This is a genomic window from Sporosarcina siberiensis (genome assembly GCF_042681925.1).
In the GTDB taxonomy this organism is placed as follows: domain Bacteria; phylum Bacillota; class Bacilli; order Bacillales_A; family Planococcaceae; genus Sporosarcina; species Sporosarcina siberiensis.
Genome location: NZ_JBHUGI010000032.1, coordinates 1 through 57,671, shown reverse-complemented (window position 1 = coordinate 57,671; position 57,671 = coordinate 1). Strand labels below are relative to the sequence as shown.

55 protein-coding genes and 2 riboswitches (1 of these 57 running past the window's edge) are annotated in these 57,671 nt (G+C 37.4%); of the genes, 40 read left to right on the top strand and 15 right to left on the bottom strand.

The window, feature by feature from the left end; translation table 11 throughout:
- Nucleotides 1-41 carry the 5' portion of a type I glutamate--ammonia ligase gene (gene glnA / locus ACFSFY_RS11190; RefSeq protein ID WP_381538060.1) on the bottom strand. Its footprint begins 1,294 nt before the window's first position, so 41 of the gene's 1,335 nt are visible here — the first part of the coding sequence; the start codon lies at nt 39-41; its stop codon lies off the left edge, out of view.
- A gap of 710 nt (nt 42-751) precedes the next feature.
- Here glnA and ACFSFY_RS11185 point away from each other — a divergent pair.
- Complete coding sequence (locus tag ACFSFY_RS11185; protein ID WP_381538059.1) at nt 752-1,987, top strand: dicarboxylate/amino acid:cation symporter; 1,236 nt, start codon at nt 752-754, stop codon at nt 1,985-1,987.
- A 117-nt stretch (nt 1,988-2,104) separates the two neighbouring features.
- Here the strand turns inward: ACFSFY_RS11185 and ACFSFY_RS11180 are convergent, their stop codons facing one another.
- Together ACFSFY_RS11180 and ACFSFY_RS11175 are read right to left on the bottom strand one after the other, a co-directional pair.
- Entirely contained in the window at nt 2,105-2,713 is a 609-nt protein-coding gene (locus ACFSFY_RS11180; RefSeq protein WP_381538057.1) for a hypothetical protein, read from the bottom strand.
- Nucleotides 2,714-2,925: 212 nt separating this feature from the next.
- On the bottom strand, nt 2,926-3,225 hold the full coding sequence (locus ACFSFY_RS11175; RefSeq protein ID WP_381538055.1) for a cupin domain-containing protein: 300 nt from the start codon (nt 3,223-3,225) through the stop codon (nt 2,926-2,928).
- A 593-nt stretch (nt 3,226-3,818) separates the two neighbouring features.
- On the opposite strand from ACFSFY_RS11175, the gene ACFSFY_RS11170 reads away from it, so the two are divergent.
- The 5 genes from ACFSFY_RS11170 (at nt 3,819) to ACFSFY_RS11150 (ending at nt 7,497) form a co-directional block, all read left to right on the top strand.
- Nucleotides 3,819-4,403: a TasA family protein gene (locus ACFSFY_RS11170; protein WP_381538053.1), complete on the top strand. Its 585-nt coding sequence runs from the start codon at nt 3,819-3,821 to the stop codon at nt 4,401-4,403.
- A gap of 160 nt (nt 4,404-4,563) precedes the next feature.
- The gene (locus tag ACFSFY_RS11165) at nt 4,564-5,250 is read left to right on the top strand and encodes a hypothetical protein (RefSeq protein WP_381538051.1); all 687 of its coding nucleotides are present in this window, start codon (nt 4,564-4,566) and stop codon (nt 5,248-5,250) included.
- Nucleotides 5,251-5,297: 47 nt separating this feature from the next.
- The gene (sipW, locus tag ACFSFY_RS11160; protein ID WP_381538050.1) at nt 5,298-5,909 is read left to right on the top strand and encodes a signal peptidase I SipW; all 612 of its coding nucleotides are present in this window, start codon (nt 5,298-5,300) and stop codon (nt 5,907-5,909) included.
- 34 nt (nt 5,910-5,943) lie between these two features.
- On the top strand, nt 5,944-6,804 hold the full coding sequence (locus tag ACFSFY_RS11155) for a hypothetical protein (protein ID WP_381538048.1): 861 nt from the start codon (nt 5,944-5,946) through the stop codon (nt 6,802-6,804).
- Between the two features lie 129 nt (nt 6,805-6,933).
- Nucleotides 6,934-7,497 (top strand): class D sortase, encoded by a 564-nt coding sequence (locus tag ACFSFY_RS11150; RefSeq protein WP_381538046.1) that lies wholly within the window; start codon nt 6,934-6,936, stop codon nt 7,495-7,497.
- Nucleotides 7,498-7,552: 55 nt separating this feature from the next.
- Here ACFSFY_RS11150 and ACFSFY_RS11145 read toward each other — a convergent pair whose 3' ends face one another.
- Both ACFSFY_RS11145 and ACFSFY_RS11140 read right to left on the bottom strand, forming a co-directional pair.
- A complete protein-coding gene (locus ACFSFY_RS11145) occupies nt 7,553-8,074 on the bottom strand; it encodes a hypothetical protein (RefSeq protein ID WP_381538045.1) in 522 nt (173 codons plus the stop codon).
- A gap of 233 nt (nt 8,075-8,307) precedes the next feature.
- Nucleotides 8,308-9,336 (bottom strand): NADP-dependent oxidoreductase, encoded by a 1,029-nt coding sequence (locus tag ACFSFY_RS11140; protein ID WP_381538043.1) that lies wholly within the window; start codon nt 9,334-9,336, stop codon nt 8,308-8,310.
- A 152-nt stretch (nt 9,337-9,488) separates the two neighbouring features.
- Between ACFSFY_RS11140 and ACFSFY_RS11135 the strand changes: the two genes are divergently transcribed.
- From ACFSFY_RS11135 to thiE, 11 genes are all read left to right on the top strand, one after another.
- Nucleotides 9,489-9,860, top strand: a complete 372-nt coding sequence (locus ACFSFY_RS11135; RefSeq protein ID WP_381538042.1) for a winged helix-turn-helix transcriptional regulator — start codon at nt 9,489-9,491, stop codon at nt 9,858-9,860.
- Between the two features lie 38 nt (nt 9,861-9,898).
- A complete protein-coding gene (locus tag ACFSFY_RS11130; RefSeq protein ID WP_381539051.1) occupies nt 9,899-10,882 on the top strand; it encodes an LLM class flavin-dependent oxidoreductase in 984 nt (327 codons plus the stop codon).
- Nucleotides 10,883-11,135: 253 nt separating this feature from the next.
- A riboswitch (TPP riboswitch) is annotated at nt 11,136-11,239 on the top strand.
- 99 nt (nt 11,240-11,338) lie between these two features.
- Nucleotides 11,339-12,613: an acetylornithine deacetylase gene (locus ACFSFY_RS11125; protein WP_381538041.1), complete on the top strand. Its 1,275-nt coding sequence runs from the start codon at nt 11,339-11,341 to the stop codon at nt 12,611-12,613.
- A 31-nt stretch (nt 12,614-12,644) separates the two neighbouring features.
- Nucleotides 12,645-13,334 carry a thiaminase II gene (gene tenA, locus ACFSFY_RS11120; RefSeq protein ID WP_381538039.1) on the top strand — a complete coding sequence of 230 codons (690 nt, stop codon included), beginning with the start codon at nt 12,645-12,647 and terminating at the stop codon, nt 13,332-13,334.
- Between the two features lie 80 nt (nt 13,335-13,414).
- Nucleotides 13,415-14,161, top strand: a complete 747-nt coding sequence (locus ACFSFY_RS11115; protein WP_381538037.1) for an ABC transporter ATP-binding protein — start codon at nt 13,415-13,417, stop codon at nt 14,159-14,161.
- Nucleotides 14,148-14,912, top strand: a complete 765-nt coding sequence (locus ACFSFY_RS11110) for an ABC transporter permease (protein ID WP_381538036.1) — start codon at nt 14,148-14,150, stop codon at nt 14,910-14,912. Before ACFSFY_RS11115 ends, ACFSFY_RS11110 begins: the two co-directional genes overlap by 14 nt.
- Nucleotides 14,913-14,948: 36 nt before the next feature.
- Nucleotides 14,949-15,941, top strand: coding sequence for an ABC transporter substrate-binding protein (locus tag ACFSFY_RS11105; RefSeq protein ID WP_381538034.1), 993 nt, complete (start codon nt 14,949-14,951; stop codon nt 15,939-15,941).
- A gap of 20 nt (nt 15,942-15,961) precedes the next feature.
- Nucleotides 15,962-16,483: an energy coupling factor transporter S component ThiW gene (gene thiW, locus ACFSFY_RS11100; RefSeq protein ID WP_381538033.1), complete on the top strand. Its 522-nt coding sequence runs from the start codon at nt 15,962-15,964 to the stop codon at nt 16,481-16,483.
- Nucleotides 16,452-17,264, top strand: a complete 813-nt coding sequence (gene thiD / locus ACFSFY_RS11095; RefSeq protein WP_381538031.1) for a bifunctional hydroxymethylpyrimidine kinase/phosphomethylpyrimidine kinase — start codon at nt 16,452-16,454, stop codon at nt 17,262-17,264. The genes thiW and thiD overlap by 32 nt, the downstream gene beginning before the upstream one ends.
- Complete coding sequence (thiM, locus tag ACFSFY_RS11090) at nt 17,257-18,066, top strand: hydroxyethylthiazole kinase (RefSeq protein WP_381538029.1); 810 nt, start codon at nt 17,257-17,259, stop codon at nt 18,064-18,066. Before thiD ends, thiM begins: the two co-directional genes overlap by 8 nt.
- The gene (thiE, locus tag ACFSFY_RS11085) at nt 18,056-18,670 is read left to right on the top strand and encodes a thiamine phosphate synthase (protein WP_381538028.1); all 615 of its coding nucleotides are present in this window, start codon (nt 18,056-18,058) and stop codon (nt 18,668-18,670) included. Before thiM ends, thiE begins: the two co-directional genes overlap by 11 nt.
- Before the next feature lie 118 nt (nt 18,671-18,788).
- Here thiE and ACFSFY_RS11080 read toward each other — a convergent pair whose 3' ends face one another.
- Nucleotides 18,789-19,715, bottom strand: coding sequence for a M23 family metallopeptidase (locus tag ACFSFY_RS11080; protein ID WP_381538026.1), 927 nt, complete (start codon nt 19,713-19,715; stop codon nt 18,789-18,791).
- A 237-nt stretch (nt 19,716-19,952) separates the two neighbouring features.
- On the opposite strand from ACFSFY_RS11080, the gene nagZ reads away from it, so the two are divergent.
- Both nagZ and ACFSFY_RS11070 read left to right on the top strand, forming a co-directional pair.
- Nucleotides 19,953-21,614 (top strand): beta-N-acetylhexosaminidase, encoded by a 1,662-nt coding sequence (gene nagZ, locus ACFSFY_RS11075; RefSeq protein ID WP_381538023.1) that lies wholly within the window; start codon nt 19,953-19,955, stop codon nt 21,612-21,614.
- Between the two features lie 119 nt (nt 21,615-21,733).
- On the top strand, nt 21,734-22,252 hold the full coding sequence (locus tag ACFSFY_RS11070; protein WP_381539049.1) for a DUF4256 domain-containing protein: 519 nt from the start codon (nt 21,734-21,736) through the stop codon (nt 22,250-22,252).
- 183 nt (nt 22,253-22,435) lie between these two features.
- Here ACFSFY_RS11070 and ACFSFY_RS11065 read toward each other — a convergent pair whose 3' ends face one another.
- Entirely contained in the window at nt 22,436-23,401 is a 966-nt protein-coding gene (locus ACFSFY_RS11065) for a dimethylarginine dimethylaminohydrolase family protein (RefSeq protein WP_381538021.1), read from the bottom strand.
- 380 nt (nt 23,402-23,781) lie between these two features.
- Between ACFSFY_RS11065 and ACFSFY_RS11060 the strand changes: the two genes are divergently transcribed.
- From ACFSFY_RS11060 to ACFSFY_RS11040, 5 genes are all read left to right on the top strand, one after another.
- Nucleotides 23,782-25,383, top strand: coding sequence for an ABC transporter substrate-binding protein (locus ACFSFY_RS11060; protein WP_381538019.1), 1,602 nt, complete (start codon nt 23,782-23,784; stop codon nt 25,381-25,383).
- 465 nt (nt 25,384-25,848) lie between these two features.
- Entirely contained in the window at nt 25,849-27,009 is a 1,161-nt protein-coding gene (locus ACFSFY_RS11055) for an aminotransferase A (RefSeq protein ID WP_381538017.1), read from the top strand.
- Between the two features lie 282 nt (nt 27,010-27,291).
- On the top strand, nt 27,292-28,617 hold the full coding sequence (locus ACFSFY_RS11050; protein ID WP_381538015.1) for a DUF2254 domain-containing protein: 1,326 nt from the start codon (nt 27,292-27,294) through the stop codon (nt 28,615-28,617).
- A 73-nt stretch (nt 28,618-28,690) separates the two neighbouring features.
- Nucleotides 28,691-29,056: a rhodanese-like domain-containing protein gene (locus ACFSFY_RS11045; protein WP_381538013.1), complete on the top strand. Its 366-nt coding sequence runs from the start codon at nt 28,691-28,693 to the stop codon at nt 29,054-29,056.
- Nucleotides 29,057-29,119: 63 nt separating this feature from the next.
- The gene (locus ACFSFY_RS11040) at nt 29,120-30,388 is read left to right on the top strand and encodes a VWA domain-containing protein (protein WP_381538011.1); all 1,269 of its coding nucleotides are present in this window, start codon (nt 29,120-29,122) and stop codon (nt 30,386-30,388) included.
- Nucleotides 30,389-30,540: 152 nt separating this feature from the next.
- Here the strand turns inward: ACFSFY_RS11040 and fdhD are convergent, their stop codons facing one another.
- Nucleotides 30,541-31,332 (bottom strand): formate dehydrogenase accessory sulfurtransferase FdhD, encoded by a 792-nt coding sequence (fdhD, locus tag ACFSFY_RS11035; protein WP_381538009.1) that lies wholly within the window; start codon nt 31,330-31,332, stop codon nt 30,541-30,543.
- Between the two features lie 175 nt (nt 31,333-31,507).
- On the opposite strand from fdhD, the gene fdhF reads away from it, so the two are divergent.
- The 6 genes from fdhF to ACFSFY_RS11005 all read left to right on the top strand — a co-directional run bounded on the left by fdhF (nt 31,508) and on the right by ACFSFY_RS11005 (nt 38,289).
- Nucleotides 31,508-34,444 carry a formate dehydrogenase subunit alpha gene (fdhF, locus tag ACFSFY_RS11030; RefSeq protein ID WP_381538008.1) on the top strand — a complete coding sequence of 979 codons (2,937 nt, stop codon included), beginning with the start codon at nt 31,508-31,510 and terminating at the stop codon, nt 34,442-34,444.
- A gap of 6 nt (nt 34,445-34,450) precedes the next feature.
- Nucleotides 34,451-34,930 (top strand): helical membrane plugin domain-containing protein, encoded by a 480-nt coding sequence (locus ACFSFY_RS11025; RefSeq protein ID WP_381538006.1) that lies wholly within the window; start codon nt 34,451-34,453, stop codon nt 34,928-34,930.
- Nucleotides 34,882-35,019: a DUF4256 domain-containing protein gene (locus ACFSFY_RS11020; RefSeq protein ID WP_381539047.1), complete on the top strand. Its 138-nt coding sequence runs from the start codon at nt 34,882-34,884 to the stop codon at nt 35,017-35,019. Before ACFSFY_RS11025 ends, ACFSFY_RS11020 begins: the two co-directional genes overlap by 49 nt.
- A gap of 220 nt (nt 35,020-35,239) precedes the next feature.
- On the top strand, nt 35,240-35,842 hold the full coding sequence (locus ACFSFY_RS11015; RefSeq protein ID WP_381538004.1) for an ECF transporter S component: 603 nt from the start codon (nt 35,240-35,242) through the stop codon (nt 35,840-35,842).
- Between the two features lie 15 nt (nt 35,843-35,857).
- A complete protein-coding gene (locus ACFSFY_RS11010) occupies nt 35,858-36,625 on the top strand; it encodes an energy-coupling factor transporter transmembrane component T family protein (RefSeq protein ID WP_381538002.1) in 768 nt (255 codons plus the stop codon).
- A complete protein-coding gene (locus tag ACFSFY_RS11005) occupies nt 36,622-38,289 on the top strand; it encodes an ABC transporter ATP-binding protein (RefSeq protein ID WP_381538001.1) in 1,668 nt (555 codons plus the stop codon). Before ACFSFY_RS11010 ends, ACFSFY_RS11005 begins: the two co-directional genes overlap by 4 nt.
- A 111-nt stretch (nt 38,290-38,400) precedes the next feature.
- On the opposite strand, the gene ACFSFY_RS11000 is transcribed toward ACFSFY_RS11005, so the two are convergent.
- The 6 genes from ACFSFY_RS11000 to ACFSFY_RS10975 form a co-directional block, all read right to left on the bottom strand.
- Complete coding sequence (locus ACFSFY_RS11000; RefSeq protein ID WP_381538000.1) at nt 38,401-39,495, bottom strand: NAD/NADP octopine/nopaline dehydrogenase family protein; 1,095 nt, start codon at nt 39,493-39,495, stop codon at nt 38,401-38,403.
- A gap of 93 nt (nt 39,496-39,588) precedes the next feature.
- Nucleotides 39,589-39,792, bottom strand: a complete 204-nt coding sequence (locus ACFSFY_RS10995) for a hypothetical protein (RefSeq protein WP_381539046.1) — start codon at nt 39,790-39,792, stop codon at nt 39,589-39,591.
- Nucleotides 39,789-40,997: a YfcC family protein gene (locus tag ACFSFY_RS10990; RefSeq protein WP_381537999.1), complete on the bottom strand. Its 1,209-nt coding sequence runs from the start codon at nt 40,995-40,997 to the stop codon at nt 39,789-39,791. The genes ACFSFY_RS10995 and ACFSFY_RS10990 overlap by 4 nt, the downstream gene beginning before the upstream one ends.
- Nucleotides 40,998-41,194: 197 nt before the next feature.
- A complete protein-coding gene (locus ACFSFY_RS10985) occupies nt 41,195-41,917 on the bottom strand; it encodes a GntR family transcriptional regulator (protein WP_381537998.1) in 723 nt (240 codons plus the stop codon).
- A gap of 270 nt (nt 41,918-42,187) precedes the next feature.
- On the bottom strand, nt 42,188-43,072 hold the full coding sequence (gene dapA / locus ACFSFY_RS10980; RefSeq protein WP_381537996.1) for a 4-hydroxy-tetrahydrodipicolinate synthase: 885 nt from the start codon (nt 43,070-43,072) through the stop codon (nt 42,188-42,190).
- Nucleotides 43,073-43,193: 121 nt separating this feature from the next.
- Nucleotides 43,194-43,372, bottom strand: a riboswitch (Lysine riboswitch).
- 86 nt (nt 43,373-43,458) lie between these two features.
- On the bottom strand, nt 43,459-44,433 hold the full coding sequence (locus ACFSFY_RS10975) for an LCP family protein (RefSeq protein WP_381537995.1): 975 nt from the start codon (nt 44,431-44,433) through the stop codon (nt 43,459-43,461).
- A 183-nt stretch (nt 44,434-44,616) separates the two neighbouring features.
- On the opposite strand from ACFSFY_RS10975, the gene ACFSFY_RS10970 reads away from it, so the two are divergent.
- Nucleotides 44,617-45,522 (top strand): acetamidase/formamidase family protein, encoded by a 906-nt coding sequence (locus ACFSFY_RS10970; RefSeq protein WP_381537994.1) that lies wholly within the window; start codon nt 44,617-44,619, stop codon nt 45,520-45,522.
- A gap of 394 nt (nt 45,523-45,916) precedes the next feature.
- Here ACFSFY_RS10970 and ACFSFY_RS10965 read toward each other — a convergent pair whose 3' ends face one another.
- Nucleotides 45,917-46,840: an AEC family transporter gene (locus ACFSFY_RS10965; RefSeq protein WP_381539044.1), complete on the bottom strand. Its 924-nt coding sequence runs from the start codon at nt 46,838-46,840 to the stop codon at nt 45,917-45,919.
- A 224-nt stretch (nt 46,841-47,064) separates the two neighbouring features.
- Between ACFSFY_RS10965 and ACFSFY_RS10960 the strand changes: the two genes are divergently transcribed.
- The 9 genes from ACFSFY_RS10960 to ACFSFY_RS10920 all read left to right on the top strand — a co-directional run bounded on the left by ACFSFY_RS10960 (nt 47,065) and on the right by ACFSFY_RS10920 (nt 56,906).
- Entirely contained in the window at nt 47,065-48,054 is a 990-nt protein-coding gene (locus tag ACFSFY_RS10960; protein WP_381537993.1) for a YecA family protein, read from the top strand.
- 565 nt (nt 48,055-48,619) lie between these two features.
- The gene (locus ACFSFY_RS10955; protein ID WP_381537991.1) at nt 48,620-48,796 is read left to right on the top strand and encodes a hypothetical protein; all 177 of its coding nucleotides are present in this window, start codon (nt 48,620-48,622) and stop codon (nt 48,794-48,796) included.
- A 471-nt stretch (nt 48,797-49,267) separates the two neighbouring features.
- The gene (locus ACFSFY_RS10950) at nt 49,268-50,683 is read left to right on the top strand and encodes a YfcC family protein (RefSeq protein WP_381537989.1); all 1,416 of its coding nucleotides are present in this window, start codon (nt 49,268-49,270) and stop codon (nt 50,681-50,683) included.
- A gap of 13 nt (nt 50,684-50,696) precedes the next feature.
- Entirely contained in the window at nt 50,697-51,860 is a 1,164-nt protein-coding gene (locus ACFSFY_RS10945; RefSeq protein ID WP_381537988.1) for a M20 metallopeptidase family protein, read from the top strand.
- Between the two features lie 21 nt (nt 51,861-51,881).
- Nucleotides 51,882-52,859, top strand: coding sequence for a threonine ammonia-lyase (locus tag ACFSFY_RS10940; RefSeq protein WP_381537986.1), 978 nt, complete (start codon nt 51,882-51,884; stop codon nt 52,857-52,859).
- A gap of 2 nt (nt 52,860-52,861) precedes the next feature.
- Nucleotides 52,862-53,845, top strand: a complete 984-nt coding sequence (locus tag ACFSFY_RS10935; protein ID WP_381537985.1) for an ornithine cyclodeaminase family protein — start codon at nt 52,862-52,864, stop codon at nt 53,843-53,845.
- Nucleotides 53,846-53,859: 14 nt separating this feature from the next.
- Nucleotides 53,860-54,966 (top strand): mandelate racemase/muconate lactonizing enzyme family protein, encoded by a 1,107-nt coding sequence (locus ACFSFY_RS10930; RefSeq protein ID WP_381537983.1) that lies wholly within the window; start codon nt 53,860-53,862, stop codon nt 54,964-54,966.
- 17 nt (nt 54,967-54,983) lie between these two features.
- Nucleotides 54,984-56,108: an aminotransferase gene (locus ACFSFY_RS10925; RefSeq protein WP_381537981.1), complete on the top strand. Its 1,125-nt coding sequence runs from the start codon at nt 54,984-54,986 to the stop codon at nt 56,106-56,108.
- Nucleotides 56,109-56,729: 621 nt separating this feature from the next.
- Nucleotides 56,730-56,906, top strand: a complete 177-nt coding sequence (locus ACFSFY_RS10920) for a hypothetical protein (RefSeq protein ID WP_381537979.1) — start codon at nt 56,730-56,732, stop codon at nt 56,904-56,906.
- Nucleotides 56,907-57,671: the final 765 nt, after the last annotated feature.

Below are 57,671 nucleotides of genomic sequence, written 5' to 3'. Positions count from 1 at the left end.
TTAACAAATTTTCGAATGTCTTCTTTTGTAAAATCCCTCATAATGTCACGCTCCTAAGAAAAAATATTTCACATCTGTTTATATGATTCATCAATTATAAATGAAAAGACTTCCATTTTCAAGAATTTTATTCCATTTAATTGAAAATATTCTGCAGACATAAACATAAGAAGTAGAACGGTTCCAATGATTGCTATTTGTTTATGAATAAAAAAAGCATGATCCACATGGACCATGCTTTTCCCCAAAAACATCTGGGATGCGTACTCGGAAAATTTGTCGTTTGAAAATCATACAAACTGTTCTTTCTGACGATTAAATCTTTACCGTCGAATCCAATTCAGTTTGATATACCTAACATTTTTCGGTTGTCGCAAAGTGTTAGATACGCGATCATTTACCTACTTGTTAGATACCTTACTTGCACTTACACAAAAAATCTAATACGTACTACTTGATACTACATCTAAAAAAATGTACCACTCGTCAGTAAAGCAAATTTTCCGCCAAGACAGTGCAGTTCATCCTCAGAATCGCCTGAAGGTAACTCGTCTTGCAGGTTCATCATCAGGTAGTTTTGCCTTGTATTAGTAATATACCCGTGAGAAATAAATGTAAACCTTTTTTTATGAATTTATTTTAAATAATTTATCAGAATGAGTTTATATACATTAGAAATAAAAGATATTATGCTACAATAAACTATCAACTTATATTACTAAATACTTATTAAAGAGAGCGTGGAGAGTGCATGAAAAAGGTATGGAACGGGTACAAAAAGATACCTTTCATAGCCAAGATGACTTTTGGATTTATATTAGGAATCATCGTTGGTGTAATTTTTGGGAAAGAAGCTGAGATATTAAAACCATTTGGGACATTGCTTATCAATTTACTAACATTGATTGCAATTCCAGTGATCTTTTTTACAGTAGTTCTAGCTGTCAATAAAATGAGTGCTTCGCAACTTGGGCGAATTGGTTGGAAGCTGATTTTATATTATGCACTTACGACTGCCGCAGCTGTTTTAATTGGCCTTGGGTTGGCTTTGTGGATTAAGCCAGGGAAACACTTAACGTTGCCAAATACAACAGTAGACCAACCGAAGGCACCTAATTTTTCAGATGTATTATTGAATATTGTGCCGGATAATATTGTGACAGCTTTTAGTACTGGTAATGTTATGGGGATTATGTTCCTTGCAATTATTATAGGTACGGCTATCGCAATAATGAAAAATTCAAAAGACGTGCAAATGAATGAATACGGGTTAATGCTTGAAAAATTCAGTACTGCTTTGAGTGAACTCTTTTATACGCTTTTACGAGGAATTTTGTTCTATATGCCAATTGGGATTTTTGCGATAAGCGCTTCTTCATTTGGTGGGCAAGGATGGGGTACGTTAAAATCTTTATTTGCTTTTGTAGGTGTTTTCTATTTGGGATTGTTGTTGCTATGGATTTTCGTATATGCAGGATTTTTACTGTTGTCCGGAACGCCTTTGGTGACCTTTTTCAAACAAACAAAAGAAGCCTATACGACGGCATTCTTCACGTCTAGTAGTATTGCTTCATTGCCAATTGCTATGAAGTCTGCTAAAAAAGCGGGTATATCGGATAATGTCGCAAACTTTGCCATTCCGTTAGGCGCTATTTTCAATTCGGACGGTGGAGCTATTCGAATGGGGGTTTCAATTGTTTTCGCTGCAAACATTACGAATCTACAGTTGTCAACACCAGATCTATTCATAATTGTTCTAGTAGGCACATTGTTGTCTATTGGTACGGCAGGTGTTCCAGCTGCGGGTCTTGTAACTCTGGCGGCGGTTCTGACAATGTTTGGACTCCCGCTTGAAATTGTAGCCCTCATCGCGGGAGTAGACGCAATTATTGGTATGGGTGGTACGGCATCCAACGTAATCGGAGATATTATCGGTGCGAAAGTTGTGGATAAGTCTGAAGAGAAGAGATTAGCTAAATTGGCTTAACATAATGAAATAGATGCTATACAAAAAAGCATTCCATTATTCGGAATGCTTTTTTGTATGGACCAGTGCTGAAAATAATGGAACGGTTTTCAAATTAAGTTGGAGTGGAAAATCGTTTTAATTGAAGGTTAATTTATCAAAAACTTTCCCTGAAGATTCATCTTTTAAAGTAACATCCAATTGAACTTTATTATCTGGAACCTTGTTAAATACCTGATAATAGGTCATCTTATCAGCGATTTCAGCGATGACTAGGCCATCCGTTTCTTCATTAAAAATCTGTTCATCAGCGATAACTTCTAACATTGTAAAATCATCGTTAAAGTTCATCTGTTTGAAAGTTGGATAATACCCATCTTCGACGGCTTCACTTGTTAAGGTTTTCACATTATTTGAAATGGCCATTAAAAAGATTCCTTGCATGTTACTCGTCATTATTAAAGAATAGGAATCTTCTTTTTCGTTGTAGTTGACTTCCTCGATGCCAACGGATTTGTACTCTCTAACGACGGATTCTGGATCCGCGTCACCAACATGTCTGCCTGGAATCCTTACTTCAATTTCCTCGGATACTATTTCCGCATCAGCTTCTTCGGTAACAGTAGGTTTTTCCGTTTCTTTTTCAGAAATAGGTGTGGTTTCATTTGTATCGACTTGCGATTTGGATGAAGAACATCCGGCAATCATTAATATACTTAGAAATAGAAGTAAAAAAAGTTTATTCATCATACCAAGCTCCTAGTTAGACGTATTTTACTGCGAGTACTAACTATAATGGTATAAAGTTAAGTTCCGGTTAAATTAGTGAAATTTAAATTATTTTCTTACGGATTTGACCATAAGATTTAAGTATAAATCGTAAATTATTTGATTATCTAGTATAAAAATCGTTCTAGAAGTAGTATTCTAGGACGGTTTTTTTGATGAGATAATTAAGTTTATGGTTTGATTTGAATGAGTATTAAATCGGTATCCTCAATCGCATGGAGATCATGTTTTTCAAGCGGAATCATGTGCAACATATTCTCAGGTGTTACAACCACGGGCTCGCCTTCTACGATGAAGCGAATTTTTCCTTTCCTCACGATAATGAAAGCATCATTTTTTGAACTGTGTTCAACAATATCTTCGCCTGCGCGTAGTTGGATATTTGTCATGGTTGCGTTATCCACAGAGACAACCTTCGCGATATGCTTCGCTTTTTGGTTAAGCTGATATGTTGTTTCAATCAAATTCATAAGTGTATTCCCCTCTCAATTTTTAGAACATTGTTCATATTCCATAAGCTTAACACGGAATTCTGTGTAGTTTCAATTTGTATAACTAGAATAATTAAAACTCCTACTATGGAAAAGGAAAGTTGTATGGCACCAAAGTCTACCGTAAGAATCATCCTTAAGTAGAATAAGAACTTGCATAAAGAGTATCCGCTAGAGGGAGGAGGAATCAGTTCGCCCTGGGTATACTGGGTATAGTTCCAAATTCATAGCGAACAACAACAAAGTCTGAGGGAGGAGATGGATGGTGTAAAGAAGCACCTAAATCTAATAGTAGCTATTATTGAACTGAAATTTGCACATTACTTCTTTTATCGCTGTATACAAAGAGCGATGCCGTCGAAAACTTCTCTAAGTGGGATAAGACCTCATTTTGGACAGAAGGTAACAAATAGGAAGCTGGAGACAGTTTCCGGTCTATGAAAATGGTACATGCAATCATCTTTAACTTATTAAAAGAAACAGGAATCATCGCAGTAACTATTTAAAGAGGTTTGAATGGGTAGAGCAAGCAAAGCGTTAAAAAAAATACAAAATCATAGGAGGAAATAAAAATGAGTTTAAAAAAGAAGCTAGCAATGAGTATCGCAACTGGGGCATTGGCAGTAAGTATGATCGGTGGAGGAACATATGCTTATTTCAATGATGTTGAAACAAGTGTGAATCAGTTTGCTGCAGGTACATTGGATTTAACTTTAAATCCTGAGACAATTATTAGTGTAAATAAAATTAAGCCTGGTGATTGGATGGATCGTACTTTTGCATTGGAAAATACAGGTAGTCTTGACATTTCAAAAGTGCTTTTAACAACAGATTATACTGAATCAGTAGCAGGTTTTGGAGAACACATTGTGGTGGATTTTCTCAGAAATGAAGATAAAAGCGGCGTTCTTGGATTGAGTAATGTAATTACATCCAAGAAATTAAGTGAATTGAAATCAATGACAGCAGATGCAGTAGAAAATAAAACATTCTTCCAGCTTTGGGAAGGAAGTGGCCTTGAAGCTGGTGACACGGATAACTTGTACGTGAAATTCAGATTCAATGAAAACAATCAAGACCAAAACGCTTACCAAAATGCCACTTTAGAGTTGAAATGGAAGTTTGATGCAAAGCAAACAGCTGGAGCTTCAAAATAATATACACACCGGGAGGAGAGCCTTCTCCTCCCATATTTTATTTTATCAAACTTCTAGTATTTCCCCTTAAATCTAATCCTGAATATATAAGATTCTATTGTGTTTTGAGGAATAAATTTAAGTGATTTACACTTATTTAGATTTTAAAGGAGGGACTTGTTTGAGAGGAAAGCGAAGACGCAGATATAAGAAAAACAACCGCATTATTATTTTTAACTTGAAAATAGCACTTATATGTTATACAACCATCTTTGGAGTTAGCTTTATGTCAAATGAAACTTCTGCGTTTCTCAGCAGCCAGACGGAAATCAGTCAGGGGATCACTGCTGGTGTATGGGTAGTTCCGGAACTGGATGAATGTGGTGAAATAATAGAAACTGAAGAAGGTCTGATTATAAATGAAGAAAATTTAATTTTAGGCGAGGAAAATATAGGTATCTGTGAGGGTAATGAAGAAAATTCAAACGATTTGATAATAATAATAGATGAAGCAATCTGTGAAAACGAAGATGGTGCTATTTTAAGTGAAACGGATTTAATAGACTGTATAAATTTGGAAACGGATCCTAAAGTAGATGAAGTTGAAATTGAATTTGAAGATGAAGATAAAGAGGGTCAAGTGATAGAAGGCGAAGAAATTGAAATAGAAATAGAAAAAGAAGATGAACCTATTAATGAGAATGATGGACTAGAAAAAGAAAAAGAAAGAGATAAGAATGAAAGCACTGAAAAACTGCAGGAAAAGCCAAAAGATAAGGAAGAACCTATAATCGAACAAATAGATAAGAGCCCAGAGGTTGTGGACGAGTCCGCAATAACTAATTCTGATGAAGAGACAGATAATTAAGAATGTAGAATTATAAAAGTAAAATAAATAGCTGGAGAGTGATACGATTGAGAGGAAGAAAGAAATCGAAAACGAATAAAGCAATGAAGTGGATAAATAGCATTGTCACCGGCATACTAATGACACTATTGATCTGTGTTGCACTAATAGTTGTCATCTCGAAAATTTCTGGTGGTGAACCACAACTTTTCGGTTACCAACTAAAAACGGTTCTCTCTGGATCCATGGAACCTGGAATTGAAACAGGCTCAATCATCGCCGTAAAAGCGGCAGTAGATAAAAATAGTTTTGTTGTCGGTGATGTTATTACATTTATGGAAGAAGAAGAGATTTTAATCACTCACAGAATTACAGAAGTAATGAAAAGTGGAGATTCGGTACTGTACCGGACAAAGGGTGATAATAACAATGCGGAGGACATGAATCCAGTCCAGGCTGGCAATATAGTTGCGTCTTACACTGGCTTTACGATGCCTAAAGTAGGATACTTCATTAACTTTACTCAGTCAAAAAATGGTGCTCTATTATTGTTAATACCTGGGTTCCTTCTACTTATCTACTCCGGATTTACAATTTGGAGAATACTGGCACAAATTGAATTGCCTCAAAAAAAACAAGGGGATATATTGGTGGAAGATGGCGAAAAAAGCTCTTCCTGAATCGATCACCCGGAATAATAAGGAGGTATTCAAAATGATTAAATTGTTACGACCTTTTACTTTTCTTATATTGATCAGTGCAATAAGTTTCTATCCTATGTCGAGTGTACTTGCAGATGGTGAAAATGGAATAGACAAGAAGGATATCGATATCAGCCTCACACCAAATGATACACTGTTTAATATTAGCAATATGAAGCCCGGAGACTGGGCACCGCGTTCCATTACTGTCAAAAATTCTGGTAACAATGATTTTGACTACCATATGGAGTTGCAAAACAAAGGTGATCATAAGCTATTTAATGAATTATTACTTGAAGTGAAAGCTGGAGACAAGGAATTATATCAAGGTAAAATGGCTGGATTTAAATCCATACCTACAAGATCACTTAAAAGTAGCAAAGAGGAAAGTCTAGAGCTTACTATTCGTTTCCCGGAGCATCTTGGAAATGACTTTCAAGGAGTTCAGTCTGAATTTGTATTCACTTTTTCTGTAAAGGGAAAAAATAGTGATTCAGTTCAAGCAAGCACACAAGGATTGATTGATAGTGACAGTCCTATTCCAGTCGTATTAAGTGAATTAGATACATCTAGTGAATCAAGCGAGTCGGGAGAATTGGGCGAGTTAAATGAAACAAGCGAGTTGGGAGAATTGAGCGAGTCAAATGAATCAAACGAGTTGGGAGAATTAGGTGATTTAACTGAGTCGAGCGAGTTAAGTGGACTAAAAGGAACGAACAGTTTAGGTAACTTAAGCCCATCAAATCTGCCTGCAACTTCTACGAATATATTTAATCTGATGTTATTTGGTTCTGCACTAATTGTAAGTGGAATGGTACTGATGATTGTCAGACATTTTAGGCGTATAAGAGAAGCACAGGAGTCATTGAAATAATTCGGCATTATATAAAAATAGAGATAAATAGCTGCCTATGCATGATGTATCGTGCGTTGGCGGCTTGTTTGTTTTTCGTTTGAATCAGCATGTGTTTTAGGGAATATTGCTTACAGGAGGCGCTGAGTTTTGCTGAAAAAAATAGCTTTTATTATGCTTTTGGCTGGATTGTTTCTCCTAGTATACGGTATCGGTCAGTTAAAGACTGATCAGCAGTCAGAAAAGGCTGCACTCATTGAAGCAAAGGAAGTTTTGGAACAACCTACTTTAAATTCCTCCACCCCAGACTTATCTTTCGAGAACGGACAAACGATTGGCATCCTGCAAATCCCTATTATCAATAAAGAAATCCCGATTGTGGAAGGGACGAATGAGGATGTCTTAAAGCGGGGTGTTGGTCATTATTCAGGAACCGTATATCCTGGAGAAAATAACCAGATTTTATTATCTGGGCACAGAGATACTGTGTTTACTGGATTGGATAAATTGCAAAATGGCGATAAAATAATTGTGGAAATGCAACATGGTTCTTTTACATATGTCGTCACAGACCAGGAAATTGTGGATGCAGATGATCGCACGGTGATCCGTTCTACGGCGCCAGAAGAAATTCTGACTTTATCCACATGCTATCCTTTTCGGTATATCGGAAATGCACCACAGAGGTATATTGTTTATGCAGAACCGATGTGATTATTATGAAAAACCAGTAAGTAATGTACAAACCATTTGTTTTCTAGGTTTACTTTTATTCGGCCAACCATTGCTTCACTAGTACGTCCATTTCTTTTTCTAAATCCTTACTATTTCCAGAATCGTTATACACCCGCTTCAAGTACTTCTTAGGGAACATTTTTTTAATAGAGGATTGATAAAAATCGCCATCCTCAGGTTCGGTGTATTTAACGACAGTATAGTGATCCGACTCTTTCTTTAGTTGCATTACTGCGGGAAGAGAATGTCCAGATTGATTTTCCGCTCCAGTTGATTTATTAAAACCACCGTAATAAGACCAAAAATAGACAGTGGTTACATCGTTTTTCTCACTTGTACCGTATACTTTATGAACTTCAAATTGCTTTTCTGTATTGAGGGAAGAGGTGGAGTATTGTTGGACGATGTAATTTGATATTGTATTATTCAACTCCTCGGATAAATGGGTATCCCCGTCATTAAGTTCTATATCGTTATCTGTGCAAGCAACTAAAAATATACTAAAAAACACTAAAAGAAATACTGTTGGTACTATATACTTTGTTTTAAATTTCATTTACTCACTCCTCATTAGAGATATAGACTTTATTGAATGAAAAAGGTTTCACTTTATCTGTGAAGGATTACTTGTTTTGTAAAACACTATTTGATTGGAAAAAATAAGAGTGGGTGAAATGAGGTTTAGTGAGGAGACGAAATCCAAACTGTAAAATTATAAAATGCAAAAAACGCGAAGCCCATCCAAATGGATGAAAACTTCACGTTTTTTTAATAACTATTAATCACATATTAAAGAACGGCAACTTCTGGATCTGCAATTTTTACAAGCATTTTTCCGAGGTTTGTTCCTTTAAAAAGTCCTAGGAATGCATCTGGAATATGTTCGAAGCCTTCGACAATTGTTTCTTCATATTTCAGTTTTCCTTCGGACAGCCATGTACCTAAATCAGTTGCGGCAGTGTTAAAATCGGCCGTATAGTCACCAACTGTAAATCCTTTCATCAACGCGCTTGTTTTTATCATCGCTGACTGTGGACGTGGTCCTACTTCTTTGCTTTCATTATTATAAGAAGAAATTGCTCCGCAAAGTGGGATTCGAGCAAATTTATTTAAATGCGTAAATACCGCATCCGTTACAACACCGCCGACATTATCGAAGTAAACATCGACGCCATTCGGTAAAGCCTCTTTTAAATCATCTGCAAAACTGTCTTTTTTATAATTAACTGCAGCATCAAATCCAAGTTCAGAAATTAAGTAGTCTATTTTTTCATCAGTTCCTGCAATACCGACTACTCTTGCTCCTTTTAATTTTGCGATTTGACCAACAACCGAACCTACAGCTCCAGCAGCTCCTGAAACAACTACTGTTTCGCCTTTTTGTGGCTTACCGATATCGAGCAATCCGAAATATGCTGTTAAGCCGGGCATGCCCAGAATTCCTAAGTGTGTAGTTATCGGAGCGAGGGTAGGGTCTATTTTTCTAATTGCTTTGTCAGATGCAGCTGTATATTCTGCCCAATTGAGATTGCCAGTTACTACATCTCCGCGTTTGAATGCATCGGATTTCGAATCGATTACTTCTCCCACGGCTCCGCCCGTAATTACTTCATTTAATTGAAAAGGCGGTATATACGATTTAGCATCGATCATACGTCCACGCATATATGGATCGACTGAAAGATAAAGTGTTCGAACTAAAACTTCATTTTCTTCTAGAACTGGAATTGCCTTTTCGACAAAATCGAAGGCCGTCATTGTCGGCAATCCTACCGGACGGTTCGCTAAATGGATTTCTTGTTGAGTTGTTTTATTCATATTATTTTCCTCCTAGAGTGTATTCTGTGCAATAAAAGCTTTAAAGCTTTATACTTACTTATAGTAAGGTTAATTAAAGATTACTATAAGTAAGCTTGTTTGTCTATTTTTTGATATGAATGATTTATGTTAGTTTAAACGGAGGGTGGATCATGAATAGTAAAGAAACAAGCCAGTCATCTAGTTCGCAAAAAACGTGTGACACATTTCACAGTACAATTGAGTTCATTGGTAAGCGTTGGACCGGTGTGATTATTTATCGTTTATTGGACGGACCAAAACGTTATTTTGAATTGGCCGAAGAAATTTCAGGAATTTCAGATCGTTTATTAACGGAACGTCTTCGCGAATTAGAAACGCAAGGTTTTGTCTTGAAAAAAACATCAGGCCCAGGTACGAGAAAAGTCGAATATGAACTTACGGATATGGGTAGAGAGACAGAAGAAATTATACAAGCGATTGTAAAGTGGGTAAAGAAACATGGATGTGCTTCAGTCGAAAATAATTCATCAATAGAGGAGTAGGTACAGTGATTAGAGAGAATGCAAAGAAGTTTAACGGGATGCCAATGTCCGTTTTAGATTTAGCAATGATTAATGAAGGAAGTCATGCGGGAGAGTCATTTAAAAATAGTGTGGATCTTGCGCAACATGTTGAAGAGTGGGGCTTTAATCGTTATTGGTTGGCAGAGCACCATAATATGCCAGGAATCGCGAGTTCCGCTACATCTGTTATTATGGGCCATATTGCGGGTGAGACAAAAGAGATGCGTATTGGTTCCGGTGGAATTATGTTGCCTAATCATGCACCCCTAGTGATTGCTGAACAGTTTGGTACACTAGATGCTTTATATCCGGGTAGAATTGACCTTGGTCTTGGACGTGCACCTGGATCTGACCAAGCGACAGCTTATGCTCTTCGTCGTTCTCTCAATAGCGGCGGTGAACAATTTCCAGAACAACTGGCAGAACTGCGAGCATATTTTGAAGATGACCCGACAATGCGTGTGAGAGCGGTACCTGGTGGTGGTGCAGATGTGTCGGTTTGGCTTCTTGGCTCAAGTGATTTTAGCGCCAGATTGTCTGCAGAACTCGGTTTGCCATTTTCGTTTGCGAGTCATTTTGCACCACAATTTGCTATGCAAGCTTTGCAAATTTATCATCAAAACTTTAAACCTTCTAAAGTGTTGAAAGAACCGTATGTTATGATGGGAATCAGTTTAATAACTGCGGATACAGATGAAGAAGCGCTTTATCTAGCAACATCAACACAGCAGATGTTTTTAAACTTACGAAAAGGAACGCCTACTCGATTCTCACCACCAATAGAAGATCAAAAAGCTACGTGGTCTGCATTTGAGCAAGCTGCGGTAGAACAAATGCTCAATTCTCCATCAACAATTATTGGGAGCCCGGAAACTGCCAAAAAGAAATTGGAAGCTTTCCAGCAAGCAACAAAAGCAGATGAATTTATTGTGAGCACAGGTACATTTAGCCATGAAGCACGACTCCGTTCATATGAACTCCTTGGAGAAATGATGGACTAAAAAAATAAGAAGTGGCTATGTCTGAAAGATAGACATAGCCATTTTTTTACGCATTAAATTAGTTCTTGTAAGAAATTTAATGTTCAATGGAATAGGAAGCCAATAGTATTTAAATGAAAATTAATATTGACCTATATTAATGATGTTAATTATAAAATAGTATTTATATCTACAAAATGGTTGAATATTATTTGTATTGTGATATTCTATAGAAGAATTAAGTAATGAGTTTTTCATAGATTTACCAATTGAATATTTTTGCTAGGGGGGCCTGAGTAGGCTGAGACACATCGGTGATGTAAACCCTTTGAACCTGATCTAGTTAGTACTAGCGTAGGGAAGCAGCTGACACCCTACAATCAGGTTTTTTTAATATATGTAGACAACGGCCGCTTTCCGAATATGGAAGGCGGTTTTTATATTGCCTAAAATAACTTTAATAATTGGAGGACTTGTATGATTCGGTTAAAAAGTGAATTTTCTAGGTTAATAGACACGCGTGAAGAGGAATTGTTGCAAATACTTGCAGATTTAGTTCGTTTTCCAACAGTAAGTCCGCCTGCAAGAAATACGGGCGAGGTACAGCAATATATACAGGCCTTTTTAGAAAAAGAAAACTTTGAAACGACGAGTTGGGATGTCTTTCCGGGAGATCCAAATGTTGTTGGAATGAAAAAAGGGACTGGTGGTTCGCTCTATAACAGTTTAATCATCAATGGTCATATTGATGTAGCTGAAGTTGGTGATGAAGCGGAATGGACGGTCTCGGTTTTCGAAATGACAAATGAAAATGGATTTGCTTACGGTCGTGGAACGTCTGATATGAAAGGTGCTATTGCTGCAACATTGTTCGTAGTAAGACTGTTAAATGAATTGAATATAGAACTTAAAGGGGATTTGCAAATCCAAACTGTTATTGGAGAAGAGGCGGGTGAAGCAGGCACATTATCTTGCACAGAGAAGGGTTATTCGGCAGATTTTGCACTTGTAATCGATGGCAGTGATCGTGAAATTCACGGGCAAGGTGGAGTAATCACTGGCTGGATAACGATTAAAAGTAAGGAAGTTTTTCATGATGCCATGCGAATGAATATGCTACATGCTGGCGGAACAGTCAAAGGCGCAAGTGCCATTGAGAAAATGATGAAGGTTATTGCGGGTTTGCAGGATTTGGAACGACATTGGGCTGTGACAAAACAATACCCGGGATTTGTACCAGGAACGAACACAATAAACCCTGCAGTTATTGAAGGGGGCAGACATGCGGCATTTGTTGCGGATGAATGTAGGTTATGGATTACGGTACATTTCTACCCAGATGAAACGTATCAATCGGTGACAGACGAAATTGAAGAACACTTAAAGCATGTGGCAATGGCAGATCCTTGGTTAAGAGAAAACCCGCTTCAATTTTGTTGGGGAGGAAAATCAATGATTGAGGAACGCGGAGAAATCTTTCCTGCACTCAAGATGGATGCAGATCATTTAGCCGTACAGCTACTGGCTGAATGCCATGAGCAGGTAGAAAATAAGCCGGTTAAGATTGGAATGTCTAAAACTGTCACAGATGCAGGTTGGTTTGGTGAAGCTGGAATTCCATGTGTTATTTACGGTCCTGGGAAACTTGAAGAAGCTCACTCTGTAGATGAAAAAATAAACATTGAAGAATTACTGACGTTCACGAAAACCCTTATGCACTTCATAACGAACTGGTGCAATGTGAAAAAATAAGAACTTAAAAAAATACACAGGAGGAATAATCATGACAACTATAAAAACGAAAAAATTCACAGACAGGCTGTTTGAAAATGCACAACCAATTTGGGAGAAAAGCCATATGCACCCTTTCGTTCAGGAAATTGGAAAAGGAACACTATCAGAGGATAAGTTTATCTATTATATGAAACAGGATTACGTGTATTTGGTGGACTACTCAAAGTTATTTGCCGTAGGTGTACAAAAATCCCTAGACCTAAAAATGATGCAAAACTTTTCAAAAACATTGAACGACACAATTCATTTTGAAATGGATTTGCACAGATCATTTGCAGCGGAGTTTGGTATTTCGCATGAAGAACTTGAAGCAACAGAGCCAACTCCTACAAATCTCGCCTATACACGTTATATGTTAAATGTTGCACAAAATGGATCTTTAGTTGAACTCGTCTCTTGTTTACTACCATGTGCTTGGGATTATTGGGAAATCGGAAAGTTACTTAGAGCGCAATACGGAGACCAAATGGCTTCGAATAAATATGCGAAATGGATTGAGACGTATGATTCGGAAGAGTTTGCTGCAGGAGCAAAATGGTTAATTGAACTAATGGATCAATTGACAGAAGGAAAACCAGAACGTGAGCTTGCGCAAATTGAGAAACACTTCCAAATGACATCGAAATATGAATATCTCTTTTGGGAAATGAACTACTCAAAAGAAGAATGGCCTATTTGAATAAAAATTATCGGTATTCGAACACGAAGCGACTTTCTTTAATCTAGGCATACTTATCTATGGAAATGGAGGCAAAGAAGGTGACTCTTGAGCTAAAAGATGTTTGTTATTCATTCGTGAATGAAAAAAAAGAGCGAAATCAAGTAGTAGCGGGACTTAATTTAACGGTTTGTCAAGGAGAGTTCGTCTCTATGATTGGTAAAAGTGGCACAGGAAAAAGCACGATTTTAAGGTTGATCACCGGCCTTCTTCATCCAGAAAAAGGTACTATTTCCGTGAATGGCAAGTCAGTTGAACTGGGTGATGTAGGGTATATGCCTCAACGTGATCTTCTTCTTCCATGGCGCACAATTATAGACAATATAATGATTGCTGGAGAAGTACAAAAGGGATTGACCATTACGAAAGAAAAAGCTCGCGGCTGGTTGGACCGTGTTGGTCTTCTAGAATATGAAAATGCCCTCCCTAAAGAATTATCAGGAGGCATGCGACAAAGGGCGGCCTTTGTGAGAACTCTTTTAACTGGAAAAGAAATACTACTGCTTGATGAACCTTTTGGCGCTTTAGATGCATTAACAAAAAAAGAGATGCAGACCTGGCTACTGTCAATTTGGCAAGAACTCGATCAAACTGTCTTATTCATCACGCACGATCTTGAGGAAGCGGTCTATATGAGTGATCGGATTGTGCTGCTTTCCTCGAATCGATCTTTGGAAGAAATCTCGGTAGACTTACCGCGACCGCGAACAAAGGAAATGCAACATTCGACCGAACTAGTCCGACAAAGGCAGGAATTGGAGAAGAAAATAGCCTATGATTATGGTTAAAAAATGGCTGCAATCCTATGCACTATTTACTGCGTCTGCATGTATTGTTCTTTTAGTAGTGGAATTGATAGTGCGACAAGGGATTGTACCGGCGTATATTATACCAGCTCCATCGAATGTAGTGATCGCAATTTATAGCAACTGGAAACCATTAATCTTTATACACTTAAGCGCTACAATGCTGGAGTTTGGAATTGGGTTTACAATTTCTGTTATCGGCGGAACCGGTTTGGCGGTCAGTATGTTTTTTTCGAAAACGATTGAAAAACTTATGTATCCAGCCGTACTTATTTCACAAACAATCCCAATTATTGCCTTGTCGCCAATTTTTGTACTTTGGTTTGGCTATACAATTTGGAGTAAAGTTGCGGTCACCGTTCTAATTTCATTTTTTCCGATAGTTGTCGGAACTTTTGATGGTTTACGTTCAACAGATAAAGAATACGTCGAATTGTTTCGTTCAATGGGTGCGAAAAAGCAACACTTGTTTCAAAAACTTCATTTCCCGACAGCACTGCCTTCCTTTTTCTCAGGGTTGAAAATTGCGATTGTTTCAGCCTTAATCGGCGCAACAATTGGCGAGTGGCTCGGTGCTAGTGAAGGACTTGGATATTATAGCCGAAGAATGTCGGGAGATTTAAATTCCGAAGGTGTATTTGCAGCAATTACGTTATTGTCAATTGTTGGAATGATATTATTTGGTTTTGTATCTCTTTTAGAAAGACGCTTTTTAAAATGGAAAAATGTATGAATGGGGAATTGAGAGAAGATGAGAAAAAGGTCTTGGATGGTTCAAATAATTGTTATTGCACTTCTTATCCTACTTGCAGGTTGTTCGCAAAAAGGAAACAGCGGCAGTGCAAAAGGGAATGAATTAGAAAACTTAACAATAATGCTCGATTGGTATCCGAATGCAGTTCACTCCAGTATATATTATGCGAAAGAAAAAGGTTTTTTTGAAGATGAAGGTTTAAACGTCACGATTGAAATGCCTGCTGAAACTAACGATCCACTGAAGCTTGCGGCTACTGGAAAAGTAGATTTAGCCATTAGTTATCAAATGCAAGTAGCACTTTCAAGAAGTGAAAATATACCTGTGGTTTCTCTAGCCACGCTTGTTCGACATTCTTTAAATGGAATTATGTTCAAGAAAGAGAGTGGGATTTTGTCTCCAAAAGATTTGGAATATAAGAAAGTTGGATATGCCTCTTCATCAATTAGTGAAGCGGTAGTGGAAACGATGATCAAAGCAGATGGCGGCGATCCGAGTAAGGTGAAAATGGTTGATGTAGGTTGGAACTTAATGCCTGCAATCGCTACGGATAACGTTGATGCGCTAACAAGTGCCTATAGTAACCACGAATTCGTCATATTAAATAAAGAGGGACACGATATGGTAATGATTCCACCTTCTGAGTATGGTGTCCCTGAGAACTATGAGTTAATCCTAGTTACCGGTGAAGATACTTTGAAAAAGAAGAAAGCGTCCTTTGAAAAGTTTTGGCGAGCATTGGCAAAAGGACAAGAAGCCGTAAATGAAAATCCTGAAGAAGCATTACAAGTATTATTAGATCATGAAAATGATAGTTTCCCTTTGGATAAAGAAATAGAGATGCAAAGTTTAGAAGTATTATTGCCTTTAATGTATGCGGAAAACCTTCCATTTGGTTATCAGGAGGAAGGTAGTTGGAATGGTGTTATTGATTGGCTTTTTGATGTTGGAATTATTCAGGAAAAATTCGATGCAACTGAAGTCTATAAAAATATAATGCCAAAGTAGATGAAAGAGATGTGAATTCGTTGAATAAAACATATAAACTGACGTTGACATCTGTAATTGTTGCCTTAACGACATTATCGAGTCATTTAATCTATATACCAGTAGGTTTCACGAAAATATTTCCTGTACAGCATTTATCAAATTTGTTATTAGCCGTTTTATTAGGTCCTTGGTATGCAGTTTCGGGTGCATTTGTCACATCAACATTAAGGAATATACTTGGAACAGGTTCTATATTTGCTTATCCAGGCAGTATGATAGGTGCGCTTTTGGCTGGTTATTTATTTGTGAAAACAAAAAAAATCGGTTTTGCCTTCTTTGGAGAAGTATTTGGAACGGGAATACTTGGTGCTATTGCGACTTATCCAATAGGTGTATTTTTATTCGGGAAAGAGTTAACGCTGTTCGGTTTCATTCCTGCATTTATGATTAGTTCTTTCACAGGTGCAATAATTGCCTATGTGTTACTGAAAACTTTAATTAAAAATAAAGCAATTGGAGGACATCTCTATGAAAACAGCACTAACAATCGCAGGATCTGATTCTGGAGGAGGGGCGGGTATTCAAGCGGATATCAAAACAATGTCAGCTCTTGGTGTGTTTGGAATGTCCGTCATTACGGCAGTCACCGCACAAAATACAATGGAAGTGCGTTCTGTGCAAAACATTGACGTTGACATCATACGTGATCAAATTGAAGCTGTCTTTGATGATATTCGAGTGGATGCAGTTAAAATCGGAATGCTCGCAAATGCCGCAACAGTTCAAGTGGTAACTAAGACCTTGCAAAAATATAAACCACAGCACATCGTACTGGATCCAGTAATGATTTCAAAAGGGGGGCATTATTTGTTGCAGGATTCCGCTGTCAATGCATTGATTAAAGAACTTCTTCCAATAGCGACTCTCGTTACGCCAAATATTCCAGAAGCAGAAGTATTGGTAGGGAATGCGGTGCAAACGGAAGACGATATGTACAAAGCATGCATTCGACTAAGGGAAATGGGACCTAACTCAGTGCTCATTAAAGGTGGTCATTTGGTAGGTGATTCCAATGATCTTTATTATGATGGTGTTGACTTTCATTGGTTTAAATCAAAACGAATTGCAACGAAGAATACACATGGAACAGGTTGTACATTATCATCGGCTATCGCTGCAAATTTGGCAAAAGGCGTAACCATGTTAGAAGCTGTGCAGTCCGCGAAAGCGTATATTACAACCGCCATAACACATAGTTTGGAACTTGGATCAGGTTATGGCCCTACAAATCATTTTTATGATTTATATGAAAAAGCAAATGGAATAAAACGAGATGTATAAAGAAGAGGTGATAGACCTTTACTCAATGATTCGTAAGAGAAATCCTTTAATACATCAAATTACAAATGCAGTTACCGTTAATGATTGTGCGAATGTCACACTTGCGGTTGGTGCATCTCCTGTGATGGCATCAAGTATTGAAGAAGTGGAAGAAATGGTGAAATTAGCGGATGCGCTTGTGATTAATATCGGAACGCTTCAATCTGGAGTATTTAAGGCAATGATTTTAGCGGGGAAAGCAGCTAATAAAATTGGAATTCCAATTATTTTTGATCCGGTGGGAGTTGGCGCTACAACATTTCGCAAGGAAAAAGCGAAGGAGTTTCTAAGGCAAGTGGACGTTGCGGTGATTCGTGGGAATGCGAGTGAAGTAGATTCGCTAATGGGGGGTGCTTCAACGACTCGCGGAGTAGATGCAGGAGTCGTTGAAATTTCTTTGAAGGAACTTGCCGTAAAGACAGCCGTGTCCTATTCTTGTGTTGTGGTCATAAGTGGACAAATCGATACAATATCAAATGGTACGGAAACGATTCAAATCACAAATGGCGACTTTTGGTTGAAGAGTATTACTGGCACGGGTTGCATGTCCACTTCTTTGATAGGTTGCTTTATAGGGATAACAAAGGATTATTTTTTGGCAGCAATTGCTGGAACTTCCTTGATGGGCTTGGCTGGAGAAAAGGCTAAGAAACGTCTTCAAGAAGACGAAGGAATCGGAACATATAAAGTAAAATTAATGGATGAAATATTCATAATGAATGGTGATACTTGGAAGGAAGAGGTGCAGATTCATGAATCTTGATTTGACCCTTTATTTAGTTACAGAAGAAGCGGTCCCTTTGGAACGTTTACTTACAACTGTAGAGCAAGCAATTGAAGGTGGCGTTACACTTGTGCAGTTACGGGAAAAGAAAAGCGATGGTGCTGTTTTCCATGAAAAAGCAAAAGTCTTGAAAAAACTGTTGGATCAATATGAAGTTCCACTTATTATAAATGATCGTATCGACGTAGCTCTTGCGGTAAAAGCAGCGGGTGTTCATGTTGGACAAAGTGATTTACCAATCACTGCTATCAGAAGGATTATTCCTGAATCTATGATTGTGGGGGTATCCGTTTCAACTGTAGAGGAAGCGCTGGCAGCGGAAAAAGATAGAGCCGACTATATAGGTGTTGGAGCGGCATTTCCTACAGGGACGAAAAGCGATGCAAAAGTTTTACCCAAGGGAATGCTTAAAGAAATTACGCAGTCTGTTTCAATCCCTTCCGTGGCAATTGGTGGGATTGGACTGGAAAATGTGAGTTTATTGAGAGAAACAGGAATAGCAGGTGTTGCTGTTGTATCAGTAATCATGGAAGCACAGAATCCAACTTTGGTCGCTAAAATGTTTCGAGAAATTTGGAGATGAAGCTCAAAGATTATTTACATACAGGATGCACTATATGCTTGTCTAATAGGAAAGCTTGAGTCAATGATAAAACAAAAATAAGAAGTGGCTATGTCTTTTTTCAGACATAACCACTTTTTTAACGCATCAAATTATTTCTCGCAAGAAATTTATTGTTAAATTGAATAGGTATCCCAACTCCGTCTTTTTCAGCATGAATATGGAGATGTGGTTCACTCGTATTTCCTGAGTTTCCTACTTTACCGATTTTTTGACCTGCTTTCACCATCTCGTCCGGGTTTACCATCACACTGCCTTCTTGCATATGTGCAATGTAAATCGTTGCGTCCGAATGATCACAGATTAAAGTAATGTAATTACCAGTTGCATTTTCCGGATCTGAATCCGGAGGTGTAAAGTCGGGCAACCCATTTTGTGCTTCGATGACCTTTGCGTCGCAAGGACTATAAAGGTTTTCTCCGTAAATTTGATATTTGTCTAGATCTTTGGGATATAGTCCATTTGCACGAATACCCAATGCATTTACCTTTAAAATATCCAAAGCGTATTGCTGTGGAAGGTACTCCTGATGATAGTTTAAGAGTACATGGTTTCCACCTTGCCCAATATAGTATGCGCCGCCCTTAAGCGGAAATTGTAATTCGATTGCTGGATCATCAGTAGAATAACTGGTAATGGCGAACACATTATAGCTACCGAATAGAACAATTAGAAATAGATACATACCGATTGTAAACTTTTGAGGGCTGTTATACTTAATTTTGAATGGCGAAGCTCGTACTTTTCTCCAGGAATGAATTAAAACATAAATAAGAATGATGACTAATAAATAACGGAAATAGTACCCGATCCATGCCCAGTTTCCAGATTGGAAAACCCAGAACACAAAAGCAGTAGTCGACGCTGCATCTACTATCCATTCAAATTTGCTTGTAAATGAGGTTTTCCAAAGTGTGAAAAGAAACACAGCCGGTATAACAATTAGTAAACCTATTGTAGAAATCATTGGAAACAACACAAATATCTTCTCCTTAATTAATTCCAATACTTAACTGCTCTTACTAATACGTTCCTGTTGCTTAAAAGTTTCAATTTTCGATATACTTTAATTTAGCTACTACAAACAATATAATAACGAATACGGTTGCCATTTTAACCAAATAGTATAATGATTACTTTACAAATGTATATTATGTTAGTGAAAAGGTTGTTGGGCGATACTATATAAAATACAAATTCACTTAAAATTAATCAAAATCGTGTAAAAAAGAAGGAATGACCCATGAAAAAAGGACTTTATAGTGCATTCGCTTTATTTCTCATTGTGGCTATAATTGTTGGTATTACATATAAAACGATTCCAGAAGAGTCAAACGAATTAGTTGAAGAACCACATGTCGAACCTACCGTAACAGTAGATGAGCAAATCACTTCAATCGTGAATGAAGCTAAACTCGGCACCGTACCAAATTTTATGGGCACTGTAGGGGTAACGATGCTGAATGAAGTAGAAAGTATGTGGGTAACCCAATCCTCTCCCGCTAATTGTGCTGAGACGGAAAACGGAGTATATATTGACTATCCGGAGCACGAAACAGTAATTGGTGCAGTGGATGAATTGGTTTTTGACATTCGCTATTCTGGTAAGCCGCTTCCGTCCATCCGTTACGAGGATATCAAACGAATGCAAGGCGATCCTCAAAAGATTAGGACTTTTAATGACGATACCCACGATCAAATCATTTTAGTGTATCAAGTTACAGATGTCTACCAACTTAAGTGGATTTTACCCAAACCAACGGACGGGGTTCCAAACCCGGCAGTCGACCATATCGCTGTTTGGACAAAAGTGGAAAGCATGCAGGAAAAGATGCTCGATGAAATGACATTAGATGAAAAAATCGGACAGCTCATCATTGCGGGAATCGATGGAACGGATATCAACGCTGCATCAAGGCAACTCATCGAACAGCAAAAAATTGGCGGAGTTATTTTCTACTCGAATAACGTTGAAACACCCGACCAAACGGTGCAGTTTGTTAACAGTTTAAAAGATGCGAACAAATCAAATCGCTTGCCGATGTTTTTCAGTATTGACCAAGAGGGTGGACGTGTTTCGCGACTGCCAAAACAAGTTGAAAAGTTACCGACAAGCGAAGAAATAGGAAAAGTGAATGATTCACAATATGCATTCAACATCGGACGTGCACTCGGTATGGAGCTCGTAGAATTTGGCTTTAATATGAACTTTGCACCAGTGCTCGATGTGAACAGCAATCCGAACAATCCGGTTATTGGAAATCGCTCGTTCAGTGCGGATCCCAAAGTGGTCAGTTCACTTGGTGTCCAGACAATGAAAGGCATCGAGAAAGAGAATGTTATTCCGGTTGTCAAACATTTTCCAGGACATGGGGATACATCAGTGGACTCTCATTTGGAACTGCCAAAGGTGAATAAAACAATGATGGAACTTGAGCAATTGGAATTGATTCCATTTAAGAAAGCAATAGAGGAAAACGCAGACGTAATTATGATTGCACATATTTTATTGCCAGAGTTGGATAAAATAAGTCCCGCCTCGATGTCGGAACCAATCATCACTAATTTGCTTCGTAATGAGCTGGGTTTCAATGGCATTATAATGACGGATGATTTGACGATGAAAGCAATTACAAATCACTACGGTATTGCACATGCAGCTGTTGAATCCTTTAAAGCTGGATCGGACATCCTTTTAGTCGCGCATGATCCCGTGAAAACGATAGCTGTACTAGAGGCATTAAAAGCCGCCGTCGCTTCAGGAGAGATATCTGAGTCAAGAATCGATGCGAGTGTTGCGCGCATTGTCTCCCTGAAGGACAAATACAGTTTAGTAAATCAATCGACTCCCATTGTCGGCATTCAAAAGCTCAACAAGAACATCCGTGAAACTCTAAAAAAATGACCGATTTTTGAACATGTCGGATATAATTAATGTAACTATAGTGAAAAGGGGCGCTTCCGATGAGTGGAAATGAAGGTTCAATAAGAGAAGAATTATTACAAAATCAAATTGAAGATTTAATGAGGATATTACAAAATCGTTTTGAAAACAATAGTCATCGCCATCCGAATATGGAGTGGGTAAACATACAAGCCAAATTGGAGGCAAATACCGAGAAAATAAGGTCTCTGAGTGAAATGGAGCGAACTGGTGGGGAACCGGATGTGATCGGTTATGACGTTGAAAAAGATGAATACATTTTTTGCGATTGTTCCGCTGAAAGTCCTATTGGTCGAAGAAGTGTTTGTTACGACCAAGAAGCGTTGGATTCGAGAAAAAAGAATAAACCTGAAAACAGTGCGATGGCCATGGCAAACGACATGGGGATTGAACTTTTAAACGAAGAAGGTTATCGTCAGCTACAAAAGCTTGAAAAGTTCGATAGAAAAACATCAAGTTGGATACAAACACCTTCAGATATACGAAAACTTAAGGGTGCTTTATTTTGTGATTTCCGTTACGGCCATGTTTTCTTATATCACAACGGCGCAGACTCTTATTATGCGGCCAGAGGATTCCGTGGTTCTTTAAGGGTTTGATGTTTATTTATAATAAATGGTCTTTCGCAACTATGTAGTTGCGAAAGACCATTTTTTATGTCCAAATCGCATTAGTATTCTGCATGCCAAGAGTAAGTTATTTTAACAGGTTTTCATCTTTAAAGGGCAGTTTTATTTTAATTGATAGTTGCTTGGCTTCTTTAATAGAGAGTCTGAGACTGATTAGAGTTTTCCTATTGGATCCCGCTTTAGAAATGCGGTCATACAATGGAGTGCTCCCCAGCCCTTGAGAAGTTCATCAATTTCTGTCTCAATTACTTCAACACCCGCATCTTCTAATTTTGCTTTCATTTCAATGTTTCCAGCAGGTGCAACAACTTTCCCAGGCTCTAATGCTACAAAATTCATACAAGAACCCCATTTAATTTCCTCGAGGTTAGTGGCCTCTATAATTTTGAAGTCACGATCTAGGAATTCCTTTACAACATTATACGAAACTTGCCACGGGAACAATGCCACTGTTTTTCTATCGGCAATATTCATGAGTCCATCTAAATGTGCATGTCCATAAGGGATTTCGAAATTGATAATATTTGTTACACCAATATTTCTTAATTCGGACTCAACTTGAGCCGCTCCTTCTTTATTAGCACGAGCGCCAGTACCTAAAATAACCGTTTCTCTGTCAATCCACATACCGCAAGCGCCATCAAACCAGCCATTTCCATTAATTGTTTTAATAATTGGCACACCTAATTTAGCCAAAGCTTCTGCAGTTTTGCGTTCTTCGCCTCGCCGAGCGGATATACCGTTACGGCAAACAATAGCTCCTTCGGGTGTCATAAATACCTGATCTCTCATAAAAAGTGCATTCGGTCGATCAGCTCTTTGTTCTTCTACATAATGGACATTTACACCATGGGCTCTATAAATATCAGCTAGCGCATCGTGTTGTTGTCTTGCCTTATTTACATCCATTGGTCCTTTCCAACGAAAATCGGCATAGTTTTCTTGTGTTACAAATTCAATTTCTTTCCCGGGTCTACGCATAATTACATCTCTTAATTTTCCGATTTCTGAATCACAATACCAGTCTCCCCATAGCTCTTCCATATTGTCTGCAAAAGAAGTTGTTGATGGGAACCAACGTTCACCTTGAATTTTAACTTTTTCTATAACATTACTCATAAATTCCACTCCTAATTTACGTATTGTAGTAGTACTCAGTTAACTACAATATTTAGTATAATTCAGATAATAATAATAGTCCACCAAATATATAGAATAGTTAAAATACAGTAATTTATTTAATGAACCTCAATTCGCTATATTTAAAATAGAAATACAATCAGAAAATTCAACTTGCACTCGCACCGTGATTAATGTTATGTTATCTAATCAACAACCTTTATTCTAAATATTTCATCATATTATTGAGCTATAGTTGGGATGATTTCTAGAAAGCTTGCATTTAGGTTGAGGTTTATGTAAGAATATTTACAAAATACATAGAAAGGAAGCCAAAGAGTGAACAAGTGAAAACTATAAAGATTTGGGGGATTAATTGTATGAAGATTCTTGGGAAAAATAAACTTTACATAATAATGCTATTTGCTTTAATGCTTGTTCTTGGAGGGTGTAGTTCGGATTCACCTGAAACTAGTGAAGAAAAGAATGATACAAAAGCAGGGGAAGAAACAAAAAAAGGTGGAGGAGAATTAAGAGTAGCATTATCTGCGCAGCCACCTACGCTGGACCAACCAACTTCAACCTCTACCTCCACTAGGGATATCGCAAGGCTTATGTTTGAAACACTACTTACAACAAACTCAAAGTTTCAACCGGTTCCAATGCTTGCCGAATCAGTTGATGTAAGTGATGACAGTAAGTCGTATACATTTAATTTAAGAAAAGGTGTAAAGTTTCATAATGGTAAAGAAATGACTTCGGACGATGTAGTAGCATCGATGAACCGTTGGCTTGAAAAGTCTTCCATTACAGGGTCTATTTTTACGGATGCTACATTTGAAGCAAAGGATGACTACACAGTTACTTTAGAGTTGGCAAAGCCTTCAGCACTAGCTTTGGATACAATGGCTTCAGCGAAAATGGCGGCTGCAATAATGCCGAAAGAAATTGTTGAAGCAGCGACTGCGGAAGCTGGAGTATCAGAATATATCGGTACGGGTCCTTTCGAAATTGTTGAATGGAAAACGGACCAATACATTCATTTTACTAAATACGACGATTATCAAGCAGTAGAAGGTGAAGCAGATGGGCTTTCCGGTAACAAAGAAGCTTTAATCGATGATCTCTACTTTGATTTTGTTGGAGATGCAGCTACACGACTTGCAGGCTTGCAAACAGGAGAATATGATATTGCTTATGCAATGCAATACGATGGTTATAATAGATTACTCGAAGATTCGGACATGAATCCAGTTTTGGAGAAAGTTGGAGAAGTTGTCTTAGTCTATAATAAAGTGCAAGGTCCGGCATCTAATGTCAAAATGCGCCAAGCAATCAATGCATCACTTGATGTAAATGAAATTATGTTTGGTGGATTTACAAACGAAGATATTTATTGGTTGGATTCGGGATATATGACAAGAGATATTGAAAACTGGAGAAGCGAAGCAGGAAGCGAATTTTATAATGAGAATGATCCGGAAAAAGCAAAGAAACTATTAAAGGAAATAGGTTACAATAACGAAGAGTTTAAACTAATGACAACACGTGACTATCCGCATCTTTACAATGCTGCAGTAGTCATTCAAGATCAATTAACGAAAATCGGAGTAAATGTAAAACTAGAAGTTTTTGATTGGCCGACACTTTCGGAAAAGCAAAATAAGCCGGGTGATTGGGATGCTTTCATCACCACATTTGGAACAGTAACAACTCCAACACAATTATTAGCAGTCAGCCCTACTTATGGGTTGGGAGTGCAGGATGATACTATACTGGACTTGGCAGAAAAGATTGGAACATCTTCTACTCATGAAGAAGCTAAACAATTATGGGATGAACTTCAAGGTTACGCATGGGAGAAGCATATGCCGATATCAATTCTAGGCGGATTTAACACTTTATATGGTGAAACGAGCAAAGTAAAAGGATTTAACACTTTCCAAGGCGCAGTATTTTGGAATGTTGAAATTGAGGAATAAAAGTTAATACGTTTTACAAATATAAAAATAGAGCTGTCCGATCCGGTTTTAACTGGATTGGGCAGCTCTTTTCTTAATCATTCAGAAAGCGACATCCGAAAATTGAATCATCTCACTAGTAAAATTCAACATGAGATTCAATAATAAAACAAGATTGCATTTATGTGATATTACAGAAAGTAATCTAATGTATCGCTAATATTTGAGAAAGAATAATAGGTTAGTTCTTTTGTTTTAAAGGTGTTTTTTTCTTTAAATATGCTTTAAATATTCTGATATCTATTGACTCTTAATGTTTTGGTTGTTATATTAACTTGGCGTCAATATATAATTGAATTATTAGACAATAAAATCGGATTAGGGTAATGAACGGTGAGTTTAAGCTGGAAAACTAATTTTATCTCCAGCAAGAAAAGCTTTAAGAATTTGGTGTAAGTACATAATGGTTAAGAAGGAGAAGATAGTATGAAGCATCTACTTAATAAAAGAGTTCAAGAGGTGAAATTATCCCCTATTCGATTGTATTCCCAACGAATCTCAGAATTAAAGGATGGGATAAATTTAACGATTGGGCAACCCGACTTTTTTACGCCTGAACATATTAAAGAGGCTGGTAAACGAGCAATTGACGAAAATAAAACATCTTATACAAATACAGCCGGAATACCCGAACTTAGAAAAGCCGCAAGTAAATACGTGAATGAAAAATACAACCTGTCCTATAACTGGGAAGATGAAGTATTGATTACAACCGGAGCAACACAAGCTTTGGATATCGTCCTACGAACGATTTTGGAAGAGGGATGTGAAGTCATATTACCAGGTCCCGTCTATCTTGGTTATCACCCTTTGATACAAATGTGTGGAGCTGTTCCGGTGTTCGTAGATACTACAAATAACGATTTTAAAATGACCGCGGATTTAATAGAAAAAAAGTTGACGCCAAAGACGAGATGTGTAATTCTGTCGTATCCATCAAATCCTGTTGGTGCTATTCTTAATAAAGAAGAATTGGAAGAAATCGGTCGACTTTTAAAAGGGAAAGACATCTTCATAGTCTCGGATGAGATTTATAGCGAGTTAAATTATGAAGAGGATCATTATTCAATTGCAGCTGTTCCTGAACTGAAAAATCAATCTGTTGTCATAAACGGTCTTTCCAAATCGCATTCAATGACTGGTTGGAGAATTGGTTTACTATTTGCGCCAGCGTACTTAATCTCAGAGGCATTCAAAGTTCAAGTTTACAGTACGACTTGTGCTTCCTCCATTAGTCAATATGCAGCTCTTGAAGCGTTGACCAATGGATTTGATGATCCGTTAATAATGAAAAAAGTATATCAAAAAAGAAGGGATTATGTATATTCACGTCTAGCGTCTATGGGGTTCGATGTAAGCAAGCCTAAAGGGGCATTTTACATATTTCCATCCGTGAAAAAGTTCTCCATGACATCAACAGAATTTGCTGATGCACTTCTTGAAAAAGAACATGTGGCTGTCGTTCCTGGCAGTGCTTTTTCTGAATTAGGAGAGGGTTATATTAGAATCTCATTTGCGTACTCAATGGAAATCCTCGAAGAAGGTTTAAATAGAATTGAAAATTTTGTAGGTCAATTGGGTCAGTGATCCCGATTTGTTTTTAAGTACGAATATCTACAATTGCGAAAAAATATATCTATTTCAACACCGATGTGGATAATTCCTATCGGTGTTGTTTGGTATCTTGTAAACAGTTTAGAAATTACTTCCTTTCGACATTAATCTAGTTCAGTAGTCACAAAATGATACCATACAACAATTTATTGAAAACATCTAATTAATCGAAGTGAAAAGCTCCTTTAGTTGTTTTTTTTTGGGTATAATAGGGTAGTTAAAACATCAGAGAAATAGATGAGGAGGATGCACTGAATGCTTAAAAGACTAGTATTGAAAATGCGACAAAGCATTTGGTTTGTCCCAAGTGTCTATAGTATATTTGCTTCACTTCTTGCGTTAGGAACAGTGCTCATTGATACGAAATTCAATGCAGAGGTGATAGATTATATACCGTCTTATATGCGGACATCTGTAGACTTGGCGCAAACGATACTCGGAACGATTTCGGGAGCATTGCTAACAATGACCACGATTACGTTTTCAACAATTATGGTCGTATTGACGATGTACTCATCTCAATTTTCCCCTAGGGCTCTTCAAAACTTTTTAAATGCACCGTCCACACAACGCGTTCTAGGGATCTTTATGGGCGGTTTTGTGTATTCTATTTTATCTCTACTATTTATGCGCAAAGAAACAAGTTACCACGAAGTCATTTCTGCTTCTGTCGCGGTAATAATCGCAGTCATTTGTTTAGCATTTTTTGCGTATTTCATTCACAAGGTAGGAAGATCTGTTCAAGTGAGCCGCCTTATTCGCGAGCTTACAACTGAAGTTCTGAAAACAATTGAATCCAATGAGCGCACCGCTCAAGATGAAGCCGTAGTGATCATGAAAGAAAAGCCTCCATTTGCCACTTCAAGTTCTTCTATGACAGAATTCAGGTGTGATGCTTTTGGTTATGTCCAGTTTATAAACTTTGAAAAATTGACGGAATGGGCAGAAGAACATGAAGTAGTAATAGATATTATTGCGCCGGTTGGTTCGTTTGTCGGAACTAAAAGCATTGTAGCCATGGTCTATCATCAACAGGAACTCCCTGACTTCAATGTCTCTTCGTGTTTTGCAGTTGGAGAAGAACGTTCGACATTACAAGACATTGAATATGGAATTGAAAAAATTGCTGAGATTGGACTTCGTGCTTTGTCACCGGGGATTAACGACCCGAATACAGCGGTAAGATGCATACACTCTATGGGGGAAGTACTTGAGCAAGCATCGCACTCGTCAGGTGGCATGATGATATCATATACAAGTCAGAACCGAGCGTGTTTATTTGCACCTCAATTTGGCTTAAATGATTATTTGTACGCTGCGTTCAGCCAAATGAGTTTTTACGGAAGGCAAGATGCAAGTATATTGCACGCGATGTTGGATGCTTTGTTGTACATCACCCGCAGCCGTCAAGATTCAAATGAGACGTTGAAAGAAGTTCGCCGAATGGGTGAATATGTATGGAAGCGGTTTGATCATTCGATTTTTGAACCGTTGGATATGGAACGACTTTGCGACAAGCAAGAAACCCTTCTTTTGTTAACCAAAGACCATGTAGAAAATGCTCTTTTTTCAAAGGAGTGATTCCATATAGCGAATGCATCACATGATAATATAAAGAAAACTAAGTAGATGGACGTATAAGGAGAAGATTTTAATGAAGAAGATTGGTTGGCTGATTATTGCGATTTTATTACTGCTAGCGGCTTGCGGGACGGAAAAAGGATATGTAACCGTAGATATTGACGAAGTTCAGCAGCTGCAAGACGATGGAGCAATTGTTCTTGATGTCCGTGAGGTGGATGAATTTGCGGAAGGACATATTATAGGTGCGATAAATGCACCTTTATCTGAATTAAAGAATGGTGAGCGATCAGTTTTGGATGAAAAACAATCGTATATAGTTATTTGTCGCAGCGGCAGTCGTTCAATAGTAGCGAGTGAACTTTTAATTAAAGAGGGTTATGATTTAGTTAACGTTTCGGAAGGTATGTCTTCTTGGACGGGTGAAGTAGAATACTGATTTTCGATAGGCTAAAGAACAAATTAGATTATCATTAGTAGACTACATAAGGAGGTTTTAGCGATGGTGAAAAAGGGTGTTGCTTTAATTAGAGGTGCTAATGCACCAATTGCAGTGGATGATGTTCTTAAGATTAGGGTGGAGTGGGGCAGTTCCGCAGCTGATTTAGATGTAAGTTGCTTTCTAGTCAATGTGGATGGAAACGTTCCAACAGATGAGTATATGATCTTTTACAACCAACCGAAAGATCCTACAAGTTTGATAGAACTTTTTGAAACGACACCAACTGTTAAAACATTTTCTCTTTCCCTGAAATCTCTAAAACAATCCAAAATACAGAAGTGTGTATTTGCAGTGACATTAGATGGGCCAGGTACTTTAAAAAATATACCAAACCTGAAAATTTCCGCAAAGTCCTTTAACAGTGAAGTTCAGTTTGACATTGACCAATTAGGCGATGAAACGTCCCTAGTATTAGCTGAAGTCTATCGATATAAAGAGTGGTTTAAGTTTAGAGCGATAGGCAAAGGATTTAATGGAGGTCTAAAGCCGTTAGCTGAAGCACATGGAGTTGTTGTAGAAGAAGAGGTTGCGGAAGAATTACCGTCTAAAGTAATTCAATCAACACCAGCGCCAATATCAACTATAAATCTGACGAAGATTGATTTATTAAAGAAGAAAGTAACCATTTCTCTAGAGAAAAACAAACTCACTACAGAAAAAGCTAGAGTTGCGGTGGTATTTGATGCTTCGGGATCGATGAGTAATCTGTATTCGAAAGGGACCGTACAGCTTGCGTTTGAAAGAGTGCTAGCAATTGCTGCAAGTATAGATGATGATGGCGAATTGGACGTTTGGTTCTTTGGAAGTAAATTTATGCGGGCACCTAGTGTTACAGAAAAGGACTATGAGGATTATGTGAAAAAAACGTATCCACAACCTCGTATTTTTGGCGGAGTTGGAGTTGGCAACAATGAACCACTAGTGATGGCTGATGTAATTCACAAATTCACTGTGGAAGAACCCGATAAAAACCTTCCTACATATGTAGTTTTCTTTAGCGACGGCGGCATTTATGAAGAAAAAAAGATTTCAAAGTTACTAATTGATAGCGCGAAGGAAAATATTTTTTGGCAGTTTGTCGGAATAGGGAATGCGAAGTTCGGTGTATTGCAAAAGTTAGATAACTTATCAGGTCGTGTCGTAGATAACGCCAACTTCTTCGCTCTGGATGATTTAGATCGAATCAGCGACGAAGACCTCTACAATCGGCTGTTTAATGAATTTCCGCATTGGCTTAAGGAAGCAAGGCGATTGGGAATTACAAACTAGGAACCTTTACGAAAAATGTAAAGGTTTTTTATTTTGAAACTAAGTTTAGTATTTAAAATTATATTAATAGACACGGCTTCTACGCATTCAACAGTACGGAAAGATCAATTTCTAAGATTATTTTCGGTAGTATAAATTTCACGGAAAATTAATTAATCGTTACGTATTCGTTCAGGATGTGTATATAAATTAAAGGATTCCCCGCGTATAAAACCAACAGTTGTGATGCCTAAATCCTCTGCCAGTTCGAGTGCCAGTTCTGTAGGAGCAGATTTAGATAACACAATTTCGCAGCCGATTTTGGCTACTTTTAATAAGATTTCCGACGAAATCCGTCCACTAAAGACGATGATTTTATCGTGAACAGGGATATTGTTTCGTAAACAATGACCGTAAATTTTATCAAGAGCATTATGCCGACCCACATCCATTCGAGATACGATAACCCCCTCAGAGGAACAAAGCGCAGCATTATGAACACCACCAGTTTTTTGAAAAATATCTGCGGTATCATTCATTTGTTTCATTAATGAAAAACAGTCTTGGGGAGTAAGGGTGATTGAAATGTCATTCATTTTCTTTGCGGTCAGTGCATCATGTGCAAACACAAAACCCTGTCTACTCATTCCACAACAAGAAGTGATATAACGTTTACCAAGCATTTTTTCATAAAAAGAATACTTTTTCGTTGCTTGAATGTCTATTTTGGAAGAGTCCTCGGATATCGAAATTCCTTGAATATCCGAAAACCTCGGAATAACGCCCTCAGAGGCTAGAAAACCAATAACCATGTCTTCGATGTATTCTGGAGAACAAACAATCGTCATAAACTCTTCGTTGTTGATACGTATCGTGACTGCATGTTCCACGGCTACAAAATCGTCATTTTTAATGAAATGCCCATTTGAGTAATGTGAAATAACTCTTTCTTTAAATAATTTCATTTAAGTACCCTCCATCTAGAAGAAATCTGTATATAAAAGTATTAGTCTAATATCTAATAGTATATTGAATTATCTATCAATAGTGAAGAGATTCATTGTTAAATCTCATTTTATCAACTATAATGAGTGCAACAAGAGGGAATTTAATTGTTTTTTTATTAAAAGGAGGTATTTCATGACTTTAAAAATTAACGGAGAAAACTATACATTTGAGAATGGATTGTCCATTATTCAAGTTTTGAACCATTACAAAATTGAACATCCCCAAATCTGTCATTTACCTGAAGTGGACCCGATTGAAACGTGTGATACATGCATTGTTGAGGTCGATGGAAAACTTGTTCGTTCGTGTTCAACGAAAGCGGTTTCAGGGATGAGTATATCACTTTCCTCGCCGCGTGCCAAAGCGGCTCAAACAGAAGCAATGGATCGTATACTGGAAAACCATTTACTCTATTGCACAGTTTGTGATAATAATAACGGCAATTGCAAAATCCATAATACTGTAGATTTGATGGAAATTGAACATCAGAAATATCCTTTTGAACCAAAGTGTTCTGTGGACTCGGTGGATTTTTCTCATCCATTTTATCGATATGATCCGAATCAGTGCATAGCTTGCGGTCAGTGTGTGGAGGCGTGTCAAAACCTTCAAGTGAATGAGACCCTAACGATGGACTGGGAACGAGACCGCCCAATCGTTCTGTGGGATGGTGGAGCAAAAATTAATGATTCTTCTTGCGTAGGATGTGGACATTGTATAACAGTCTGCCCGTGTAATGCATTAATGGAAAAAACTATGCTTGGTGAAGCTGGTTTTATGACGAGTATGCCTGAAGAAATAATGACACCTATGATTGATTTGATAAAAGACGTGGAGCCTGGCTATAGCGGTATTATGGCAATATCGGACGCGGAGGCTGCAATGCGTGAAACGCGTACTGAAAAAACGAAGACGGTATGCACGTTTTGCGGTGTTGGATGCTCTTTTGAAGTATGGACGAAGGATCGTAAAATACTCAAAATTGAGCCAGTCTCAGAAGCACCTGTCAATGCGATTTCAACATGTGTGAAAGGGAAGTTTGGCTGGGATTTTGTTAACAGTGAGGAGCGCTTAACTCAACCTTTAATTCGTCGTGGTGATGAATTTGTAGAAGCTTCATGGGAGGAAGCTCTTGATTTGGTTGCTGAGAAATTGGGAACTGTTCGAAAAGAACATGGAAAAGACGGTGTAGGTTTTATTTCTTCTTCTAAAATTACAAATGAAGAAAACTATGTTATGCAAAAACTGGCTCGACAAGTGTTTGAAACAAATCATGTGGATAACTGTTCTCGTTACTGTCAGTCTCCAGCAACAGATGGGCTGTTTCGAACGGTTGGTATGGGTGGCGATGCCGGAACGATTAAGGACATCGCAAAAGCCGGACTTGTCATTATTGTTGGTGCGAATCCAGCAGAAGGACATCCTGTACTTGCGACACGAGTGAAGCGGGCGCATAAATTACACGGTCAAAAGCTTATAGTGGCAGATCTTAGGAAGAATGAAATGGCTGAACGGTCGGACATTTTTATTCGACCAAAACAAGGAACCGATCAAGTATGGCTAATGGCCGTTACAAAATACATGATTGACCAAGGCTGGCATGACACAGCATTCATTCAAGAGAATGTTAATTTCTTTTCAGACTTTCAAGAAGTATTAACTAAATATACGTTGGATTATGCTTTTGAGCAGACGGGTATCAAGAAGGAAACATTAATTGAAATTGCAGAAATGATACGGGATGCGGACGGTACATGTATTTTATGGGGAATGGGTGTAACACAAAATACAGGGGGTTCGGATACATCCGCAGCAATTTCAAATCTATTGTTGGCTACAGGGAATTACAGACGTCCAGGAGCTGGGGCTTATCCATTACGTGGACATAATAATGTTCAGGGTGCTTGTGATATGGGCTCGTTACCCGGTTGGCTTCCAGGTTATCAGCATGTCAGTGATGACGATGCACGTCAAAAGTTTGAACGAGCATATGGCGTTGAGATTGATAACAAACCAGGTATGGATAGTGTCGAAATGATACGTGCAGCGGACAAAGGAATTATGAAAGCAATGTATATTGTTGGAGAAGATATGGCGCTAGTCGATTCGAATGCGAACCATGTCGACCAAGTATTATCCAATCTCGATTTTCTAGTTGTACAAGACATCTTCTTTTCAAGAACTGCTCAGTATGCAGATGTTATTTTGCCAGCTGTGCCTTCCCTTGAAAAAGATGGGACTTTTACAAATACAGAAAGACGTGTACAACGACTGTATAAAGCGTTGCCGAATCTAGGGAATACGCGACAAGACTGGTGGATTGTCCAAGAGATCGCGAACCGATTGGGTGCGAATTGGAACTACAGTCATCCAAGTGATATTTTTGATGAAATGGCGAGTTTGTCGCCTTTGTTTAGTCAGGCAAATTATGAAGTTCTAAAAGATTGGAATAGTTTCTTCTGGGGAAGTCACGATGGTTCAAGTACTCCATTGCTTTATGTAGACGGATTTAATTTCCCAGATAAGAAAGCTCGATTCGCAATGTCTGATTGGATAGAGCCGGTAGAATTCCCGACTGAGTTTGATTTGCATATTAATAACGGTCGATTGCTTGAACATTTCCATGAAGGAAACTTAACGAATAAATCAGCTGGAATTCAATCGAAAGTTCCAGAGATATTTGTTGAATTGTCGCCAGAACTTGCCGAGGAGCGTGGGGTTCTTACGGGCTCAATCGTGCGGCTGATTTCTCCGTACGGTGCACTGAAAGTACCTGCAATTGTAACGGATCGAGTTCAAGGAAACGAACTATTTTTGCCACTCAATTCAGTTCTAAAAGAGTCTGCCATTAATTTTTTAACTGGACCGGCAACGGATGAGCGAACGAATACTCCGGCATTTAAGCAAACAAAAGTACGTATGGAATTACTGCAAAAAGAAGGTGAGAATCCATTACCATCTACCAATCATAGAAATAAAAAAAGAAATCCAACAAAAGGTATTGAAGTTGAACGTAAATGGGCGCGCCCTGGATATGTACAACTCACAGACCAAAAAGAGGAGAGGTGAAAGTGGATGGCGGTTCCAATTACTTCTATTAAGAAGAAACAATATACACCAGAACAAATTCAAGAACAAAAACTAGAGGAACTTCAGGCGTTACTTGCCAAACAGGATGAGGCACTGGAAAAGATTTTATCAATAACAGGGGAACTGAATGATATTGGCGTCTTGGATGCTGTAGCGGCAATGGTAAAAGCAAAAGAACAAATTGCAAAAATTGCTGTAGACCAAGTCTCAAGAGAACCCATTACTAATTTAATCAACCACGTAATGAATGCTTCTGCAGTAATGTCATCCATAGATCCGGCGATTACATCTAAACTTGTGGAAAGTGTAAGAAGTGGTTTAAATGAGGCGGAATTGTATAGAGACAATGATGAAAAGGTTGGGGTTATCCAACTTATGACGTTATTAAAAGACGATGATATTAATCGTGGACTGAAATTCGGACTCGATTTTCTAAAGGGTATGGGCAGGGAATTGGGGAAGTAAAGGTTAGCTATGACCATATCTTTGTGTATCACAACGGAGCAGAATCTTATTATGTAGCCAGAGGTTTTCGTGATTTTTTAAGAGCATGATTTCAGTAGAGTAGAGACCGATTGACAGAAGTTTGTATAAAAGAAAACTATTTTAGGGCCGGTTCAGGTCCTTTTTATATTAAGCAGCTTTTTAAATTTAAACCTATGTATTTGAAATCATATGGTCTATAATAGGTCTTGTCTTGTGTAAAGACACCTTGAGGAAGAGGAATATTTATGCGAGAAAGATTGTTAAATAGATAAGAGGAGGAACTATTTTATGAAGAAACAAAGTATGTGGTCTCTTAAATTTTCAACAGCTGCACTCGTCCTTATTCCGGCAGCAATTGGTATTAACTATCTCGGAAAACTATTTGCAGAGATATTAAGATTACCATTATGGTTAGACTCTATCGGAACAATACTCTCTAGTATGTTAGCGGGTCCGATTATTGGGGCACTAACGGGAATTATTAATAATATTATTTATGGTTTTACAGCTAGTCCGGTTTCATTTGTTTACGCGATAACATCGGGAGTCATTGGTCTTGTCGTTGGGATTATGGCTTACAAAGGATGGATTGCTTCGATTGGAAAAGCACTTGTCCTCGGACTTGTCGTTGGATTGATAGCAGCGACAGTTTCTACCCCGCTGAATATTATGTTTTGGGGCGGACAAACAGGTAACGTTTGGGGAGATGCATTATTTGCAACGATGATTGCCCAAGACCTACCTCTATGGTTAGCTTCATTTGCCGATAGTGTCGTTGTAGATGTACCTGATAAAATCGTTACTGTTTTAATCAGCTTTTTGATATTTAAAGGTTTACCAAAAAATGTAACTCAGATGTACGATAGTCGTTCAGAAATCGAACGTCTGTAATTTAGGAGGAATACTATGAAGAATATGACGCTCTATGTGAAAAAAGATTCGATTATTCACGACGTCGATCCATTATCAAAACTACTATTCGTTTTTAGTTCAGTGGCAGTGACGTATATTTTACCGAATCATCTATTTGTCATAGGTGTCCTTGCATTCACGCTATTATTGCTCATTGTTGGAAGAGTGTTTAAATACATTATTCCAATTATGGGACTTAGTTTAGTACTCATTTTTTCAATTGTTGTCGTGCAAGGTTTTTTTCACCCTGATCGTGCAACTGTATTGTTTACGATTGGGTCACTTCCTATTTACAAAGAAGGTTTTTCGTTCGCATTGTTATTGACACTTCGCGTTCTAAATATGGTATGTGCATTCGGGGTACTGGTCCTAACTACGAAGCCTGATGATTTAGTAGAATCGCTTATTCGTAAAGGGATGTCGCCAAAAATAGGCTATGTTCTTTTATCAGTTTTGCAGATTATCCCGCAGATGATTGCAATGACTGGAAAAATAACGGACGCTCAGCGCTCACGAGGAATGGAAACTGAGGGGAATCTAGTAGCACGTATCAAGTCATTCATCCCGCTGCTAAGTCCAGTTGTGTTAAATTCACTCAATGATACTCGAGAACGTTCGATTGCTCTTGAAATTCGAGGGTTCAACTCAAAAAGTGAACGAACTTTTCTTCACGAATCGATTCGTTTTAAATATGGAGTTGCTGTAAAGTTTCTGTTAGTAGCAATTTTGATTGCGGTAATTATTTGGAGGGTTATTCTATGAGTAGTATTCGAGTGGAACATCTTACATATAAATACCCAACACGTGAAAATTTCGCACTAAATGATGTCTCTTTTACTGTTAAAAAAGGTGAATTCATTGGTATTGCTGGTGAAAACACTGCTGGAAAAACAACACTTTGCTATGCACTTAGTGGCTTAGTTCCTCATTTTTTTAAAGGAGCATATGGCGGAAATGTCTTTATTGGTAATATGGAAGTGTATACCCAAGAAATTAGTGATATTACAGCTAAAGTAGGTCTCGTATTCGAGAATCCGTTCTCCCAAATGACTGGGGCAAAATTTACAGTCTACGATGAAATTGCATTTGGGCTTGAAAACTTAGGTGTACCACGGGATGAAATGCACCGTCGTATTCAAGAGTGTATGCATCAACTAGATATTGAAGAGTTGCGGGATAAAAACCCTTTTTCTCTTTCGGGTGGTCAAATGCAACGTGTTGCGATTGCCAGCGTAATCGCCATGAAACCTGATATTCTTATATTTGATGAACCCACTTCTCAGCTTGATCCACAAGGCTCTGAAGAAGTTTTTAAAGTCGTGGGTGAACTTTCTAAACAAGGAATTACAATTATCATGGTCGAGCAAAAGGTCGAAAAACTTGCTGCCTATTCAGACCGCATCTTCTTAATGCATGAAGGGAAATTAATACAAGCAGGTACTCCTACAGAGATATTTTCACGCGATGATTTGAGTACATATGGAATTGAGCCTCCAATCTATACATCGGCAGCTAGATCACTTTGGCTGACTCAAGACACAACGAATCTTCTACCTATTGTATTAGAAGAGATTCCAACGACTGGATTAGAAAATTTCACTCTACAAGTTCACCAACAAAATACAGCCGATTTCCAAACAGCTGAGATTGTTGTTTCGAATCTTCATTTTAACTATGTAAAAGACATAGCTATTATGAAGGGCATCGATAGTACATTGAGTGGTAAACCGATAGCAATTATCGGGCAAAACGGAGCGGGTAAATCTACATTTGTAAAATTGTTGAAGGCTCTATTGAAACCATGTAAAGGTGAGATAACTATTGATGGCATTAAGACAGCTGACAGTACTGCTGCAAAACTTGCTGCTACAATTGGTCTTATCTTTCAAAATCCCAACGATCAAATCTTTAAGAATAATGTGCTTGACGAGGTAATGTTTGGTCCATTAAATATTGGGCAATCTACAGAAACAGCAAAACTCAATGCAATGAAAATGTTAGAGCTCGTTGGCCTTACTGGTAAAGAAGATGAAAACCCATATGATTTAAGTCTTGCTGAACGGAAAATGATTGCTGTAGCTTCGATTTTAGCAATGGATACAAAAATTGTTATTTTCGATGAGCCAACTATGGGACAAGACCATAAAGGAAAAAAGATGTTGGCTAAGATTATCAAAGAGTTATACACACAAGGTAAGTTAGTATTATGTATTTTACATGATATGGATTTTGTTGCGAATACCTTCGAGCGTACAATAATTTTGAGCGAAGGGTGTGTAGTGTTCGACGGAGAAACACGTAGTGCGTATGGCCAGGAACAACTTCTAAGCCAGGCAAAGCTTGAACAACCCCATATTACGCAGCTTGCTCGTCGAATGGGTTATCCCGGTATTATATTGAAAAGTAGTGAATTAATAACGAGGTAAATTTTTTTCAAGTAGCACTAATTGATAATACTAAGATTTGTTATTCTAAGAAAAAAAGAATACATAAAAAGAGTGAGCATATTTGCTCACTCTTTTTAATTATTTATTAAATTAACGCTGTTCACCAGTTTTTACATAGTTTATAAACTCTTTAGGAGTCATGTTTTCAATGCCAAGGTTTTCAAGTGTTCTTGCATCCTTCATCAAATCGCGTTCAAGTACAAGCTGCCCCATGGAAATAATTACTTCCATTCGTTCTGTAGGTAAATCGAGCAACTTTCCAAGAGCAACGAATGGAACAAGTCCCATTGGAATGTCCTCTGTTAGATAGCGTGTGTCGAGCGTTTTTTGCCCTTTAATATCCTGATATACACTGTTTTTACGTACTGAATCTGCTAGATTATTCTCAAATACATTATACTCTACTTCCATTTGCTCACGACATGAGAGTAATTCAAGTCCCAAAGCGCGTCCAATTGCAAGTCGTTCTTCATCCATAGCTTCAACAAATCGTCCGATGGATGGCGTGAATCCATCGATATAGAAGTGCCATTCATGGTCAGATTCAATTGTACCTGTATTAAGTAGTGTTGTTGCAGGATGTAAAATCGGGTTTGTATTATCAAAACTTGTAACTAGGATACTTTCAGTAGCTTCAAACTGTGGAAATGCAGGTTGAACAGCTGCAACTACATTTGCCGTTTCTGTTGCTGGAAGGGCTGCAATTAGTATTCTACTTTTTAGACCGAATACTTGCGTTCTACCGGGTTCAATTATCCGACAACCATACAACAATGTATTCGTCTCTGCCAATGTAACATTTGCAGTACAACCTTCATCTTTAAGTGTTTTTTTGAATGCCAATGATCCAAATGTTGCCGCTGGGTTTAAGATGACGATTTGACCATCTTTCAAGTAAGGGGCACATGCTTTAGCAACAGTTGTATGTGCAGTTGCTGGTACTGTAACAAGCACGATGTCCGCATCTTGTAGTGCTTCTTCGATATTTGTTGTTGCACGACGAACTTTTCCAAAACCATTCAATGCGTCTTCTAGATAAACTCCGCCTTGTTTTGTTATGCTTTCAATCGTTTCTTCAAAAATATCGTATAATGTGACATCAAAGCCCATCATCCCTAAATGACCAGCTGTTGTTTGGCCACCGTTACCGCCACCTAAAATCGTCCATTTCATACTTTTTGCCATTTATAACTACTCCTTTTGAGTTATTTTAAAGTCCATTAATTTTGATTAAGTCTATCTTTATATACTTATAACATTATAACATATTAAGGTAAATTAAAACGGACCCCAATCAATCCATACAGCAATTGCTAAAATAATCATTGTCCAAATTGTCCATTTCAGAACGAGTGGTCCAGCAAAACGTATCCATTTGCCGAATGGTACCGCTGCAATTCCAAGTGCAGCCATTAAAACAGGGTGTGTAGGTGTAATCATGTTCCAATATCCGTCACCTGACTGGAATGCTTGGACTGCTATTTGACGATTAATACCAATAACGTCACTGAGGATGACATAATAGGCATTACAACAGCGGCTTGTCCTGTAGAAGAGGGGATAATGAAATTTATGAGCCCTTGTGAAAAGTACATTCCCCAAGCAGCAAATACACTATTTAAGCTACCTAAAGGAACAGATACGGCATAAACAAATGTATCTATAATTTGTCCTTCTTCCATAACAACAAGAATGGCTCTTGAAAGTCCGATAATTAGTGCAGCAGCTGTCATATCAGCGGCACCTTTCATAAATTCATCTGTAAACTGATTGAAACTACCATTGAATGCGATAATACCAACTACAATCCCCATAAGTAACATGAGCGCGGAAATTTCCGCAAGGTACCATCCGTATTTCAGTACCCCAAATACAAGTACAACAAGTGATGAACCTAAAACAGCCATGATCCACTTATGTCTTTTTGTCATTGTTAGATTGTCCAGGATTGACAAATCTGTTTCAACTTTTTCTGTTTCATTTGCTAAAAGACTCTTTTTGGGATCCAATTTAACTTTTTTTGCATACTTTAACGTGTGATGAATTGCAATAATCAATCCACCAATCATTAAGATGGTTCGTAAGCCAATTCCTGAGAAGAGCGGTAATTCAGCAATAGCTTGAGCAATTCCAACGTTAAAGGGATTAAGAGGCCCCGCAGAGTATCCAGCATAAATCCCAACAACTACTATGGAAACCGCGATAATGCGGTCATAACCCATTGCTATCGTTGCAGCTAGAACAATTGCCACGAAGGGTAATGTCTCTTCTGCCATTCCAAACGTTGCGCCACCAATAGCAAATGCAGTCATAGCAATAATAATGAATATTGATTCTCTGCCTTTAAGCCGGTGAATGAGTCTTGCCAATGCTGCATTAATAGCACCACTTTTTACAATAACACCAAAAACTCCACCTACAATCAATACAAAGGCGATAATTTCGGAAGCGCCGACTATTCCATTAAACAAAGATGCCAATACTCCTCCGGGACCAACAGGTGTTGCTTCTGTATATGAAAAGCTATCGGCTACAATTAACTCTCTGCCGGTTTTATCATCCATAAGACGTTCAAATTGACCCGCGGGTACAATATACGTTAATAGTGCTACTAAAACAATAATAATCATAAGCAATCCAGTTGTAGTTGGTGCTTTAAAATTCCACTTTTTCTTTTGCTTTTCCATTCAGTCCACCATCCTTTTATTGGTAGAATGTTCCGTCAATAAAACATGAACACTCCTGATTGATTGTATATAAAAATATAACATTATAACATTAAGGTGTATAGAAACGAACCCGTTTCTAGTTTCTAATCAAGTGAAATCAAGCAATTTATTTAGAGGAAGTGAAGAAGTACTACTATCATCTAAATTCTTGAATTTCATGTTAGATCCAATTCCAAATAATACTTGTCTTTATCCTGTTTCATAATAAACTTTGAATATTCAACAGGATTGCCATCTGTAGAATAGGTAATTCGCTCCCATACAAAGAGTGGAGTGTTTGGTCGAACACCAAGCAGCTTTACCTCATTTTCATTGGGGACTGTTCCAGAAAAATAATTTTTCGAACGTGCTAGTGTAATGCCACATGTCTTTTTAAGTAAATCATAGATAAATACATCCTTATTAGGAGATTCTTCATGAGGTGGCCAAATTTCTTGTGGAATGTACGTATACTCCAGAGAAACCTTTTCTTCTTCCTCATAACCAATTCGCTCTACATAGACGAATTCAGCTTCAGAAGAAAACCCTAACTTTTTAGATATAGCAGGATACGACTGATTAAATTTCCACTCAAGTAAATCGTGTGAACTACTAATTTCATCATCTGAACGAATAAATTCAGATTTATGGATGTTTTTCTCTACATGTAAATTGGTAACAAATGTTCCTCGACCACGTTGTCGAACAAGCATCCCTTTATCGACTAGATTCATAATGGCTCTTTTAATGGTAATATTACTAACATCATACGTATTCGCTAATTCAATTTCCGTTGGGATTTGAACTCCTTCGTCCCAAACTCCTGTAAGTATCTTATCTTCTAGAATCACCTCTATTTGAGAATAGAGAGGTGTTGTTGCTGTTTTATCAATTTTCATGCATCCCACCCCTGTATAGTTGTTTATAATATTATAACTATGGAGTAACTTTACAACACTATAAAAAGTTTGTAAAGTCTTTTCGTAAACGCTTTCATAAAATAGTAATTTGATTACTGACTTTTCGATCTAGTGGCTCATTCATCTTATCAATGCAGTAGCGGTATTTAGGGAGTTCTGCAAAAAGTTTGATAGGGGATGTAACCACAAAAAGATTATGAAAAGAAAAAAGAGTAAGCGTATTGGCTCACTCTTTTCAACAAATTATACTTATGAAAGAACTTTTGTATTGAGGTTAAGTGCTTGCTGTAATGCGTTAAGTTCTTCGTTGTTTAATGGAATCATAGGGAGACGAACACCACCAACTGGGATTCCTTTTAAATTCAAAGCCGCTTTCACAGGACAAGGGTTTGGAGCGGCAAATAATGCCTTCATGATGGGAAGGAGTTTACGATGATCCTTAGCTGCATCTTTGACATTGCCGTTATTAAATTTTTCAATCATCGTTTGCATTTCATTACCTAAAACATGAGAAGCTACGGAAACGACACCGATTCCGCCAATCGATAATACTGGAATCGTTAAACCATCATCACCGCTATATAGAGAAAAAGTGTCTGGTGTCTGTTCAATAATTTCCGACATAGTAACTAAATTACCACTTGCTTCTTTAATGGCAACAATATTAGGGATTTTTGATAGACGAATGACGGTATCGACAGACATATTGACTACACTGCGACCTGGCACATTATAAAGCATGATCGGTAAAAATGTGAACTCCGCAATTGTTTTGAAATGCTGATACAATCCTTCTTGAGATGGATTGTTATAGTATGGTGTAACGAGCATAATACCATCTACCCCTGCATATTCTGCAAGTTTTGTAAGTTCAACAGATTCTTTTGTGTTGTTCGAACCGGTACCCGCAATTACTGGGATTCTACCATTCACAATTTCCATAGTAAATTTAAACAATTCTACTTTTTCTTCCTTTGTTAACGTCGGAGACTCTCCGGTTGTTCCAGATACGACTAAACCATCAGTCCCATTTGCAATTAAATGATTGATTAAGTTTTCTGTAGCTGGAAAATCTACTTCTCCATTCGTGTCAAAAGGAGTTACCATTGCTGTTAAAACTTGTCCGAAATTCATAATTTCTCCACATCCTATAATTTATTTTAAAAATTAGAGGTGGGAGGGCAGGTAGTAAATGAACGCAAAAATGCAACAACGAGGGATCGTTGTTGCATAAGAAATAAAGAATAATTTCTTTGCATAAGATAGCCCTCCATATAGTTTCCTATATGACAATTCTGTGTTTGTTCAACAACAGAACCAGCTCCGAGAAAATGAGTTTCTCTTCACTTCGGCAAATTCCCCTTTCCACATATGTCATAGGATCTCAATATCCTCGAAATGTGTACTGATGGTTTTCGCGCCTCTATCCCTACTTCAAAAGTTTTTGAAATAAGAGAATTTCTAATTGATATAACCATACCTGTTTTCAAACGCAATTGCAAGTGAATTCAGGAAGTTTATTAATCCTCGTCGGTTATCTTCGTTTCTACTGAATCATCCAAGAAAGTAGTCAACGCATCGATATTTTTTTCGAAATCGATGTCTAACACTTCGCCAACATTCGTTCGTTTATTTGAATAGGAACTATCGACAGGAAGACGTAACGTTTCAATCTTTCCAGAACTTTCATCGATAAGACCCTTACCAATCGAAAGCATTTTCATTTTTTCAAGATTCGTATCCACGTATCCATTTACTGCTCCAAGAAGTTTTGGTAGATTCAAAAGGCTGTGCACACTAACGGCTTCATCTTTCAATTTAGAAATGACTTCTTGTTGTCTCTCGACTCGGCCGAAGTCATTTTTATGGTCATGACGGAAGCGAACATAACCTAAGAGCTGGTCACCATCTAACTTTTGCACACCGGGGTTCAACGTCATATTAATACCATGTGACATCGCATATGGGATATCTACTTCAATACCATCGGGTGCTATAATATCTGCGATTTTCGGGAATCCATTAAAATCGACCATCGCATAATAATGGACATCCAAATCAAAGTTTTCCTTAATCGTCTGCCTCACGAGCTCGGGGCCACCAAGCGTAAACGCTGTATTCATTTTATGCATACCATATTCGGGGATTTCGACATAGGTGTCACGCATAATAGAAACAATCTTCATTTTTTTCGTATCTTGATTATAATGTGCAATCATTAACGTATCCGATCGCCCATCTTCCTCTTTACGTGCATCGGAGCCAAGTAAAAGAATATTAATCTCCCCGAATTGCGGCTCTGGCCCATCAAAAATACCGAACTCATCATTTTTATCTTTTAATGATCCATCTTCTGACAAAGATAAACCTTCATTGAATTGATAGAACCAATAAAACCCCACCAACAGGAGTAGTGCAGTTACAATTCCGATATTTCTGCCGGTTTTCTTCTTACGTTTCCTAGTGTTTTTATCATGTCTTCCCAATTGCTTCATCGCCTCATCTATTAATGGATTCGTTATTCTTTATTTAAAATAATTCACATAGTACTACTCTTTTAGACGTATGAACTTTGAAAAGGTTCTGTTTATAGGTGTAATCTTGCTTGGTGCTTGTCAGTAGTGTTATTGGTTACTATGTATAATTGTGATAGCATATATTTTAAAGGGGGATTCTAAATGAAAACAATTACTGCTGAATCAGGAATTATTTATGAGTTCAATAAATTCAATCCATATACGACAAGAATTGCATCTGGAACAACGGTGAAAATTGAAGCTTACGATTGTTTCCAAAACCAAATTCAAACTCCAGAAACCGAAGTAGGTGGAATTGATTGGGATAAGATCAATCCTGCAACGGGTCCGATTTTTATAGAAGATGCAATGCCTGGAGATATTTTGAAAGTTACGATTAAGCAGATTGAAATAGGTGAACAAGGGGTCATGGTTGTAGGGCCAGGCTTAGGTGTAATGGGTCACAAAATAGAACAAATGGAGTCTAAGATTTTACCGATTAAAGATGGCAAGGTCCATTTTAATGATATTGAAATCCCATTAAATAAAATGGTTGGTGTCATTGGCGTTGCTCCTGAAGGAAACGGTGTAAATTGTGGGACACCTGGTGCACATGGTGGAAATATGGATAATAAGATGATTAGCGAAGGAGCTATTTTATACTTCCCAGTGTTTGCAGAAGGTGCTCTCTTTGCACTTGGTGATTTACACGCGGCAATGGGTGACGGGGAAGTGAGTGTTTCAGGAGTTGAAGTGCCCGGGGAAGTTACTGTTAAATTGGAAGTTCTTAAAGGGGACCGACTGAGTCATCCGATGCTTGAAAATAGAGACGTATTCACACAAATTGTTTCAGCTGAAACGCTTGATGAGGCAGCTAAACTTGCAGCAACCGAAATGATTGAACGTATTGTCGACAAAACCGGTCTTCCTTTAAGTGAAATCACAATGCTCATAAGCGCAGCAGGGCAAAGTGAAATTTGCCAAATCGTTGACCCGCTCATGACCGCAAGATTTGTCGTTCCTAAATGGTTATTGAAGGAACTGGATTGTACGTTGATTAACAACTGAAATATAAAAAAATATAGGTGAAATTTTTGTCAATATTTGTTTCATTCCATCATTTACTAAAGAGAGAGATGAGTGTTATTTGAGGGGGATGAACATGGCGAAAAATAACCGTGGGAAAAGATTGAAAACGTATACTTCAATGTGCCGTGGGGAATGTCCAAGCTGCCATAGAACAGGGGTTAAGTTATTATACAATTTGAAAATAGAGTCTAACACAACGATTCAAGTATGTAAGTTTTGTAGAGAGCGATAAATTGTAGTTAATCGTTTAAAAACAAAACCAGCCATAAGAAAAAAATCTTCTACATCGGAAATTCACATTTACACATTTGAAGGACCTCATCATCCTTCAAATGTGTATTTATTGTTTTGACTTATATTCTTACTTCAAAAGTTAAAATAATATTTTTGAGAGAAAAATCACAATCGATACTGTAATCGCACTTAACGCTGTGGAAAACAGTACGATTTGTGCCGCTAATTCTGGATGATTATCATATTCTTGCGCAATTACCGCACTATTGACCGAAGTCGGCATAGCTGCTCCAATTAATAATGCTTGTGCCATAACTCCATCAATCCGAAATAATAAAATAAGTCCCAATGCTAGTACAGGACCGAGTATGAGTCTTAGGAATAAGCTCGCATATACAGTAGATAAACCCGTTTTAAATTTAATAGTAGCTACTTGTGCACCCAAAGTTAGTAATGCAAGTGCAACCATTGCATCCGCGGTATAATTCGCAGGAATCCAAATGAAGTTTGGAATGGGTATGTGAAAAATATTGAGAGAAATACCTAACAGCATCGCATATAAAACAGGCATCTTAAAATAAGCCAACATTGCTTTAATCTTACCGATTTTTACCGATTGCAATGTGAATATACCATAGGAGAATAAGAATATGTTTTGGAAAGTAAGAATTAAAACTTGAATAGACATCGCAAAGGGATCGCTTTTAAACACTAAATCATTGACAGGAACCCCATAGTTTCCCGAGTTGTAAAAGAGCACACTATTCGTGAAAGCTGTTTTCTCACCTGTTTTTAACTTTAGTATTTTACTTGAAATCAATGAAACAAGATAAAGTACTAATACATACAAAACGAAAAATAGAATAACCGAATAAAATATAGAAAATGAAAGTTTCGTAGTATATAATTTCACGAAGATAAAGCCTGGGACTAGATAATAGATGTTCAGTCTGGCCAGAGTTTGCACGTTCAAATTAAACTTTCTTTGCATAAGAAAACCAACACTTATAATAACAAATACAGGTAAAATAATATCCTTTAAAATTATAAAGAGTTCATTCAATTCGTTCACACTTTCTTTCCATAGTTCCCTAATTTAAATTAATTTCGTATAAAAGGATTTGAATTGAAGGGATTATTTTAAGTTCTTTGATTATTGTAACACGTATCTGTTTTTAGAAAATACATAAAATTAATTTATCGAAATATAGAATTATAAATTCTACCTAGATATTTCATGCAGTGTTATACTGAAGTGTCTTGTAAATACAATAAGGAAGTGTTTTAATGGTTGGTCGTAATGATCGCTGTCCATGTGGTAGCGGCAAAAAATACAAAAAATGTTGTGAATCAAAAGAGGTAGTCGAAGTAAAAGATATGCATATTGAAGAATTGGAACGGATTTTACAAAACTTTTATGAATCATATCCAGTGCGTAAAGACATTCCTGAGTACACAGAATTGGCCAACAAATGGAAGAGTTCTTTACAAATCGCTATCAACGAAGAAATGATTGAAGCGATTGTACTTGATGAGTTCTTCTTCCATTACCGTACAGATATATGGACAGGCTATTTGGATAAGGTAAGTAAAAAACAAATGCGCTCTTCCATTTTAAATGTTCTAGAAACATGGAGAAAGCCTAGAATATTCATCGGCGAAGTAATTCAAGTGGATAGTGAATATTTAATTCTTAAATCGATATTTGGGAACGAGACAATCGAATTAAGACGTGAAAGTGAAAAGCCAGTATCTTTAGGTGCAAATGTGTATTGCTTCATATTACCTGATGGAACATCCATCTCGAATCGCTTTTTAGCGGTTTCTAGTTTAATATTCTTTCCAGTAGATCATCAAGAAGTGTTTAAGAACTTTGCAAAGCAGTATGAATTGGAATCCGATAAGACTCTAGATACTTATTGGAAAGACAACAGTGTTTTGTTTTGGAAGAATCTTGGAGAAGACGGTTTTGAAGGCGGGGAATTCACCGAGTTTGAAACCGGCGTTCTTGATCATGTAATGGACTTCTTAGAAAAAAACGATCGGGAATCAGATGAGTTGTTGGAAATGGTTGAGGACTATTTAGTAGAACTACAACCGAACGCCCGAAAAGAAGTAGCCATAGCAGCGGGTGCGATTCGATTCGGAATAGATGAAGGGTATTTTAACCCTTTGGATTTAACGCTTAAGGAAATAGCTGAATGGTTTGAAGTGTCCACTTCCTCGATGAATAAATATCATAAAGAATTGATGGAGTATAAAGGTACTAAATCTTAATTCATTCTAGTTGTAATGTATATACGCACAGAAAAGGCATGTTCCGATTGGAACATGCCTTTTTCTGCCCATTAACAAATGGGGTTTATTCGCGGAAAATTTGTCGTTTGACATCGTACAAACTGTTCTTTCTGACGATTAAATCTGTACCGTCGTGCTTATTCAGTTTGATTGTACTACCGGTTTCAGCTGTCGCAAGGTGTTAAATACGCGATCATATGCTTACTTCCAAGTCTTATATTGCACTTGCACAAAAAATGTAACTGTTTACTAATTTGATACGTTACTTCTTGAAAAATGTATCGCTCGTCAGTAAAGCAAATTTTCCGCCAAGGCAGTGCATTTCATCCTTAGAATCCTCTGAAAGGTTACTCGTCTAACAGGTTCATCGTTCGGTAGTTTTGCCTTGTACTTAATATATACCCATGTAAAAAAATCTTAAACCTATTATTTGAAAAGATTTTTTATTAATTTATTTAATTGTGTTTTTACTATAAACACTTTCGATAAAATAGAATAAAACAGCTTCTTCTAGAGCATAGTAACGTCTAGGAGGTGAGCATTTTTGGCGAATAAAAACAATAAGAAAACAATGAACGAAAGAACGCATAATCCTTTTGAAGCTTATACTGGTAGGGATAAAGCCGATAACAACAATTCAAATGACAAACAAAAAGAAGAGTTTGCAGCAGAATTTGATTCGAAAGTAAAGAGGGAAAATAATACGAAAAGGAAAAGATAAGGATTGACAAAGTTAAATACTTTGATAATTCAAAACGGCATAAAAGACTCATTAAATTTCAAAGATTCCAGAGTTATTTAAAAACAACACTATAATTAGTGGAGATATTAAATTCTCATATTCATTTTGATTCGCACACAATATTTCATTGTGTGCGTTTTTGTACTGTTTAAATGCAAATTGCGTTTGAAATTTTACATTAGATTTTAACACGATGCATTAAATAACTGTTTATTTCATATGGATAGTAAACACTTCTTTGAGGAGTAAGAAGTTACCAATCTTTAATTTTTCTTTGCTTTCAGTTCCGAATTAATTGATTTTCTAACAGCAAATTTAATTCGAGCTAGAGTGTTCGCATTTTTTCAGTAACCGAAATTCAAAAAAATGAAAGGATCATTAGCCGAAGCTTTATGTACAAGCTAAACTCACTTGTTTACTCTATTTTAATACAAAAGAGGGGGATATAATATGAAACGGAAAGAACCAACAGCTAAAGAAACAAATATTAATGAATCTAAAGGGATAAATGCATTTGTTCTAATCTTTTTCGTTATACTTCTCGCGTCATTATTAACGTATATATTGCCAGCTGGGTCTTATGAAAGAGTCGATGTCAATGGTAGAAGTGTTGTTGATCCTGCAACCTTTACATTTGTTGAATCATCTCCGGTCGGGTTTATGGAGATATTTAACAGTATCCATTTAGGTATGATTGAAGGTTCAGGTATTATTTTCTTTGTATTTATAGTAGGTGGAGCCTTTGGTATTTTAAAAGCTACTGGTGCATTAGAAGCTTTAGTTAAATTAATAGCATTAAGGTTATCGCATAAAGCCACACTATTAATACCAGTCTTAATGCTCTTTTTTGCTGCGGGCGGTACGTTAATGGGGATGGCTGAAGAGACGTTGGTTTACATCGGTATATTAGTTCCATTAGCAATTGCATTAAGGTTTGATGTCTTTACTGGTTTTGCAATTGTTACACTTGGTGCTTCCGTCGGATTTTCAGCGGCTGTTATGAATCCATTTACAGTTGGTATAGCGCAAGGGATTGCTGAATTACCAACATTTTCGGGAATTGGACTTCGCTTGGCTCTTTTGGCTACTCTATATATTACTGCAGTATGGTATGTATTAAGGCATGCGAAAAAAGTTAAAAACAATCCAAGTTTAGGGTTCTATGGAAAGTATGAGCCTGTCACAACGAGTATCGAGCCAGATAAAAATTTCAAGATGAATACTAGGCATAAGCTAGTACTATATACGTTTTTATTGAATTTTATTGTACTCATTTACGGCGTGTTAAAACTAGAGTGGTATATTACGGAAATTGCGGGATTGTTTTTATTCTTTGGAATTGTAATTGGATTGATAGGCAAAGTAGTTCCTTCTAATATAGCGGACAGTTTCTTAGATGGCGCACGTGAAATGATACCAGGTGCTTTAGTCATTGGGTTTGCTCAAGCCATTTTGGTAATATTCAAAAGCGGGTTCCTAATGGATACGATTTTGTATTATGCGTCAGGACTTATCGGGAATTTACCAGCTGTATTAAGTGTAATTGGAATGTTCATTTTCCAACTATTCTTCAACTTTTTAATTCCTTCAGGTAGTGGACAAGCGGCTTTAACTATGCCCATCATGGCACCCCTGGCAGATTTAATAGGTGTAACGAGACAAACAGCGGTTTTGGCCTATCAACTTGGGGATGGTCTTTCGAATATTATATTTCCTACGGTTGGATACTTTATGGCAGGATTGGCCCTCGCGGGAATTCCATGGAGTAAGTGGGTTAGATGGGTGTTTCCATTTTTATTACTTCAAATTGGAATTGCACTTGTGTTTTTAATCATCGCTCAGTCCATACAGTATGGACCATTTTGAAGGAGGAGTGTATATGAAAGAAACGAAAGAGCTCCACTCACTATCCGAATGGAGCATTTCCCATAGAAGACATCTACATCAATATCCAGAGTTGTCTGGAAAAGAATTCAAGACTCACGAGTATATAAAAAAGATAATTACGGAACTTGGATTAGAAATTCTCGATTTTCCCTATCCAAGTTTAGTAGCGTACCTTCCAGGGATGATTGGTTCTAAGACAATAGCATTACGGGCGGACATTGACGCACTCCCGATACAAGAAGATGGGGAGAAGTCCGAGTATATGTCTAAGATACCGGGGGTGGCTCATGTATGTGGACATGATGGTCATACTGCAGTGCTTTTAGCTGTTGCAAAATGGATGTCAGAGAATCGTAGTTTAGTTCAACATAATGTGATGTTTATCTTTCAATCCTCAGAAGAAATGTCGCCAAGTGGCGCACTGGAGCTTGTTAAGTCCGGCGTGTTGAATGATGTAGATGCTATTTTTGGTGTACATCTGTGGCAAGGACTACAAAAAGGGAAAATAGGTTTAACACATGGACCGATGATGGCTTCAACGGATGAATTTGAAGTGACAATTAATGCGAGCGGTGGACATGGATCAATGCCTCATGAAACGATTGATCCAATTTATATCGCGACTCATTTAATACAGTCTTATCAGGCGATTGTAAGTAGGCAAATTAACCCTGGGGAACCTTCCGTTATAACAGTAGGAAGAATTGATGGAGGGACCAATTATAATATTATTCCTTCAACTGTAAAACTTTACGGAACGATTAGGGCAGTATCGCAAGAGAATAGGGAATTTATGAAAAGAAGAGTGAGGGAACAAACAAAAGGAATTTGCGCGACATTTATGGCGGATCAAATTGTAGAATTTATTGATGGAACGCCCCCTCTTATCAATGATGCAAAGGAAAGCAATTTTGTAGAGAAAGTAATTAAAAATCATATTGGAGAAAATTCTTTTGCTTTAATCGATATTGTTATGGCTGCAGAGGATTTTGCTTTTTATTTAAATGAAAAACCTGGAGCTTTTATTTTTGTTGGAATGAAAGGAGATAAAAGTAAATATCCACATCATCACGCTAAATTCGATTTGGATGAGGATGTTTTTCAATCCACAATTCATTTATTTATTAAAATCGTCTTAGATTATCCATCATCATAATATAAATTTGGAGGGTTCATATTGCTAAAAGTCACTTTTCAAGACGTATTAATTGCAGCAAATCGTTTAAAAGGAAGAATTAATCATACTCCTCTCATTTACTCGGATCTCCTGTCAATAGAAACAGGTGCCCAAGTATACATTAAAATGGAGTCATTACAAAAAACGGGTTCTTTTAAAGCCAGGGGTGCTTTAAATAAGATTGACTCTTTAACTCCAGAGGAATTAAAAAAAGGCGTTGTTACTGCTTCGGCGGGCAATCATGCTCAAGCAGTTGCCTATGCGTCAAGGCTTAAAGGAATTTCTGCGGAAATTGTTGTACCTACCACAACACCACAAACAAAGTTAGACGGAATAAAACGTCATGGTGGCGAATTGGTTCTTTATGGATATATATATGATGAGGCCGAGGAGCACGCAATTCAACTAGCAGAAGAAACCGGACGCGTTTTTATTAATGCTTTTGAAGACGATTTAGTTATTGCTGGACAAGGAACTGCTGCATTAGAAGCGTTTTTGGAAATTCCAGATTTTGATGTTTTACTAGTACCTGCTGGTGGGGGTGGCTTACTATGCGGAGTTGCGCTTGTGGCAAAGGCTATCAATCCAAACATTAAAGTGATTGGGATACAAACGCACGCCTCCCCACCTTGGTATTACTCTTTCAAAGCTGGGAAGTTGGTTGACGTTGAGTATTCATCTTCTTATGCGGAAGGTTTGCACGGAGGAATAACAGAAGGGAATTTAAATTTAGCTCAAGGAATTGTTGATGACATCGTCTTAGTAGAAGAAGAGGACGTTGCAAAAGCGATGTACTATATGGCGAAAAATGATCACAATATGTTGGAAGGGTCTGCAGTAGTTGGCATTGCTGCACTTCAACAAGGACTAATACCTAATATAGAAGGAAAGAAAGTATTAACATTTGCAACCGGAGGAAATGTAGATTTAGGTAGAATCGCAGAGTTTTACAATCGATTTGAAAATGGGGGCCATTGATAGTGGATACAATTATTTTAACAAAAGAACAAATTTCAAGAGTGTTAAATATGGACGATGTGATTGAATCTGTAGAAGAAGCGTATAAAATGTTTTCCGACAATAAAGTTATTTTGCCACCAGTTCTTTCATTTGATATAGAAAAATATCACGGAGAAATTGACATTAAATCTGGATATGATCTTGTCGATGAAGTGGTCGGTGTGAAAATAGCGAGCGGATATGCAAATAACTATGAAAATTACGGCATATCTAATGGACAAGCTACAATTATACTTGTTGATGTGAAAAATGGGGTACCTCTCGCAATTATGGAAGGTGGCTTAATAACAGATATGCGTACAGGGGCGGCTGGCGCTGTCTCGGCCAAATATTTAGCAAGAAAGTCTTCAAAAAAAGTTGCGATTATCGGGACAGGAATAATTGCGCGATGGGAGTTAAAAGCTCTGGCACGCGTATTTGAATTGGAAGATGTGTTTGTTTGGGGAAGAAGTGAAGAAAAAGCGAAACAATATGTGAAGGACATGAAAAAGGAAATCCCATTAAATTACACTACTTTTGTAGATATAGAAGAATGTGTTTCTCAAGCGGATATCATCATTACTACGACTTCTAGTAAAAAAGCACTCATACAAAGTGAGTGGGTGAAACCAGGAACACATTTAGCATGCATCGGCGCGGACATGCCCGGTAAGCAAGAGCTTGAGACCAAATTATTTGGAAAATCTAAAATAATAGTTGATAGCGTTAACCAATGTGTTGAAAGAGGTGAAGTACAGCACGCAATTAGGAATGGTTTAGTGCTGGAAAGAGATTTAATTGAAATGGGCGAAGTGATTTTAGGTTACAAGCAAGGAAGAGAAAGTGATGAAGACATTACAATTTTTGATTCAACGGGTTTATCCATTCAAGATATTACAACAGCGAAAAAAGTGATATCAGTTTTGAAAGACAATCGTGATGTGTTAGCGGTGAATCTTATCTGAGGGGGGTATCTTCAATGACTATTGTAAAAGTGGATGTATTCGGATTAAGCTTGCCCCTAATAGAACCATTTATTGTTTCTTACGACCAATACGTTGATATGCCCGTCATTTTGGTACGGATTGAAATGGCTAATGGTGTATTTGGTTGGGGTGAGGCAGTTCCCGATCAACATGTGACAGGAGAAACCTGGCATACTGTATTACAAATTCTAGAACATGAATTGGCTCCTATAGTAATAGGTTTAAATCCTTTCCAAATTGAGTTTATTCATCAAAAAATGAATGAAAAAATATTGGGAAATCCATCTGCAAAAGCTGCAATAGATTGTGCTTTATATGACCTGATGGGAAAAATAACCAACCAACCGGTCTACCAGTTAATTGGTGGGAAAGCGCGCCCTTATCTTACTGTTCCACAAGTCATTAGTATTAAATCGCCCAATGAAATGGCAGAAGACGCATGTCGTATTGTCAATGAAGGATTTAGTACAATCAAAATAAAGGTAGGAACAGATGCAGCAACGGATATTGAGCGAATACGCGCAGTTCGAAATGCGATTCCTAATGAAATCAAGTTGCGTGTGGATGCAAACCAAGGATGGGATCGGATCAGTGCGATTTCTGTTATCGAAAATACGAAAGATTGTTTAGTAGATTGGTACGAGCAACCTGTTTTGGCTACAGATATTATTTCACTAAAAGAGATTCGTCGTGTTTCCCATGCAAAAATAATGATTGATGAAGGAATATGCAGCACGCATGAATTGTTAAATGTAATTCAAAATCGTTCAGCGGATATGGTAAATATTAAATTGATGAAAGCTGGCGGTATATACCCCGCATTGGCGATTGCCAGTATAGCAGAAGCGGCGGGAATGCCGTGCCAAGTGGGCTCGATGGTAGAATCGGCAATTGGGACGATGGCAGGGGCTCATCTAGCCATTTCGCGAACGATTATTCAATCCAATGAACTTGTTGGGCCACTTATGCTTTCACGAGATGTGGATTCGGTATTATTTAAAGGCGATGTTTTGCAGTTTAAGGAATTGCCCGGTTTAGGTGTCCAAGTGGATGAAATGCTTGTGGCGGAGTTAGCTACGTATCAAAAAACTATTACGTAAAGGGGTATGATTTAAAAATGAAAATTAAACCGTTTGCTATAGAAGAATGGATGAACGAATATGAACATGATGCTGTTTACAACTTAGCAGAAACATGTGTGGATTCAATCAGTATTAGAGAATTAGTTACAATTGCAGGAGATTGTTATGATACATTTTTCCAGGAAATTGCCGATAAAAGACTAACATATGGTTACATTACGGGTTCACCAGCATTAAAAGAAAACGTTGCAAAACTATATAAAACAATGAGACATGAAAATATTTTATCAATGAATGGAGCAATAGGTGCAAACTTTTTAGTACTATATGCACTAATCGAACCGGGGGACGAAGTAGTCTGTGTAGATCCGACATACCAACAGCTTCATTCAGTACCAGAATCTTTTGGAGCAGAAGTAAAAAGGCTCCCCCTTACTGCAGAAAATAATTATTTACCAGATTTAGAAGAACTGGAATCACTCGTGAATTCCAACACAAAACTAATTATTATTAACAACCCAAATAATCCTACAGGTTCTGTTATGGATGCGTCTTACTTAACGAAAATTGTAGAAATTGCACGAAAAAACGATACGTATTTACTATGCGACGAAGTATATAGGGGGTTATGGCAAGAACCTGATAGTGACATTCCTGCAATTGCTGATTTATACGAAAAAGGGATTAGTACAAGTAGTATGTCAAAATCGCTCTCGCTAGCAGGTCTACGTCTTGGGTGGATTGCTGGACCAGAAGAGGTGATTGGGAAATGTATGACTCGACGAGATTATACTACTATTAGCAACGGGCTATTAGATGACTTATTAGCGGTACATGCACTATCAAACTATGACAAAATGATGGAACGCAATTTGAAAATTGTTCGTGATAATTTAATGATATTAGACGATTGGATTGCGGGAGAAGAAAAAATATCGTATATAAAGCCTAAAGCGGGAACAACGGCTATTCTAAAGTACGATTCACAGATATCATCAGAAGAGTTTTGTATCAATTTATTTAAAGCGAGTGGTACGTTTTTGGCGCCTGGAAGTTGTTTCGGATTAGAAGGAACCGTGAGAATTGGTTACGCATGCTCTACAGAAGTATTACAAGCTGGTCTAGCCCAGTTGTCGATTTACTTGAGTGAGCTCGAGTAATATAAGGATAGTAGCTCTTTCGATTTAACGCTTAAAGAAATTGTTATGTGGATTGAAGTCTTTGGTTTAACTAGTTGAATTACACGCAGAAAAGGTACGTTCCAATTGGAACGTACCTTTTCTTGCCCATAAATAAATGGGATCTTTTACGGAAAATTTGTCGTTTGACATCATACAAACTGTTCTTTCTGACGATTAAATCAGTACCGTCGTGCTTATTCAGTTTGATTGTACTACCGGTTTCAGCTGTCGCAAGGTGTTAAATACGCGATCATACGCTTACTTCCACGTCTTATATTGCACTTGCACAAAAAATGTAACTGTTTACTAATTGATACGCTACTTCTTGAAAAATGTATCGCTCGTCAGTAAAGCAAATTTTCCGCCAAGGCAGTGCATTTCATCCGTAGAATCCTCTGAAAGGTTACTCGTCTAACAGATTCATCGTTCGGTAGTTTTGCCTTGTACTAAATATATACCCAAGTAAAAAAATCATAAACCTATTATTCGAAAAATCTTTTTATTAATTTAATTAAATGTGTTTGCACTATAAACACTTTCGATAAAATAGAATAAAACAGCTTCTTCTAGAGCATAGTAACGTCTAGGAGGTGAGCATTTTTGGCAAATAAAAACAACAAAAAGACAATGAACGAAAGAACGCATAATCCATTTGAAGCGTATACTGGTAGGGATAAAGCCGATAACAACAATTCAAATGACAAACAAAAAGAAGAATTTGCAACGGAATTTGATTCGAAAGTAAAGAGGGAAAATAATACGAAAAGGAAAAGTTAATAATTAAAATGTTTAGAAAAAATATAACGTTTATATGATCTAGATCCCGAATAAAAGGGGAAACAAGAAGAAATAAATTACTAAGTAATTTTATCACCAATATCAAGTTGTTAATTTGCCTTGCAGGTGAGCGCGTTTAAAAAAAAAAACTAGAAATGGCTGTCATTAGGTTCATTTGTAATTTAAGATAAATTCCACTATCAGAAAACTATTCCAATATTTAAGCATAGCAACCTAATGAGAATTACTCATTGGTTGCTTTTTTATAAATTATTAGACCTGTTAAATAGTAGGGTATTCTTATTTCCATATGACTACATTAAATAATGATTTAACCGTACCTTAGGGTTGTTCATTTATTAAATTGGGATCCATTCTTTTCCGTTGTTTGGATATTTAAATATTAAATTAAATTATTGCAACATTAATATCATTCAAATAATTTCTGTTTGCAATCAATAGAAAATTTAAAAGCATAAGTAAACAATTTGGTTTGCCTTAAGGGAGAATCTATAGTGTAAAATTTAAGAATTTTATTTTGCTGGTATGAAATTTTATTTATTGAAATACCGCTTTGCTTAATAGGCATAAAGACGCGTATAAACAAAAGTGTTTAAAGTGGAAACATATTAAAAATGTTTTTTTATGTATTTTTTCTTTTTTATTTAATTTATAAAACAGATTAATTAATATTTTTTTGCTTTTAAGTGATTCAGAAATAGAATAATGATTAAGTAGATTGTCAGAAATGTATTTCTTTATGGT

Coding starts and splice junctions, on each gene's coding strand:
- ACFSFY_RS11185 (WP_381538059.1), top strand. CDS start 752: ATGAAAAAGGTATGGAACGGGTACAAAAAGATACCTTTCATAGCCAAG.
- ACFSFY_RS11010 (WP_381538002.1), top strand. CDS start 35,858: ATGAAGAATATGACGCTCTATGTGAAAAAAGATTCGATTATTCACGAC.
- ACFSFY_RS11040 (WP_381538011.1), top strand. CDS start 29,120: ATGGTGAAAAAGGGTGTTGCTTTAATTAGAGGTGCTAATGCACCAATT.
- fdhF (WP_381538008.1), top strand. CDS start 31,508: ATGACTTTAAAAATTAACGGAGAAAACTATACATTTGAGAATGGATTG.
- ACFSFY_RS10930 (WP_381537983.1), top strand. CDS start 53,860: ATGACTATTGTAAAAGTGGATGTATTCGGATTAAGCTTGCCCCTAATA.
- ACFSFY_RS10970 (WP_381537994.1), top strand. CDS start 44,617: ATGAAAACAATTACTGCTGAATCAGGAATTATTTATGAGTTCAATAAA.
- ACFSFY_RS10985 (WP_381537998.1), bottom strand. CDS start 41,917: ATGAAAATTGATAAAACAGCAACAACACCTCTCTATTCTCAAATAGAG.
- ACFSFY_RS11130 (WP_381539051.1), top strand. CDS start 9,899: ATGCCAATGTCCGTTTTAGATTTAGCAATGATTAATGAAGGAAGTCAT.
- ACFSFY_RS11065 (WP_381538021.1), bottom strand. CDS start 23,401: ATGAGTAATGTTATAGAAAAAGTTAAAATTCAAGGTGAACGTTGGTTC.
- ACFSFY_RS10945 (WP_381537988.1), top strand. CDS start 50,697: ATGAAAGAAACGAAAGAGCTCCACTCACTATCCGAATGGAGCATTTCC.
- ACFSFY_RS11110 (WP_381538036.1), top strand. CDS start 14,148: ATGATTATGGTTAAAAAATGGCTGCAATCCTATGCACTATTTACTGCG.
- ACFSFY_RS11140 (WP_381538043.1), bottom strand. CDS start 9,336: ATGAATAAAACAACTCAACAAGAAATCCATTTAGCGAACCGTCCGGTA.
- ACFSFY_RS11050 (WP_381538015.1), top strand. CDS start 27,292: ATGCTTAAAAGACTAGTATTGAAAATGCGACAAAGCATTTGGTTTGTC.
- ACFSFY_RS11045 (WP_381538013.1), top strand. CDS start 28,691: ATGAAGAAGATTGGTTGGCTGATTATTGCGATTTTATTACTGCTAGCG.
- ACFSFY_RS11135 (WP_381538042.1), top strand. CDS start 9,489: ATGAATAGTAAAGAAACAAGCCAGTCATCTAGTTCGCAAAAAACGTGT.
- thiM (WP_381538029.1), top strand. CDS start 17,257: ATGTATAAAGAAGAGGTGATAGACCTTTACTCAATGATTCGTAAGAGA.
- ACFSFY_RS11170 (WP_381538053.1), top strand. CDS start 3,819: ATGAGTTTAAAAAAGAAGCTAGCAATGAGTATCGCAACTGGGGCATTG.
- ACFSFY_RS11175 (WP_381538055.1), bottom strand. CDS start 3,225: ATGAATTTGATTGAAACAACATATCAGCTTAACCAAAAAGCGAAGCAT.
- tenA (WP_381538039.1), top strand. CDS start 12,645: ATGACAACTATAAAAACGAAAAAATTCACAGACAGGCTGTTTGAAAAT.
- ACFSFY_RS10960 (WP_381537993.1), top strand. CDS start 47,065: ATGGTTGGTCGTAATGATCGCTGTCCATGTGGTAGCGGCAAAAAATAC.
- ACFSFY_RS11025 (WP_381538006.1), top strand. CDS start 34,451: ATGGCGGTTCCAATTACTTCTATTAAGAAGAAACAATATACACCAGAA.
- fdhD (WP_381538009.1), bottom strand. CDS start 31,332: ATGAAATTATTTAAAGAAAGAGTTATTTCACATTACTCAAATGGGCAT.
- ACFSFY_RS10975 (WP_381537995.1), bottom strand. CDS start 44,433: ATGAAGCAATTGGGAAGACATGATAAAAACACTAGGAAACGTAAGAAG.
- ACFSFY_RS11180 (WP_381538057.1), bottom strand. CDS start 2,713: ATGAATAAACTTTTTTTACTTCTATTTCTAAGTATATTAATGATTGCC.
- thiE (WP_381538028.1), top strand. CDS start 18,056: ATGAATCTTGATTTGACCCTTTATTTAGTTACAGAAGAAGCGGTCCCT.
- ACFSFY_RS10950 (WP_381537989.1), top strand. CDS start 49,268: ATGAAACGGAAAGAACCAACAGCTAAAGAAACAAATATTAATGAATCT.
- ACFSFY_RS11125 (WP_381538041.1), top strand. CDS start 11,339: ATGATTCGGTTAAAAAGTGAATTTTCTAGGTTAATAGACACGCGTGAA.
- ACFSFY_RS11070 (WP_381539049.1), top strand. CDS start 21,734: ATGAGGATATTACAAAATCGTTTTGAAAACAATAGTCATCGCCATCCG.
- ACFSFY_RS11155 (WP_381538048.1), top strand. CDS start 5,944: ATGATTAAATTGTTACGACCTTTTACTTTTCTTATATTGATCAGTGCA.
- ACFSFY_RS11060 (WP_381538019.1), top strand. CDS start 23,782: ATGAAGATTCTTGGGAAAAATAAACTTTACATAATAATGCTATTTGCT.
- thiD (WP_381538031.1), top strand. CDS start 16,452: ATGAAAACAGCACTAACAATCGCAGGATCTGATTCTGGAGGAGGGGCG.
- dapA (WP_381537996.1), bottom strand. CDS start 43,072: ATGAATTTCGGACAAGTTTTAACAGCAATGGTAACTCCTTTTGACACG.
- ACFSFY_RS11005 (WP_381538001.1), top strand. CDS start 36,622: ATGAGTAGTATTCGAGTGGAACATCTTACATATAAATACCCAACACGT.
- ACFSFY_RS10990 (WP_381537999.1), bottom strand. CDS start 40,997: ATGGAAAAGCAAAAGAAAAAGTGGAATTTTAAAGCACCAACTACAACT.
- ACFSFY_RS10925 (WP_381537981.1), top strand. CDS start 54,984: ATGAAAATTAAACCGTTTGCTATAGAAGAATGGATGAACGAATATGAA.
- ACFSFY_RS11105 (WP_381538034.1), top strand. CDS start 14,949: ATGGTTCAAATAATTGTTATTGCACTTCTTATCCTACTTGCAGGTTGT.
- ACFSFY_RS11055 (WP_381538017.1), top strand. CDS start 25,849: ATGAAGCATCTACTTAATAAAAGAGTTCAAGAGGTGAAATTATCCCCT.
- ACFSFY_RS11000 (WP_381538000.1), bottom strand. CDS start 39,495: ATGGCAAAAAGTATGAAATGGACGATTTTAGGTGGCGGTAACGGTGGC.
- ACFSFY_RS11145 (WP_381538045.1), bottom strand. CDS start 8,074: ATGAAATTTAAAACAAAGTATATAGTACCAACAGTATTTCTTTTAGTG.
- ACFSFY_RS11015 (WP_381538004.1), top strand. CDS start 35,240: ATGAAGAAACAAAGTATGTGGTCTCTTAAATTTTCAACAGCTGCACTC.
- nagZ (WP_381538023.1), top strand. CDS start 19,953: ATGAAAAAAGGACTTTATAGTGCATTCGCTTTATTTCTCATTGTGGCT.